Here is a 43,464-nt window from a genome sequence, read left to right as displayed (position 1 = left end):
ACAATGATTTAACATGGTTAAAAATACGAAAAATAATCCGTATATGGTTGATATTCAGTGTGTTACATCTTATTTATTTAATGATAAATGTGTGTAAGGATTAGCCTTTGGAGAGGGAAGTTACATCACCTGCCAAATTTCTTCCTTTCAATAGGTGAGGCATTTGAAAAACCACAAAATAATCCTTATTATTGGGTTCGGTTCTCCATCCACAAACCATGCAACTTACTAGATTAGAAATTAAAGGATTTAAGAGCTTTGGCGACAAAGTGACCATCAATTTTAATGAGGGAGTTACCGCTATTGTTGGTCCTAATGGTTGCGGAAAATCGAATGTTATTGATGCCATGCGCTGGGTTTTGGGCGAACAAAGTACAAAAGCTTTGCGCTCTGAAAAGATGGAAAACATCATCTTCAATGGCACTAAAAACCGAAAACAAGCACAACTGGCAGAGGTTTCTTTAAGTTTTGACAATACTAAAAATATTCTTCCTACAGCTTACTCGCAAATAACCGTTACACGAAAATTATACCGGAATGGAGATAGCGAATATCGTTTAAACGATGTGCAATGCCGTTTAAAAGACATCACCGATTTATTTTTAGATACCGGAATTGGCTCGGATAGTTATTCGATTATCGAGCTGAAAATGGTTGATCAAATCATTACCAATAAAGAACATAGTCGCCGCTCTTTATTTGAAGAAGCATCGGGAATTTCTAAGTACAAACTCCGTAAAAAACAAACTTTTAATAAGTTAAAAGATACTGAAACTGATTTAGAACGAGTGGAGGATTTACTTTTTGAGATTGAAAAGAATTTAAAAACTTTAGAAAGTCAGGCGAGAAAAGCTGAGCGTTATTATAAACTAAAAGAACAATACCGTGAGTTGAGCGTTCAATTGGCCACCCATAGAATTGCCTTTTTCCGTATAGATTTAAGTGCTTTAGAAACTCAAGAGCAAAATCAGCAAATTAATCGAACGGAGTTAAGTAAGAATATTGATACCCAAGAGGCGGTTTTGCAAAAGCTGAAATTGGGAAGCATTAATCAGGAAAAAAACCTTTCGGTACAACAAAAAGCAACGAACGAACTGGTTTCAAAAATTCGTGCTTACGAAAGCGAGAAAAAGGTAAAAAACGAACAAATGCGTTTTTTACAAGAAAAAGAATCGCGTTTGGCTAGCGAGCTGGAGAAAGATAAAAATCAGGTTAATCATATAAAGTATAATATCAAGCGTTTAAACGAAGAAATAGTTACAGAAACTGAAGTTTTTAATCGATTAGAATCTGATTTAAAAACTTTAAAATCGACACTTGATACTTTAAGAGAGCAGCAACAAACTGAAAAAAACAGGATAGATAACTTGATAAAATCGGTAAATGATCTACAAAATCAGGTTTATCAATCACAAAAGGAAATTGATATTCTGAACATCCAAAAAGATGCTTTAGTACAGGAAACCAATAGAAATGTTGATGATACGGAAACTAAAACCTCAGAGTTAAAAGCTTTCGACCATGCTTTGGCCGAGCTTGATATTCAGATTTTGGAGAAACAAACAAATATAAATCAGCTTAAAGAAGCAGAAGAAATTTTAAAAGAGAAACTTGCTGTTGCCGAAGTCAATTTAAGCTCGAATAAGGAAAAACTTACTGTAGAAAATCGAAAAAAAGACGCCAAACAAAACGAGTATAATCTTACAAAATCGCTTGTAGATAGTTTGGAGGGCTTTCCGGAATCCATTCGTTTCCTTAAAAAGAATAATGCTTTCGCAAAAAATGCCCTGCTCCTTTCTGATATTTTGTTTTGTGATGAAAATTATCGCATTGCGATAGAAAATTACCTGGAACCGGTAATGAATCATTATGTGGTTGATAAATATGCGGATGCGGTTCAGGCGATTAACCTTTTAACAGACGCAAGTCGCGGTCGGGCAAACTTTTTTATTCTAGAAAATGTACCTGATAAGAATACCGTTGCCGGCAGTTTTGATGGTTTAATTTCTGCACTATCGGTCACCGAAGTCGATAAGAAATATCAGCATCTTTGTAATTTGCTGTTACAAAATGTGTATATCGCAATTGCTGAGCAGGAAAATCTTTTCAAAGAAACGCCTACTGAAAGCATCACTATTCTTGCTAAAAACGGAAAATATGCACAGACAAAATTCACTTTAGCGGGTGGTTCTGTTGGTTTATTTGAAGGTAAAAGAATTGGTCGTGCTAAAAATTTAGAGAATTTAGCCAAAGAAATCAAGCAATCAGAATCGCTGATAAACCAATATAATTCGGCAATAATCGCTGAAACAGACAATATTTTTAATTTAAAAGAATCGTCAAAAATTAATCAAATTAATACCTTTCAGCAGGAATTGAATCGATTAAGTAATGAGCAAATTTCTGTTCAAACACGTCGAGATCAGTACCAGGAATTTATTACCAACAGCGAAAACCGAAAAACTGATATTGCGCAAAAAATTGTTTCGATTGAAAAATCACTGTCTGAAAAGTTGCCGGCATTGGTAGAATTGCAGAAAAAACAACAGCAAGACCACATTAATCTTCAAGAACAGCAATTAAACTATCAGGAAATTGCAGATCAGGTTAACGATAGCGCAGGAAAATACAATCAGGATAATATTCGCTTTCATCAACAACAGAATAAACTATCTGGCTTAGAAAAGGATTTAGATTATCGCTTTGTACAGGAAGAGGCTTTGAACAAAAGAATCGCAGAAAACGATAAGGAATTTCAAGACACTTTAGCGCAAATTACAGCTACTTTACAGCATACCGATTTAAGCGACGATACGCTTTTAGAAATGTATCAACAGCGTGAAGATATGGAAAAAGGACTTGCTGAAGCTGAAAAAGAGTATTTCGATAGCAAAGGCAATATCAACGAAATTGAAAATGATTTAACTAATACCAGAAAAATCCGCGAAGAAACTGATTTCCTTTTAACAGAAATCAAAGATAAAAAGAATGCATTAAAAATCGATTTGAACTCGCTGAAAGAGCGTTTAGCTGTCGAGTTTAACATCGATATTAACGACCTTTTAGAAACTGAAACCGAAACCGAGGCTTTAGAAAGTGAGTTCGAAATTCGCCAAAAAGTAGAAAAAATGAAACGACAACTCGATGAGTTTGGCGCCATTAATTCTATGGCAATGGAGGCTTTTAAAGAAATGGAAGAACGTTATGTTTTTATCCAAAATCAGAAAAAAGACCTCAACGCTGCTAAAGCCGATCTTTTACAAACTATTAAAGAGATTGATGATACGGCAAAGGAAAAATTTATGCAGGCTTTTACGCAAGCACGAGAACATTTCATCGTCGTTTTCCGTTCGCTTTTTAATGAAGAAGATAGCTGTGATTTGATTTTATCTGATATTAATAACCCTTTGGAGGCTGATATTGATATCATTGCCCGACCTAAAGGTAAAAGACCGTTATCTATAAACCAGTTGTCGGGTGGTGAAAAAACCCTTACCGCAACTGCACTCCTATTTTCGCTCTACTTATTAAAACCTGCGCCATTTTGTATTTTCGATGAGGTTGACGCCCCATTAGATGATACGAACATTGATAAATTCAACAATATTATCCGCAAATTCTCCAATCAATCGCAGTTTATCATCGTATCGCATAATAAGCGCACCATTGCCAGTACCGATATTATTTACGGAGTAACCATGGTAGAGCAAGGTGTTTCGAGGGTTGTAGCTGTGGATTTAAGGGAGGTTGCAGCTTAAGTTAAAGATCAAAGCTGAAAGAAGAAAGACTAAAACGAAATTGCAAGTTCCGTTTTTGTTAGGAGGCCTCTTCAGCCGAGGAAGCAATCTCATTAGATAAATAATTTGGAAATGAAAGTTATCCTATTTGGCGGACCTCAGTCCTGCTTTCCACTTTACTTCGTTGCACTCTGTGTTCGTTCCAATCAGGTTTATTAACGCAATACAGTAACCATTTACAACGTTTCACCTACAATACCCCAATAATTAATATCTTTAATAAAATTTAAACCCAGCGCATTAAGATTGCTTCATGCCTTGCAATGACGAAAAGAAATAAAAAATGAAAATCCTATATATCATACCCTTAGCTATCATGCTAAGCTGCTGTTCATCAGTAAAAAACCAAACTTCGACAGAAACCGGAAAATTAGACACTCAACTATTAAAAGATGTTGAAGTTTTATCATCTGATGCTTATCAAGGTAGAAAAACAGGCACAAAAGGTGCAGAAATGGCTCGGGCTTACATTATAGCAAGATTTCAAAAATTAGGCTTGAAATCTTATCCTCAAAATGTTAATTATGCTCAAGAGTTTACGTTCAATTCAAGAGGCGGTGCAAAGGTAAATGGCACTAATGTAATTGGCTATGTTCCTGGTAAAACTTCAAATGTTATTGTGGTTTCTGCTCACTACGACCACTTGGGTGTTGTTAAAGATGAAGTTTTTAACGGAGCTGATGATAATGCATCAGGGACTGCAGGTTTGCTAAAAATAGCGGCCTACTTCGCTAAAAACAAACCAACAAATACCATTATTTTCGCCGCCTTTGATGCAGAAGAAATGGGACTACAAGGCGCTAAAGCATTCGTAGCCAATCCACCAGTACCAATAAATACAATTGCTGTTGATTTGAATATGGATATGATTAGCCACAGCGATAAAGGCGAACTTTATGTTTGTGGAACATTTAAATATCCAGCATTAAAGAAACATATAGATACAACCAGAAAAGATATAAAAGTTATTTTAGGACATGATGACCCTAAACTTGGCCATGATGACTGGACAAACCAAAGCGACCAGGGTGCATTTAATGCTAAAAACATTCCGTTTTTATATTTTGGTGTAGAAGACCATAAAGATTACCACAAAGCAACAGACGAATATCAAACCATTACAAAACAATTTTTTAGTAATGCGGCGAACGCAGTTTTAGATGTTGTTAAAAGCATTGATAATCAAAGTGCTTTACAACAATCATTAAAAGATAAAATGATAATGATGGATAATCCTCAAAAGAAATTTTAAGGTTTAACACAAAATAATTTAAAGCTGCTCCTATCGAGCAGTTTTTTTTGTGCTAAAATTTTTAAGAATATTAAATTAATAGTCTGAAAATCAATTACTTAAAAATAAAACTATAAAAATAGTTTGTAAACTATTTTTATAGTAGTAACTTCAATTAATCAAACTACAAAAATAGTTACAATGATAAAAGAACTAACAAAAGCGGAAGAACAAATCATGCTTATCCTTTGGGAAATGGAAGAAGCATTAGTCAAAGATGTTATCGAGAAGATGAATGAGCCAAAACCGGCTTATAATACGGTTTCTACCGTAATTAGAGTTTTAGAGGGCAAAGGATTTGTGGATCATAAAGCTATTGGGAATACTTATATCTACTTTCCTATTATTAAAGAAGCTGATTATAAACGATTTGCCTTAGATAAGGTAATGAATAATTACTTCGAAAACTCTTACGAAAGCTTAGTTTCTTTTCTGGTAAAAGATAAAATCATGAGTGATGATGAGCTTAACGAGCTAATTCAACTTGCTGAAAAACTTAAAAAAGATAAATAATGAGCTGGCTATATTATTTACTCGAAGCGAATCTGTATTTAATTTTATTCTACGGATTTTATAGAATGTTTTTGCATAAAGAAACTTTCTACACCCTAAACAGATATTTTTTACTTATAAGTTCTTTTACTGCGTTCATTCTTCCTTTCTTCCAATTAGGCTTTTTATTAAAATCAATAAATCTTTCAGAAAATATTATTTACCAAGAAATTGAGCAAGGCAAACCTCTATTAACTACCGAAAATACTATCCTGTTTTTTTATTCAATTGTTGCGATAGTGTTCATTTCAAAAGTAATTTGGGGATTTATGCGTGTCATCAACTTACTTAAAAAACCCAATAAAATTGTCGAAAACGGTATTACAATAGTCGAACTAGCAAATACTAAAACTGCATTTTCTTTCTTTAACATGCTTTTTATCGACCCAGAATTACCTCAAAAAGCAACCATTCTAAGACATGAAATGGTTCATATTAATCAAAAACATAGCTATGATGTACTCTTTTTTGAACTATTAAGAAGTTTTAGCTGGTTTAATCCAATAACTTATCTTTTAAAAAACGACATTAAACTCTTACACGAATATCTAGCTGATGAAGAAACAACTAACATCGAAATAGGAAAATATGAGTACGCCATGTTTCTGATTCAAAATTCTTGTGGTGATGTCAAAGTTCAATTAACTAACCAAATATTTAATTCATCCATTTTAAAAAGAAGAATAAACATGTTAAATCAAAAAAAATCTGCAAAATGGGCTAGGCTCAGATTGTTATTGGTACTTCCTGTGCTTGCCGGGATGCTTTGTATCTCAACTATGGCCTTTACAAAAGATTACGGAGTGGTCGATTTATATCCAAAAAGTGCGAAAAATATTTCTGCACCACAGGATACTGTAAAAAGAGCCAAGGCTAAAGAAATTGTTATAGCTGAGCCTGTTAAGCAAATAAAAAAAATGAAAGGTGGAAAGTATACACCACCACCTCCTCCAATTGAAGCACCTAGAAGTAAAAAACTAAATGGTTTAAAAAACGGGCAAAATCCACCACCACCTCCTCCTGCTCCAGGGCAAAAATCTAAAGTAAAAGGTGTGAAACTTGCTCCGCCACCACCACCAGTTGAACCTAAATCTCCTAAAGTGCAAAAACTAGATATAAAGATTGCTCCACCGCCACCACCTCCACCGGTAGAACCTGCACAGAAAAAGAAGCTGGGAAAGGATGATGTGATTTATGGTGAAATTATTGAGGGACCTCAATAACTACTGAGGCACGTAAACCACGTATTTAGTCTCAAAAAAATCTTCCTCAAAATATTCTGAAAGCGGATATAATTCTGCTTTCAGTTTTGATTCCTTAATCTCCTCGGTTAAATCGCCGCCTTTTAAATAAAGAATTCCGTTCGGAATAGCATTTATAGACTCCTTTTTGAACTTACCTTGAATCCAGGGATAGAATTCACCTAAACGGGTAACTGCCCTTGATACGATAAAATTATACTTATCTTTAAGTTGTTCTGCTCTTAAATGGTCAGCCTTTACATTTTCTAAACCTAATGCAGAAGCAACTTCTTTAACAACTTTTATTTTTTTTCCGATAGAATCCACCAAATGAAATTGAGTGTCTGGAAATAAAATTGCTAATGGAATACCTGGAAAACCACCACCAGTACCAACATCTAAAACACTTTCACCTGCTTTAAAAGTACAAACCTTTGCAATTCCGATTGAATGCAAAACGTGGCGTTCATATAATTCTTCAATATCTTTTCTTGAAATTACATTGATTTGAGCATTCCAATAACTGTATAATTCGAAAAGCTGCGAAAACTGAGCAATTTGCTTTTCAGTAAGGTTATTAAAATATTTAAGAATTAGGTCTGGTTTAACTTCAAGCATAATATGAATAGAGCCCAATAAAGGCTTTTTTATTTATTTCCAATTAACTTTCTTTTTACCAAACATAGATAATAATCCATTTAAGGTTAAAAAGAAGAACAAAAGTATATCTAATATCGGGAACCACCAACGTAAATCTCTATAATTTAAGCGGTTCAATAATTTTGGGTAAATCAAGCTCCTGATAAGGATGCTAAATCCAAGAATCCCTGTAGCGATATAAAGTGTTTCGTTACTAAAAAACATACATCCTGCAAATACAGCATAAAATAAGAATTGGGCAATAATTTGTAAACTCAAAATAAATTTATGTTTTGCTTTATAAAATTTACCCGCTCCAAAATGACGCTTTTTCTGTCTTAAATATCCTGCCCAATTGCTGTTTGGCTCACTCCAAACATGACTTTCTTTGTTTATCCTAATCTCTGTGTTGTACTTATTAGCATGTGCATTTACGAACAAATCATCATCACCCGAAGGGATATGCATGTGTGCCGCAAAACCTTTATTCTTAAAAAACAATGATTTTTTGTAAGCCATATTTCTACCAACGCCCATGTAGGGCATTCCTTTCAAAGCAAAAGAAAGATAGTTAACAGCAGTAAAGAATGTCTCGAAACGAATTAGTGCATTCAGTAAACTCCGTTTCTTTAAATAAGGAGAAAAACCCAAAACTATTTCAACATTTTCATCAGCTGGCTGCTGCATATCCATTAGCCAATTATCACTTTCAGGTATGCAATCTGCATCAGTAAAAACTAACCAATCGTGCTTAGCAGCTTTAATACCCATAGTTACAGCGAACTTTTTCCCAGCAATAAATTTATCGTTATCTAAAATTTTAACAACTTTCAATCTGTCATATTGCTTTTCCAATTGCTCTAGAAACTCCTCTGTACCATCCCAGGAGCGATCGTTTACAACTACAACATCAAAATCTGGATAATTCTGATTTAAAATGCTTGGCAAATATTTTTCGAGATTAGCAATTTCATTGCGAGCGCAAATAATTACACTTAAAGGCGATTTTGCAATTTCAGGTATTTCCTCAACACGAACCCGAGCTAGTTTTAAATGCACAAAAAGCACATAATAGAGCTGAATTAATAGGCAGAGCAATAAAGCAGAAAGAATTGAAATTTCGGGTATAGTTAATATCACAGCATTAAAATAAACAGGCGCAAATTTCTCATTTTTAATCTGTAATACACTTTTATGTTGATAAAAAATTAAACAAAAATATACCCTCTTATTTTCTTATTTTTGGCTGATTTTTGTGACGAGAAAAACACCATATGAAATTTACTTTACAGGCTAACGACCCGCTTTCTAAAGCCAGAGCGGGCACAGTTACAACAGCCCATGGCGAAATACAAACACCTATTTTTATGCCTGTTGGTACCGCCGGAACAGTTAAAGCTGTTCATCAACGGGAGTTAAAACAAGACATTAATGCTCAAATAATTTTAGGTAATACCTATCATTTATATTTAAGACCAGGATTAGAAACCTTAGAAAAAGCTGGTGGCTTGCATAAATTTATTGGCTGGGACCGGCCAATTTTAACAGATAGTGGTGGTTATCAGGTTTATTCTTTAAGTAAAGTTCGTAAAATAAAAGAAGAAGGTGTAACCTTTCGTTCTCATATTGATGGCTCTAAACATCTTTTTACGCCAGAGTATGCAATGGATATTCAGCGAACCATTGGTGCCGATATTATAATGGCTTTTGATGAATGCACGCCTTATCCTTGCGACTATACCTATGCAGCTGAATCGGTAAAGATGACACATCGCTGGCTGAAACGCTGTTGCGCTCATTTTGACAATACGCAACCAAAATATGGTTTCGATCAAACCTTATTTCCTATTGTACAAGGTTCTGTTTATAAAGATTTGAGAATTAAATCTGCAGAATTTATCGCAAGTATGGGTCGCGAAGGCAACGCAATTGGCGGCCTATCAGTTGGCGAACCTGCCGAAGAAATGTATGCAATGACAGAAGTTGTTTGCGACATATTACCTTATGATAAACCACGTTATTTAATGGGCGTTGGCACACCAATTAACTTATTGGAAAATATAGCCTTAGGTGTTGATATGTTCGATTGTGTAATGCCAACCAGAAATGCTCGTAATGGTATGCTATTCACTAAAAATGGCATCATAAACATCAGAAATAAAAAATGGGAGAACGATTTTTCTCCAATAGAGTCCGATAGTGATCTACATGTCGATTTAGTAACAAGCAAGGCTTATCTTAGGCATTTGGTTCACAGCAAAGAAATGCTTGGCGCACAAATTGCTACCTTGCATAACCTGCACTTTTATCTTTGGTTGGTTAATCAGGCTAGAGAAAAAATAATTAGCGGAGAGTTTTACGAGTGGAAAAACCAAATGGTTAAAGTACTGGGCAATAAGCTATAAAATGAATTTAATTAAGGGCAACATAAAAATTATCGACCGCTATATTATTGGCAAATACCTGGGTACATTTATTTATACCCTGGCAATTTTCGTAATTATCATTGTTGTATTCGATTTATCTGAAAAGCTTGATGATTTTTTAAAAAGTGGATTAAGTTTCTGGGGCGTATTAACTAAATATTATGCCGGCTCAATTCCATTTTATATTAACATGCTTTCGCCATTAATTAACTTTATTGCAGTAATATTTTTTACGGCAAAAATGGCCGATCAAACAGAAATTGTTCCCATTTTAAGCGGAGGAGTAAGTTTTAACAGGTTTCTTTTTCCATATTTTGTATCTGCAAGCATTATATTTTCAGCAAATTTAGCTTCAAATTTATACGTACTACCATACACTAATACGCTAAAAAATAGTTTCGAAAACACTTACGTTAAACGAAACGACCCTTCAACAAAATCAAACATCCACATGAAACTGGATGACAAAACCTACATCTATATTCAAAGCTTTGATAACAAAACCAATTACGGTTACCGTTTCTCTTTGGATAATTTTAATGGCGATGTTTTGGTAAAAAAGATAGTTGCTGATAATATTAAATGGGATTCTACCAAACGTAAATGGCAGTTAAGCAATTACTCAATAAGAAAAATTGATGGCTTAAAAGAAAGCATGATTTACGGAAATGGAAAGTTGAAGGATACAATATTAGATATGCGTCCGGATGATTTTTCTGCCTACGATAATGTTGTACAAAACCTTTCAACATCGGAATTAGCAGAGAAAATACGTAAAGAAAGAACTCGCGGAACAGGCATTATGAACGACCTAATGTTTGAGCAATATAAACGTTATATACAACCGCTATCTGCTTTCGTACTAACGCTCATTGGTGTAGCCTTATCTTCGCGTAAAGTTCGTGGGGGCGTAGGTGTTTCTTTGGGAATCGGTATCTTCTTAAGCTTCGCTTATATTGTATTTAACCAGTTTACCCAAATGTTTTCTACCAAAGGTGGATTACCTCCATTCATCGCCGTACTTTCCCCAACTATAGTGTTTGGTTTGCTTGGTTTGTACTTATTAAAACGTGCACCAAAATAACATGGAAGCCAACAAAAAAAATCTCCTTATTCTTCATCTTACTGTTTTTGTTTGGGGCTTTACAGGCGTACTTGGGAAAGTAATTTCTATTGATGCCGTGCCTATGGTTTGGTACCGCGTTTTAATTGCTACATCAACCCTTTTTGCGTGGTTTTTACTTACCAAAAAGAATATAAAAATTACTAAAAAGCAGTTTATACAATTCTTTTTAACAGGAGGAATTGTTGCCATTCATTGGATATTTTTCTTCCATGCAATTAAAGTTTCTACAGTTTCTGTAACCTTAGTTTGCCTTTCATCTTTCACTTTATTTACTGCAATTTTAGAACCCTTGATTAAAAAACAGCCCATACAAATGGGTGATATATTAGTCGGCTTATTAATTATTCTGGGCATATATATGATTTTCAAATTCGAAAGTCAATATACTTTAGGGATAATTTTTGGTTTATCAGCAGCCGTGGCATCGAGTTTATTTTCTACTATTAACTCTACATTAGTTCAAAAAAGTGAACCCTCTATTATAGGTTTTTATGAACTTGTTGGCGGACTATTCTGGATAACTTTGTATCGCTTATACGATGGATCGCTTTTAAACACGCACTTTAACCTAAGCACAAAAGACTGGTTTTACATTGTAATTTTAGGCACATTTTGCACATCTGTAGCTTATGTTGCAGGCGTATCAGTGATGCGAACTTTATCGGCATTTCGGGTATCTTTAGTAACTAATCTGGAGCCTGTTTATGGCATCATATTAGCCTTCATTTTCTTTAAGGATAAAGAACAAATGACAGCTGGATTTTACATCGGAGCTATCATAATTTTGGCTTCTATATTTCTTTATCCAATTTACAAAAACAAGAAAGATAAGCTATAATCTTCTGGTGTTTATTTCTCACATTAAAACACTTAAATCACCCTATTTTCATTAGATAAATAACTCAAAGCGCCAACTAGTTTTTGCTACGCTAAAATCATTTTAATTCGTTCTTGCAGATACTAAATCAGAAGCTTTAAAATGATAAAATCGCAAGTTAAAAAAGCCAGCGAATCTCTCAGAACAACAAGCTCACATCAATTAGTATTTAAAAAAAACATCACCAAGTTGCTTAATAAAATGTGGTTTAAGATGAAGTTTATTTAAACAAATTCGGAGTAAAAACAGACCAATTATCAAAGGATAATGATGAATTATCTATCCAACCCTCTAAGTTCATTATATTTTCTCTTTCGAAATAAAACAAAGAATAAAACACTGACAATCAAATATTTAAACACCAAAAAGAGGAAGTATTAAAAATTTGAAGAAAATGATTGAAGAAAGCAAATATTGCAGAGAAATCAAGTTACAAAGCCAAAAACAGGCTCAATAAAGGGTGAAATTTTAAGTTTTCGTATACATCCAGCGTTAAATTTAGCCTTTAATTTACCTTAAAATTAAGCCAAATTTTAAAGATAAGAGCTTTTAATTTTAGCAAAAACAATCTACAAATCTTCTTACAGAATGTTAAATTTCAATGAGATAATATCTAAAAAATAGTTAACAACTCTATACTATTCATTAAAGTATCCCAACAAAATTAAGCGACATTTAGTCAGTTTTTAAAATCACGATGATAAGCTCATCAGTTTTGAAAAGCGAAATACAACAATCAAAAAAACTCAAAAATCTGAATTAAATCCTAGCAAACCGTACTAAAAAAAGTAAAAAAACCAGGCAAATATCAGGTCTTAAAATAGATTAGCCGAGAGGCAAAACTTAAGGTGAAAACGAGCGCTCGAAAAGCAAAAGCCACAATATTTTTTACTTCAATTTTAGTCAGAAACAACAAAAAAAAATATGGAAATCCATAACCAAAACTAAAAATTGGAATAAAAAATTTCGAAGAAAATCGATTAATAAGTGTAAATTAAGAGCCTTATCTAAGGGGTTATCAAAATTGCTTTTCAAAGCTAAAAAAGGCAATTTAAAAGATTAAAAAACTTAATAATCCTCAAGAAATATAGAATTAAATAAAATACATATAAAATTAAAAATCAGATAATTAAATATATTTAGATAAATTAAATATTCACAATTTTTAAATTTTTAAAAACAACAAAAACTAAATATTTTAGCAAACATTTTAGATGAATATAAATAACATAAACAAAAAACTATTTATCAGACACTTAACCATACTTACATTAAGTTTTATTTCATCATCAGTTTTTGGGCAAATTTTCAGCACTGCCCAAAACCCACTTAGTGTAAAATGGAACTACATTCAATCTGGTGGCTTTAAAATCATCTACCCAAAAGAACTTGAAAAAGACGCTCAAAGAATGGCTAACACCCTACCCTTCATTTACCCTAAAATAGGACTTAGTTTAAGGCAACAAAACACCTCCATCCCTCTCCTGTTACAGAACCGTGGAACCATAGCAAATGGCTTTGTTCAGCTTGCTCCAAAGAAGTCGGAATTCTACGCAACACCACCCCAATATTTCGACAGTCAAGACTGGCTAAATAATCTTGCAGTTCATGAACTAAGACACATCGCACAGTTTGACAAATTGACAGGAATCCAAACACACCCGTTCCCTGAACTGGTTTACTTCGCTTACTTTGGCGCTGGTATACCAACCTGGTTTTTCGAGGGCGATGCGGTGGTGAATGAAACTGCTTTAACCGAATCTGGACGAGGCCGACAACCAAAATGGATTATGCCTTTTCGCACTTCACTTTTAGAGGGGAAAAAATTTTCTTACAGCAAAGCATATTTTGGCTCGAATAAAGATATAACTCCAGGCTACTACCAAACCGGATATTTAATGGTTGCCGACATGAAAGAAAAATTTGGTCAATTCATTTCCGACAGCTTGCTTGGAGATATCAGAAAAAGACCCGTACGCCTTTATCCATTTTCGCAAAGCTTAAAAAAATACACAGGAAAAAACACTAAAGATTATTTCCTTTCGACCCAAGAAAAACTGACTAAAAACTGGAATGCTCAGCAAGAAAAACTATCGCCTGAAAACTATGAAAGCCTGAACCAGAAAACATGGTTAGTAACGAATTATTTTCTTCCGGTTCGGTTAAATAAAAATCAGATTTTGGCACTCAAAGAAAGCAAGCAAGATGCTAGGCATTTCGTGATCGTAAATGAAGATAAAACGGAGCAAAGATTATTTGGAATAGGCTATCAGGAACAGCCCTGGTTTAGCTCAAAAAAAGACCTTATTGTTTGGGACGAAATTCGCTACGATCCGAGATATAAACAGCGAAGCTACAGCGTAATTTGCAGCTATAATTTGAAGACTAAAAAATTCAAGAAACTCAGCAGTAAAAGTCGCCTCTTCTCCCCTAGCCTTTCTGAAGACGGGAAGAAAATCGTTGCCGCAAAAGTAGACCTGAGCAATCAATTCAATTTGGTAGAGCTTGATGCAACAACTGGCAAAATTTTAAAAACTTATTCGAATCCGGAGAACGAAATTTTACAAACACCAAGTTTCGATAAAACGGGAAATAGAATTAGCTACATCGGCGTTAGTGAAAAAGGAAAAAGTTTATGGCTATTGGAAAGCGGTAAAAAAACGAAACTCATTTCGGGAAGTAGACAACAATTAAACAGACCTATTTTTATTGGTGATAAAATTGTATTCAATGCACACTTCAATGGTATCGATAATATTTACAGCATTGATATCAAATCGAAAAAAATTAATGCGCTAAGCGCTTCAAAATACGGGGCGTTTAACCCTACTGAAACAAGCGATAAAAAAATCATTTTTAATGATTATAAAATTAACGGCTATGAAATCGCAGAGAAAAAGATTACAGAGAAACCTGTAGGTCAAAACGTGTATATCGATTTTTCTACAGCTGCTGAAAAGCAGGAAAACACAGGTAATGTTTTCACCAATATTCCTGATAGCACTTACCAATCGAAACCTTATCATCAGGTACTAAACTTATTTAGTTTTCATAGCATAATTCCAGTAATCGATAACGAATATGTTTTTGGCTTAGAACTTCAATCTAACAATTTGTTAAATACAATGGACTTTTACACAGGCGCAAAATACCATCGCGATTTAAAGCGCTTCGAATACACCGCAGACATTAGCTATAAAGCACTTTATCCGGTTTTTAGTATTGCGTACCGTAACCGACCTAAACGAACGTTCTACAGAGCTAAAAACGCGACTCAGCAAGGCGATTGGCGAGAGAACTTTATCAAGCTTAATGCATCATTACCTTTCTCGTTTAATGCCCGAAACCAAAACTATTCTTTTTCATTAAATGCAGCTACCAGTTTTACCCAGCGTTACATGCTAGAGAATTTACCGGGAAGCTTTGTAACCTCACTTAAATTCCCGATGGAATATAATCTGACCTTCAATCACAGTGTCAGAACGACTGAAAGAGACATCGCTCCTAAATGGGCACAAATTTTAAGAGCAACATACAATCATCAACCGTTCGACAAAAATCTTGGCGGCAAAATTATTGCTTTAGAAAGTTTCTTTTATTTTCCCGGAATTGCTAAGAATCACTCTTTTTTAGCGAGTTTCAATTATCAAAAAGCAAGTGGAGCAAATCAATACGCGGTAGAAATCCCAACTGTTTATGGCTACAACAACATCCTTGCGAAGAGTAAATTGCAAAACAGCTTGCTCCTCAACTATCGTTTCCCGTTTGCATTTCCCGATTGGGAGTTGGGTTCACTTGCTTATTTCCGAAACTTTAGAGCAGGTCTATTTAGCCACTATGAAAACATTGGTAAAGAGACAAATATTGGCGAACCAAAAACATATGGCATAGAATTGAACAGTAGCTTAAACATTTTGCGCTATCAACCTGTTGTAGATGTTGGAGCAAGATTGGTTTTTGTTAACAAAATTTACAATCAAAATCCGATATTAGAGTTTTCATTTAACTATAGCTTTTAACCCATGAGCGGAAAAACCATTTTCATTATCGTCCTAACAGCATTATTAACCATATTTTTAATGGTAAACACCGAACCAGTGGACTTCGATTTCTTAGTAACAACTGTTGCGGTATCTAAACTTTTGGTAATTGGCATTTGCGTAGTTATAGGTTTTATAATCGGTTTCATAGTTGGCCGACCTAGAAAAACAATAACCAATTACGATGATGAAATTCAGAAACACAATCCAAACGGGATTAAAAAAGAGTTAAGCGACGAAGATAAAGAGTACATCAGCTAATAACATAATTGTTAAAATCAGACTTCAGTTATGCTTCTAAATTTAGACTGCTATTTTTTTCTGAAAAGCAATGGCAGTAATACGATAATTGTTAGTCGGGCTTTCCGCTAAATCTTTTTTGCTATCCTTCGACTACGCTCAGGATTATAGCAAAATAGGATATCGCTTCAATCCCGTTTAAAAACTTCGGCAAAACACACTATTTGAGACAAGACGCCTAAAAATATTGGTTAGCTTAAAAAGCCTTTGAATACTTTTAATAAACCTGCGTTTTTAATTTGAACTTGAAAATTTTCACGAATTTAGGGCAGTCATTATTTCGCCATACAAAAGGCCGCTTCCCCCTCCATAGTGTTGAATAATTTTAACTTCAGGTTTAATTGCTAATAATTTTGCTCTTAAAGCCTCTTCACATTCTGGGTCTATACCATTACCAAGCAAAACCAAGTCAATGCTTTGTTCTTTAAAAATGGAAATTGCTTCATCATCTGTACATACGCAAATGCCTTTCCATTCGGGTCTGGCATTAAGCAAGCGATTCATCACCGCAGTAATTTCTGTATCTCGGCCAATATAAAGGATGGTAGTTTGCATAATATCAAAAACTAATAAACCTCGTAGGTTTTAAAAACCTACGAGGTTTGGTAAAAAACAAAATTAATTAATTCAATTCCATCGGAACATCCATTAACAGAACCTCTGCATCTGCAGAATTTGCTTTAAAGCTGATGCTATCTGTATCCCAAATACCAATGGCATCTCTTGTACTTAATGCTTGGCCGTTAATAGTTACTTCTCCACTGATAACAAAAGCATAAACACCGTTACCTGCTTTTTTGATTTTATATTCTGTTTCAAAATCAGCATCGAATTTCCCTAAAGAAAACCAGGCATCCTGATGAATCCATACATTATCATCATCAGCATTTGGCGATAAAATCTGCTGAAAGTTATTGTGGCGGGCAGCAACATCTAAAGCTCTTTGGTCATATCTTGGTGTAACATTCTTTTTGTTTGGGAATAACCAAATTTGCAATAAATTCAACTGAACATCGGCCAAAGCATTAAATTCGCTATGACTAACTCCTGTACCAGCGCTCATTACCTGAATTTCTCCAGCATTTATTACAGCAGAATTCCCCATACTATCTTTGTGGGCAATTGCACCTGCTAATGGAATTGTAATAATTTCCATGTTATCATGTGGATGTGCTCCAAAGCCCATTCCACCATCAATCAAGTCATCATTTAAAACTCTTAAAACGCCAAAGTGCATTCTGTCAGGATTGTAATAATTAGCAAAACTGAACGAGTGGTGAGCATTTAACCAACCATGATTTGCATGGCCTCTGGTGTTTTCTTTGTGCAAAATAAACTGTGACATAAATTTCCTTTCTTATTTATGATACAAATTTACTGCAGGTTTAGCACCTGTGCATTGATGTAGGGTAAGTAATGTAATAAGCAATTAAATTAATCACAAACCTTGGTTTAAGGTAGAAGTATAGGCAAGATTTCGGGTAAAGTCTTTCCTAACATCGGGAACTGGCTATAAGGCAAGGGGTAGAAAATCCTGAAAAACAAAGCGGGGCTTCATAACTGATGCCCCGCAAGTTTTGCTATTCAAAAATCGTAAATCTAAAATCGTAATTAAGCTAGCGCTTGCTCTATATCAGCTAAAATATCATTAATATGCTCTAAACCGATTGATAAACGGATTGAACCCTGCTCAATTCCGACTTCATTACGCTGCTCTTCTGTAAGCTTGCTGTGCGTACTTGTTGCAGGATGTGTTGCAATGGAACGGGTATCTGCCAGATTTGCAGAAATAGAGAACATTTCTAGTTTGTCCATAAAATTTCGGGCGGCATCAATCCCGCCATCAACAACAATGGTAACAATACCACCACCTTGTTTCATTTGCTTTTTAGCAATCTCATACTGAGGGTGCGATGGTAAAAACGGATATTTTACCAATTTAATTTTCGGGTGTTTCTCTAAATATTCAGCAACTTTTAATGCATTTTCGCAATGGCGATCCATACGTATAGCTAAAGTTTCTAAGCTTTTAGATAAAATCCAGGCACTAAATGGCGATAAAGCTGGCCCGCTGTGGCGGGCAAAATTCACAACTTCGGTAATCAACTCTTTTGTCCCTAAAATAATTCCGCCTAATACGCGTCCTTGTCCATCGATGTATTTTGTAGCCGAATGGATAGAAATGTGGGCACCTAATTTTATCGGTTGCTGCAAATATGGAGTTGCAAAGCAGTTATCAACAACCAAAAGCTGATTGTGTTTTTTAGCTAAATTGCCTAAAAATTCTAAGTCAATAATATCGATACCCGGATTTGACGGGGTTTCTACGAAAATCATTTTTGTGTTAGGCTTAATCAAGCCTTCCCAATCTTGTGGTTTATCTAAATCTGCGTAATCGAAAGTTACGCCCCATTTAGAAAATACATTGGTTAATAATTGGTGGGTAGAACCAAAAACCGAGCGACTAGAAACGATATGGTCGCCAGCTTTTAAGAAAGCACCAAAGGTAGTAAAAATGGCAGCCATACCTGTTGCGGTAGCAAAACCATCTTCTGCACCTTCCAAAAGGCACATTTTTTCTATAAATTCTGATGTATTTGGATTTGAATAACGGCTATAAACATTCCCTTCTTTTTCGTTGGCAAACAAAGCCCGCATTTCTTCTGCATCATCAAACTTATAACTGGATGTTAAGTAAATTGGTGCGGAATGTTCTTTATGCAAGCTACGTTCGGTTTGAGTGCGTATAGCTATGGTTTCAAAATTTTCGGATTTCATTTTAAAGTATCAAGATTTTAGTATCAGGTATCAAGACTTTAGTATCAAGATTTGAGTATTAAGTATCAAAACTGGAGTGGGTCTTAAAACGCACTTTTGTTGGTACTTAGACTCGCTACCTTATACTTGAGCGTTGCTATTTATTTTGTAAGTAAAGTTAATTTTTGCGGAGCGGCCTAAAATATTCGAAACAGAGCAATATTTTTCGAAAGTCATAGATAAAGCACGTTCTACTTTTGCTGCACTTAAATCACCATATAAATCGAAGTGAATCTCAATTTCATCAAAAATTGGGGGCATCTCTTCTTCTTTACGTGTCGCGTTAATGGCAATTTTAATATCATCAAGCGGTTCTTTCTGTTTCGTTAGTACGTTAACCATATCAATTCCGCTGCAACCACCTAATCCAACCAAAAGCATTTCCATAGGTCTAAAACCTTTACCCTCGCCACCAATAGCAGCTTTTGCATCTAATTCTACCGTAAAACCACTTTCGTTTTCGGCCTCAAAATTAAATTTCCCGCTCTTGCGGATGAGATTTATATTCATGTTGTTAGTATTCGAGTAATTAGTATCAAGTATCAAGACGCAATTTGCTTTAGTCTTTCTGCTTTTAACCTTTCAGCTCTTTTAAATATTGTAATAAACTAAATTGTCTTTTTCCAGTTCGGGCAGCTTAACGGGTTCGTTAAAAATTGCAAAAACCGACGAACCGCTACCACTCATTAAAGCGAATGTTGCGCCTGCATCATATAAACTGGTTTTTATTTGATGAATTTGGGGATACTTTGCGAATACCGATTGCTCGAAATCGTTGATAACCTTATTCTTCCATGTTGTTGGCGACAAATGTATGATTTCTTTTAACGATTGCAAAGGTTTTTGAGGTTTTACCAAAGCATAAGCGTCGGCAGTGCTAACATGTACAGGTGGTTTTACCAAAACTTTAAACCAAGCTGACAAATCAACTTCGCATTTCTCAAATTCATCGCCCTTATTAAATGCATAAACGGGCTTATTTTCGATAAAAAAAGCACAATCGGCACCAAGTTTACGGGCATAACTTTCCATCTGGCCGACCGACAAACCTAAACCAAACTTTTCGTTAATTAATTTGATTACAAAAGCACAATCTGCCGAACCACCGCCTAAGCCTGCACCAACCGGAATATTTTTTAATAAATTAATCTGTTGTGCCGGGATTTCAAAATCGGCTTTTATTAATTGATAAGCCTTTAGACAGAGATTATCGTTAGCATCACCAGGAATATCTATCCCATATATTTTACAAGAAGTTTCCTCTGCATCAATTATTTCTACAGTATCTTTTATGTTGATTGGATAAAAAACAGTTTCCAGGTTATGATAACCATCTGCCCGCTTTTCGGTGATGTTTAAACCTAAATTTATTTTTGCGTTTGGAAAGGATAGCATTTTATTTTTGAGTATCGAGTATTTAGTCTTGAGCATCAAGATTCCCTTTCTATCTACTGCGGTATACTGCAAACATACAAAATGTTTAAAAAAGAGAATTGTAGAAAACTTATGACTATTCGGCTTGATTAATTTTAGATATTTGTAAATTATCAAACCAGTATGAAACAATATTTAGATTTAATGCAGCATGTGCTGGATAACGGCGCACAAAAACACGACCGCACAGGAACCGGAACCATTAGCGTTTTTGGCTATCAAATGCGTTTTAACTTGCAGGAAGGTTTTCCGATGGTTACTACGAAGAAACTGCATTTAAAATCGATTATACACGAATTAATCTGGTTTTTAACTGGCGATACCAACATTAAATACCTAAAAGATAATGGCGTTCGTATTTGGGATGAATGGGCAGATGAAGATGGAAACCTTGGCCCTGTTTACGGTTCGCAATGGAGAAGCTGGCCGACGCCAGATGGGCAGCACATCGACCAGATTACAAACATTATTAATACCATAAAAAACAACCCTGATTCGCGTAGAATTATTGTTTCGGCATGGAATGTTGCAGAAATTGAAAATATGGCACTACCTCCTTGTCATGCCTTTTTCCAATTTTACGTAGCACCCCCTAATCCCCTGAAAGGGGAAACAAAAGGTAGGCTCAGCTTACAATTATATCAACGCAGTGCTGATATTTTTCTGGGCGTACCTTTTAACATTGCATCTTATGCTTTATTAACGATGATGGTTGCACAAGTTTGTGGTTTAGAGGCTGGCGATTTTGTTCACACTTTAGGCGATGCGCATTTATATAACAATCATATTGAGCAAGCTAATCTTCAACTAAGCAGGGAACCGAAACCATTGCCTACCATGAAAATTAATCCTGATGTGAAAAGCATTTTTGATTTTAAATTTGAAGATTTTACATTGGAGAATTACGAGGCACATCCACATATTAAAGGAATAGTTGCCGTATAACTCCCCAGCCCCCTGAAGGGGAGCTACAAGCAAACTTAAAATAGCGAAAAATCCAATCTAGTCGCAGGGGTCGTCCTACTATTTTAAATGTACTTGAGTGTCTTAGCGACACGCTAAGACAAGAATAGGATTACAGGCAAATTGGCAAAAGCATAAATCAGAAAACATTAAAAAAATAGCATGAGCGATGGAAATTCAAGTTCCCCTTTAGGGGCGGAGGGGTTAAACGATAGAAATGAAAAATCACCTTTAGGGGGTGTGGTAGCAATAGCTGTAGCGGTTGGCGAAAACTTTGCCATTGGAAAAAACAATCAGCTTTTATGGCACATGCCTGCAGATTTAAAATTCTTTAAACAAACTACTTCAGGGCATACTGTGGTAATGGGTCGCAAAACGTTCGATTCTGTTGGAAGGCCGTTGCCAAATCGTAGAAACATAGTTATTACAAGAGATGAATCATTGAAAATTGATGGCGTTGAAGTAGTGAATAGTTTAGATGAGGCTTTAGAAATTACCAAAAATGAACAAAAATCTGTTTTTATAGTGGGTGGCGCAGAAATTTATCGCCAGGCTTTGCCAAAAACTGATATTCTCTATTTAACAACTATTCATCATATTTTCGATGCAGATACTTTTTTCCCTGCCATTGATAGAAATGAATGGAACCTGATTAGTTCTGAACCACATCTGGCTGATGAAAAGAACAAGTATGATTATACTTTTGAAGTTTTAGAAAGGAAGAAATAAATATTTTGACTGTTATCCGTTGGTTGAACCAACGGCAACGAATTGAAAAACTAGACGACAACAGCAAATTACTAATTGCAGGTTGCTTTAACTGCCTATATTTTGAAGATGCAATTGAGGGCTTTTGACTAAAACAGAACAACTGCCTCTCCCACCTAAACCCGATATTAGTGGAAAGCCACCGATTTTTTTCGGTGCTTGAAACATTAGCGGGACTGAACCAAACCCAAACAGTTACTGCAATTGCTTTTCAAATAATTTTAAGCAAGATTATCTATCTAAAACCAGTTCTATGTAACGAATCTATACCTCATATCAGTTATTAAAAATTAATGTTAATAATTTATCAATTAAGGGGTTCTATAATTTAAAAATTTAATTAGATTTGCCGACTTGTTAAAAAACAGCGAAAGACAAATTATTTTAAACAAACAATGCAAGGAAAAGGTTTTATTAAGTTTATAGCGATAGTATTAGCTATCGTTTGTGCGTATGCACTTTCTTTCACTTTGGTATCATCCAGTGTGGAAAAAGACGCCAAAAACTATGCGAAAGGTGATTTAGCCAAAGAAAAGGCTTACTTAGACTCGATGAGCACCGAAAAAGTTTACCCTTTATTGGGCTTTACTTATCAGGATGTTAAATCGAAAGAGATCAATTTAGGTCTGGATTTAAAAGGTGGTATGAACGTTACGATGGAAATATCGTTAGCGGAATTAGTTAAATCTTTAGCGGATAACACAACTGATGCTAATTTTAACAAAGCATTGCAAAATGCGCAAACCCAGTTAAATGCAGGCGGTAAAGATTACATCAAATTATTTGTTGATGATTTCGAAAAATTAAGTCCGGGTGTAAAACTTGCAGATTATTTTTCTAACCAAGATAATGCTTCACAATTAAAACCAAACGCAAGCAATAGCGAAGTTCAGTCTTTCTTATCAAAAGAAGCTGAAAGTGCTATCGACCGTTCGTTTACAATCTTACGTTCACGTATTGATGGTTTTGGTGTTGTAAGTCCTAACATGCAAAAACAACCTGGTAGTAACCGTATCTTAATTGAGATGCCAGGTGTACAAGATAAAGAGCGTATTTCTAAACTTTTACAAGGTTCTGCCGAATTACAATTCTGGCAAGTATATCAAATACAAGAAGTTGTTTCTTTACTTGAAAACATTAACAAAACCTTAGCATCTACTTTAAAAGATACGACTGCTGTTGCTAAAGATGCTACTACTGCGCCTGCAGCTGGTGGTAAATTAGCTGGCTTAGAAAAAGCTGCTGCTGATACAACTAAAGGCGGCAAACTTGCTGGCTTAGGCAAAAAAGATTCTACAGCTGCTAAAGCGGCAATTGCAAAATCAAATCCTTTATTCTCTATTTTAAGTATTCCAACTTATCAAGGAGAAAATGGTCAGCCGGCTTTACGCCCCGGACCAATTGTTGGTTGGGTTGCACAAAAAGATACTGCTAAAGTAAACTCATATTTCAAAACACCTGAGGTTGCTGCTTCTATTCCTTCTACAATGAAGTTTATGTGGAGCGTTAAACCAATGGAAGGTTCTAAAGTATTCGAACTTTATGCAATTAAGGTTACAAGTGCTGATGGAAAACCAGATTTAGGTGGTGAAGCGGTGAGTGATTCTCGTAACGATTTTGACCAGAAAGGTAAACCAGAAGTAACGATGTACATGACCAGCGAAGGTGCTGCAAAATGGAAAAAAATTACTGCTGAAGCTTCTGCTGATAGAAATAATTTAAAATCTATTGCTATTGTATTAGATAATCAGGTTTATTCTGCTCCAACTGTTCAGAATGAAATTCCAAACGGTGTTTCTTCTATCTCTGGAAACTTTACTCAAGAAGATACCAAAGATTTATCAAACATTTTAAAAGCTGGTAAATTGCCTGCTCCTGCTCGTATTGCAGGTAGTTTCGTAGTTGGTCCAACTTTAGGTGCGCAGGCAATTCACGATGGTTTAATCTCATTCGTAATTGCATTTATTGTAATCTTAATCTTCATGGCGTTATATTATCACCGTGCGGGTTGGGTTGCTAACTTCGCGTTGTTAATTAACTTATTCTTCATTATTGGTATCTTGGTATCATTAGGTGCTGTATTAACATTACCTGGTATTGCTGGTATCGTATTAACCATCGGTTTATCGGTTGATGCAAACATTCTAATCTTCGAACGTGTTCGTGAAGAGCTTGCTTTAGGTAAAAATATTCCAACTGCAATTAAAGAAGGTTTCAAACATGCAATGCCGTCTATTTTAGACGCTAACATTACTGTATTCATTTTAGGTGCTATTCTTTACTTATTTGGTAGCGGACCAGTTCAAGGTTTCGCAACTACTTTATGTATTGGTATCCTTTCTTCATTATTTGCTGCTGTAGCCATTTCAAGAGTTGTTTTCGAAGCGATGTTAGATCGCAAAATGGAAATCAGCTTTGATAATAACTTTACACGTAATGCATTTAAAAACTTAGCCTTCAACTTTGTTGGCCGTCGTAAAATTTACTATGTTATTTCTACCATAATTATTATTGCTGGTATCGGCATGTATTTCAAACATGGTGGTTTAAACTTAGGGGTAGATTTTAAAGGTGGTAGAACTTACTTAGTTCACTTCGATAAAACAGTTAACACCGAAGATTTAAAATCGAAATTAAGCGTTGTTTTTGACAATGAAACTCCTGAAGTTAAAACTGCAGGCGAAGATAGTCAGGTAAAGATTACGACTACTTTCCATATTGATGACCAAGACCCTAAAACTGATAAAGTTGTAGAAGATGCTTTAAATAAAGGTTTAGCTGGTTCTAAATACGAAATTGTAAGCTCGCAAAAGGTAACACCAATTATTGCTAGCGATATTGTAAACGGAGCATTTTATGCCGTATTGATTTCATGTATCTTCATGTTTATCTACATTGTTGTACGATTTAAAAAATGGCAATATGGTTTAGGTGCAGTACTTGCATTAGCGCATGACGTTTTAATGGTACTATCTTTCTACACAATTTTAGATGGTGTTTTACCATTCTCTTTAGAAATTGGTCAGGATTTTATTGCTGCTATTTTAACGGTAATGGGTTACACCATGACAGAAACCGTTGTTGTATTTGACCGTATTCGCGAGAAATTGAAAGAAGCTGGCAAAGATGATTTACATGGCGAAGAACGTAACAACTTAATCAACTTCGCATTGAACAGTACATTAAGCCGTACTATCTTAACATCATTAACCGTATTCTTCGTGTTATTGGTAATCTTCATTTTCGGTGGTGATAGCATCCGTGGATTTATTTTCGCCTTGTTAATCGGTCGCGTAATTGGTACATATTCATCATTATGTATCTCTACTCCTATTGTAATCGATTTGGGTAGTTCTGCAGAAAAGAGAAAATAAGATTTAAAAATCTTAAAATATATTAAACGCCTCAATTTTATTGGGGCGTTTTTTTTGAGTAAAATTTATTCACCCTGTGAAATTTAGTGGTGCTTTGTATTTCAGCATAGCCGTTCTCCATTAAGAGTAGAAAAAAAAGAGTTTATGTTTCTACCAGGTTAAACGCAGTAGCTAACTTGTCCCTCTATTTAAGGAGAGGGACTAACTGGAATTTGATAGAGCACAAAACTTTCAAAGGGTGAGGTTTTTGAAAACCAAGATCAGTAATCCTTCTGTTCGGATAGTCCTGTACACTTATTTCGCTACGCTTCATGCTCGTTTCCATCAGGTTTATTTAAGTCAGTTCCTTGCTAAAAACTCACCAAAAATCAATTCGTCATATTAAAGTTATATCTAAGCTAAGCGATTTATTTATCTGCCAAAATCTAAAGAAATAAACCTTTTGGCTATCTTTTTGTTACGTTTGCATATATAAAACGCAGATAAAATGGATTTACAACTTCCTAAAAGTGAGTACCCTAGAGTAGTAATAGTTGGTGGTGGTTTTGGTGGAATTGAATTAGCTAAAAGATTAAAAAATAAACCATTTCAGGTAGTTATGTTAGATAAACATAACTATCACACTTTTCAACCATTACTTTACCAGGTGGCCACAGGTGGTTTAGAGGCAGATTCTATTGCATTTCCATTGCGTAAAATCTTTAAAGGACAAAAAAACTTAATATTCAGAGTTACAAAAGTTACAGAAGTTAATGCAGCAGAAAATTGTTTGGTTACAGATATTGGCAGAATTTCTTACGATTACTTAGTAATTGCAACAGGCTCTACCAGTAATTTCTTTGGCAATAAAGAAATTGAGGCCAACTCCATGCCAATGAAATCTATTCCTGAAGCACTAGATTTAAGAAGCCTTATTCTACAAAATTTCGAAAAATCATTAATCGAAACTGATTTAGACAAAAAGAGTGCATTATTAAACTTTGTAGTGGTTGGCGGCGGTCCAACAGGTGTAGAAACTTCTGGTGCTATTGCAGAGCTTAAGAAGCATGTTATTCCTAACGATTATCCAGAAATGGATTTAAGTAAGGTAAATATATACTTAATAGAAAACTCACCAGAGTTACTAGGGCCAATGTCGCCACAGGCACAAGAAAAATCTAAAGAGTTTTTAATTAAAATGGGTGTTCAGGTGATGAACGAAACCAGAGTTTTGGGATACGATGGACATACACTTACTTTACAAGACAAGCCATCAATATTAAGTTCTACCGTAATTTGGAGCGCTGGCGTTAAAGGTCAGATTATTCCGGGTTTGGAAAAAGCAGAAATTGTTCGTGGCGGAAGGTTAAAAACGGATACTCAAAGCTTGATTGTTGGTTATCCTAACGTTTATGCTATTGGCGATGTTGCTGCTATAATTGATGAAGACACACCAAATGGCCACCCTGGTGTTGCTCCAGCTGCGATTCAGCAAGGGCATCAATTGGCTAAAAACTTAATCAATATTTTAGAAAATAAACCCTTAGAGAAATTTAAGTATTTCGATAAAGGCTCTATGGCAACCGTTGGTAGAAATAAAGCTGTTGTAGATATTGGTAAAATCCGTTTTCAAGGCGTTTTTGCTTGGTTTACCTGGATGTTCGTGCACCTAATGACTTTAGTCGGTTTCAGAAATAAAATTATCGTTTTTATAAATTGGGTTTGGAGTTATTTCAGCTACGACAGAGGGACAAGATTAATTATCAGAACCTTTGCAAAAGACAGAAGTATAGATTACCGCGAAGAAGTTACTAACAAAGAGGTAGTTAAAGTTTAGTTGTCTTTAGTCTTTAGTCTTTAGTCTTTAGTCTTTAGAACAAGTTCATAAATAAATATTTGTTTTACTTTCGCTTCTTTTCTTTGCGAAAAACTTTGCGCACTTTGCGGTTAAATTAGTATAAAATGAGCCAAAACAAATTCAAATTAGTCGAATGTCCGCGTGATGCCATGCAAGGATTACACGATTTTGTACCCACTGCGCTCAAATCAGAATATCTAAATTTACTACTTCAGGTTGGCTTCGATACGCTAGATTTTGGGAGTTTCGTTTCTTCAAAAGCAATTCCTCAAATGGCAGATACTACAGCAGTATTGGCAAATTTGGATTTAACTAATACTGCGACTAAGCTTTTGGCTATAGTAGCGAATTTAAGAGGTGTAGAAAACGCTGTTCAACACCAAGAGATATCTTATCTTGGTTTTCCTTTTTCCATTTCCGAAACCTTTCAACAACGAAATACAAATTCAAGCATAGCTCAATCGCTAAATGTTGTTGAAGAAATGCTTTCGCTTTGTGAGAAAAACAATAAAACTGCGGTTGTTTATTTATCAATGGGATTTGGAAACCCCTATGGAGATGAATGGAATTACGATATTGTAGAAAAATGGGCAGATGTTTTGGTTACTAAAGGTGTTAAAATTCTTTCTTTGGCTGATACCGTTGGCGTTTCTACACCAGAAAAGATTGAAAGTATTTTACCGAAATTAATATCGAAATTTACTGAAACTGAGATTGGAATTCATTTACACTCTACTCCTAAAGAGCGCTTTGAAAAAATTGATGCAGCTTACTGTTCTGGCGTTAAAAGGATAGACTCTGCTTTAAAAGGCTTTGGTGGGTGCCCAATGGCAGCCGATGATTTAACTGGTAACATTGCAACTGAAGATGTGATTTCTTTCTTAACTTCTAAAGGAGAGCATTTAAACCTTAATATGAATAAATGGAATGAGGCAATGAACTTATCAGAAAAGATTTTTGGAAATGTTTAGCGTATTTTTACTCCAAAACCAATGTTAAAAAAATGAAACAACATTTAATGCATATTGCAATATTGGTGCATGACTATGACAAAGCCATTGAATTTTACACTAAAAAATTAAACTTTGATTTAGTCGAAAACACATATTTAAATGAAACAAAGCGATGGGTTTTAGTTAAACCAAAAGGTGCCAATGAATGTGCCTTATTATTGGCAAAAGCAGTAAACAAAAAACAAAAAGATGCTGTAGGCAACCAATCTGGTGGTCGTGTTTTCTTGTTTTTACATACCGATAATTTTGATCTGGATTATCAAAATTTAATTGTTAATAACATAAAAATAATCAGACCACCCATTGTAGAAGACTATGGCAAAGTTGCTGTTTTTGAAGATTTATATGGTAATCTTTGGGATTTAATTGAGCCAACTATTAAACAATAGCGGTTAAAAATATCTAGCGCAGAGCAATATAAATAAGCTTAACCTTTAATGTTAAACTTGTTTAACCATTTTAAAATGTTGAATCCCTGCTTCTTCAAACTGCTCACCTTCGGCAACAAAACCAAATTTGGCATATAAACTCATTGCATCTAATTGCGAATTCAAATAAATATAGTGTGCATCCTCAGGCAAATCAGAAAGTGCTTCTGCAATTAAAGCACGTCCAACACCCTGTCCTCTAAAATCTTTTAACACAGCAAAGCGCTCCAACTTATAACCAGCGTCAGTTTTCCTCCATCGGCAAGCACCACAAGGTTGGCCATTATTTGTAGCCAAAAAATGAGTAGATTCCTCTTCATGCTCCCATTCTAATTCTGGAGGGCAACTCTGTTCATCTACAAATACAATTTTGCGAATTGCAAATACTTTATCTAAATCTTCGGTATGGTTAACTTTTTGAACTAGCAGACTCATTATTTTTGATGTTTAAAGTGTTTATTCGTTTTTAATTTCATTTCATTTAATTCCTTAGCCACATCTATCGAATGTGAACAATGAATATCGGCCTCTTTTTTGGCAAGTGTAGCAATAGTAACGTAAAATTTATGTAACTGATCTAATTCCTTTTCACTTAAATCCTCTATATCAACCATTCGGTTACTTGCTCCTTGCTGAGCAGCAATAAGCTCATTTAGCTTTAATTGAATTGCTTTTCCATCTTTATTCTGTGCTTTTTGAATCAAGAAAACCATTAAAAATGTTATAATAGTTGTTCCAGTATTTATAACTAATTGCCAGGTTTCAGAATAATTAAAGAGTGGACCCGTAACCGCCCAAAGAATAACTATGGAAGTAGCTGAAATAAAAGCAACTGAACTACCAGTAAATTTTGTTGCAGCATTAGCAAATTTCTCAAAAAAATTATTTTTTTTGGTGTCTTTTTTAGATTTTGTCATCACACATTATTTGCTTAAATATACCATAAAACAAACAAAAGCGCCATAAGTTTTTGAACCTATGGCGCTTTATTTAATTTTTGAATGAATGATTTTCGAATGACTAAACCATTAATCTAGTCGTAAAAATCAGCTTCTTATAATTTATCGTTTGCGTTAATGCAATTTAAATCTTCGAAAGCAACTGTTAAACGTTTAACAAATGCCTCTTCACCTTTGCGTAACCAAACACGTGGGTCATAATATTTTTTATTTGGTTTATCATCGCCTTCTGGGTTACCAATCTGGCCTTGAAGATAAGCTTCGTTCTTTTTGTAATAGCCTAAAATACCTTCCCAAAATGCCCATTGCATATCAGTATCGATATTCATTTTAATAGCACCATAAGAAATTGCTTCTCTAATTTCTTCCTGAGAAGAACCAGAACCGCCGTGAAAAACAAAATTAATAGGCTTCTCTGCAGTTAAATTGAATTTTTCTTTAACAAAATCTTGAGAGTTTTTCAAAATTACTGGCTGTAACTTAACATTACCTGGTTTGTAAACACCATGAACGTTACCAAAAGCAGCAGCAACTGTGAAACGAGGAGAAACTTTACTCAATTCTTCGTAAGCATAAGCAACTTCACTTGGTTGAGTATATAATTTCGAACTATCTACATCGCTATTATCAACACCATCTTCCTCACCACCTGTAACACCAAGTTCAATTTCGATAGTCATATTCATTTTTGCCATGCGAGCAAGATATTTTGCAGAAATTTCCATGTTCTCTTCAATAGATTCTTCTGATAAATCTAACATGTGAGAAGAAAACAAAGGTTTTCCTGTTTCTGCAAAGAATTTTTCACCATGGTCTAAAAGGCCATCAATCCAGGGCAACAATTTTTTAGCGGCGTGGTCTGTATGTAAAACCACGGCAACACCATAATGTTCTGCCAATAAATGTACATGTTTAGCTGCCGATACAGCACCTAAGATACATGCTTGCAATTTCTCATTATCTAAAGATTTACCTGCGTAAAATTGCGCACCTCCATTAGATAACTGAATCATAACTGGCGAATTTACTGCCTTGGCAGTCTCCAATACCGCATTAACCGTATTTGTACCGGTTATATTTACTGCTGGTAAAGCAAACTGATGTTTTTTAGCCTGCTCAAATAATTCTTGAACGGCATCTCCGTAAATTACGCCTTTGTAGCCTTTTAAACTCATCTCTTGTTAATTTTATTAAGTTCGAAGTTATGAAAAAAAATAACATTTCAAGCTTTTGTATTAATAGAATTATTTGCCTAACAACCAAATAGGGGCTATTTAGTGTAAAAAACACATTATCCATAGTGTAAAAATTACACACTTTATAGTTAGCAATTTGTATCTGCAAATTGGCCATCATAAGTTTTTAATTAATCAACTTAGAGCATTAGCCATGTACAATTAACTATGAACCAACAAGTCATTGACTATTTAACGTATAATAAAGTCTGACTTTATTATATTTTTCGTTTCTTTGCAATCCAATTCTTTAAAAAATTATATGGCTTGGTTTAAGAGAGAAAATAAAGGTATCATTACCACAACCGAAGAGAAGAAAGAGGCACCAGATGGCGTGTGGAATAAGTGTCCGAATTGCAAAAAACCGCTACATCAAACAGAATTACAGGAAAACAAATACGTTTGCCACTACTGCGATTACCATTTGAGAGTAGGTTCTAAAGAATACTTCGAGGTTTTATTTGATAATAACGAGTTTAAAGAACTTTTTGCTAACCTAACATCTGGCGATCCTTTAAGTTTTAACGACAATAAACCTTACACAGAGAGAATTTTAGAAAGCCAGGCTAAAACAGGCTTAAAAGATGCAATTCGTGCAGGTGTTGGTAAAATTGATGGACAGGATTTAGTAATTGCTTGTATGGATTTTGCATTTATTGGCGGTTCTATGGGTTCGGTAGTTGGCGAAAAAATTGCCCGTTCTATCGATTATTCTATCAAACATAAAATTCCGTTTCTAATGATTTCAAAATCCGGTGGTGCACGCATGATGGAAGCCGCATTTTCACTAATGCAAATGGCTAAAACATCAGCAAAACTGGCATTATTAAGTCAAGCAAAAATCCCTTACATATCTTTACTAACCGACCCAACAACAGGCGGAGTTACTGCATCTTATGCAATGTTAGGCGATATCAACATCGCAGAACCAGGCGCATTAATCGGCTTTGCAGGTCCTCGGGTAATTAAAGAAACCATTAAAAAAGATTTGCCAAAAGGTTTCCAAACTTCCGAGTTTGTTTTAGAACACGGTTTCCTCGATTTTATCGTAGATAGAAGAGCCATGAAAGCAAAATTGGCTGCTTTTATTAAAATGATGAATAATTAGTTTTCGGGTTAACCGATTAATTGTTTTAACTAGTTAATTGAAATTTAGAAAAGCAGGGTTTGAATAACTTCGGTTAATTCAGCCCTGCTTTTTCTTTCAAGTCCTCGCTACGCTGTGGTCTTTTCACGCCAATCAGGTTTAGATTACATAGGTTTTGTAATTATTGGGTTTGATTTTTCTTCTCCATAATCTAAAAAACCAATCCTCCCTATCAGGCAGCTCTTTAGCAAGCAGAAGTAAGCTTCTTTGGACAGGGAATTCCTAATTAAATTATCAAATAAGATTGTTTCTTGCATCGCAATGAAGTGCAACCTTATATCTCTGCAACATTTCCATTAACATCACCACTCCCATCCCCTAATTAGTTAAATTAGCCTCATCAAATAAAACTAACCCTTATTATGAATAAAAGACTACTCTTACCAACCCTACTCCTTTTTACATCGTCCTTTGTTTTTGCCCAAGACAGTAAAGTGATTGACAACATTGTGAAAGAAGTAAACCAAAACTCACAATTAGAAAAACTGGCTCACGAGCTTTTAGATGTTGTTGGTCCACGTTTAGTTGGCTCTCCTCAAATGAAACAAGCAAATGATTGGGCAGTTAAAAAATATAGCGATTGGGGGATTTCAGCAAAAAATGAGAAATGGGGCGATTGGGCAGGCTGGGAAAGAGGCATTACTCATATTGATTTAATAAGTCCAAGAGTGAGAACTTTGGACGGAACGCAATTAGCTTGGAGTCCATCAACAAATGGTAAAGCAATTAATGCTGAAGCTATAATTCTTCCTGAAATTACCGATTCTGTAGCTTTTCAAAAATGGTTACCAAATGTTAAAGGTAAAGTTGTGTTAATTTCTATGAACCAAATTTCTGGACGCCCAGAAAAAAACTGGGAAGAATTTGCAACAAAGGATTTATTCGAGAAATTTAAAAAAGAAAAAGCTGAGGCCATGAAAGCGTACACGGCTGGCATGGCTAAAACAGGATATAATGCAAAAACACTTCCTGTAGCTTTAGAAAATGCTGGTGCAGTTGCAGTAGTAATTAATAACTGGTCGCAAGGTTTTGGTGTAGATAAAATATTTGGCGCAAATACCACTAAAGTTCCAACATTAGATTTATCGGTTGAAGATTATGGCTTAGTTTATCGTTTAGCTTTAAATGGTAACAAACCAATGCTTAAAATTGAATCAGAATCTAAAAAACTAGGTGTTGTTCCAACTTTTAATACCATTGCTGAGATTAAAGGCAAGCAAAAACCAAATGAATATGTAATGTTGTCGGCACACTTCGATTCGTGGGATGGTGCAAGTGGCGCAACAGATAATGGATCAGGAACGATTATGATGATGGAGGCGATGCGCATTTTAAAAAAATTCTATCCAAACCCTAAAAGAACCATACTAGTTGGCCATTGGGGAAGCGAAGAACAAGGTTTAAACGGCTCTAGAGCGTTTGTTGAAGACCACCCAGAGATTGTAAGTAACTTGCAGGCTCTATTTAATCAGGATAATGGAACTGGTCGTGTGGTTAACATTGGCGGACAAGGTTTCGCTAAATCGAAAGATTACATCACCCGTTGGTTAGCAAAAGTTCCGGATACGATTAAAAATCAAATTAAAACAAATTTCCCGGGAACACCAGGTGCTGGTGGTTCTGACTTTGCATCTTTCGTTGCTGCAGGTGCATTGGGTTATTCTTTAAGTTCTACCAGCTGGGATTACGGAACTTACACTTGGCACACCAACCGTGATAGTTATGATAAATTAGTTTTCGATGAAATTCGTAGTAATGTAATTTTAGCTGCAATTATGGTGTATATGGCTTGCGAAGATCCTGAAAAAACTTCAACAGAAAAATCAACTGATTTACCTGTAAATGAGCGCACAGGCAAACAAGCAACATGGCCAGTTCAAACTAAATCAAACCGTAAAGGCGGAATGTAATTAAGCTTTTATAATATTTTAGAAGGAGCATTTGGAAACAGTTGCTCCTTTTTTGTTTTTATTTTATCTCAGTTTTTCTAAACCTGATAAAGTAAAAATTATTATAAGTTACTCTTCTTTCTTTTTAAACTTATAAAACAAATAGCCCAAGAAAGGTAGAATTAAAATACTACCTAACAACAGCGCTAAGCCTAGGCTATAAATGGTTTTCTCAGGACCAACAGTTTCGAAAAGTGAAATTGCACCTCCATTTTTTAGTCGGATAAAATTTGGGAAATGCGCATAACTAATTGCCAGCAAAATCATAGTTACCTGAAAACCCGCTAACACCCGCAATATTTTTGTTTTGCCTTTGATTAATAAATACCAAAGTAAAACTAACGATAAACTAGCTAAAATAATTGCGGTTAAACCAACCGTGTTTTTAAAAACCCAGTCGGCTAATGGGATTTTATCACGCTCTGCAGCTATAAATACGATGCCTCCAAAAATAACTGCAGCGATGTTCATTAATTCTGCCTTTTTAATGAAGCGGCGTTTATCATGGTCATCAGTGGTTTCTCCAATGAGGTAAATAGCAGCAAGAAAGCCGCACAACGAAACTGTAAAAAAGCCTACCGCAATAGAAAACCAATTTAACCAACCCCAAATATAGGCCGACATAAAATCTTTTGCATCGGTATCAATATGTCCTGAAATTAAGCTTCCAGCAATAATACCGAGGAAAAGTGCGGTTACAAAACTAGAATACCTAAAAATTCTATTGTACAGCCATTGCATATCATCTTTTACGGCATCATAGTGGCGAAAAACAAAAGCTGTTCCTCTAGCAATGATGCCAATAAGCATTATTAACAAAGGAATGTGCAAGTAAACCGACATTGTAGTATAAATGTGTGGAAAACCCACAAACAAAATAACAATTGCAATAATGAGCCACATGTGATTAGCCTCCCAAACAGGACCAATCGCCTGATATAAGGTTTTTCTTGTTCTACTCCTATTTTTTGTAGAAGTAAAAAGTTCGATTATTCCAGCGCCAAAATCAGCTCCCCCTAAAAGAAAATAGAGTAGAATTCCTAAACATAAAAAGGTGATTACAACGTATTCCATATTTATGAAAATAATTACAGTATTAAGTTTAGCTGTGGTTAATTATTATTTGATTCAGTTTTATTATACAATACCGGAACCATTTTAATTTGGCGATAGAGTAAAAACGTTACTATGATGCTCAACGAAAAATAAATTGCAGAGAAAATATAAAATGAATAAGCAATACCTGGCATTGGCGTTACTGCATCTTTAGTGCGCATAACACCATAAATAATCCATGGTTGCCTACCAACCTCCGTAACCACCCAGCCTGCCTCTAAAGCAATGTAACCCAACGGTATGGCAAATACAAAAAGTTTAAGTAACCAGCGTTTTTCTAAAAGCGTTCTTTTTCTGATTAGGTTAAAAAAGTAGACTATTGAAATTAGCATTAACAAAGTGCCAATTCCAACCATAATCTGAAAAGCATAGTGTGTTATCGCAACCGGCGGGTGTTCGTTTTCGGGAATTTTATCTAATCCCTTTACTTCAGCTCTGAAATCGCCGTGTGCCAGGAAACTTAAAGCTCCCGGAATTTTGATTGCACCTTTAACGGTTTTATCTTTTTCATTTACAATTCCACCAATTAGCAAAGGTGCAGGTTTTTCAGTTTTATATAATGCTTCCATTGCTGCAAGCTTTGCAGGTTGTCGTTTGGCAACATCTTTTGCCGATATATCGCCACTTAGGGGCTGTAGTAAAGCACCGATGCAAGCAAATATTGCAGCAATTTTAAAAGCTTTTAGGTGAAATTCTTTATTTTGATTTCTTAATATCATTAGCGCATGTACACCTGCAACCGCAAAACCAGTTGCCGTAAATGCTGCCAAACACATGTGTAAAGCTTGCGAAAACCAGGCATTATTAAACATGGCCTGAATCGGATCGATGTTAATATATTTTCCATTAACAAAGTCGAAGCCTGCCGGACTATTCATCCATGCATTTGCTGCCACTACAAGTATCCCCGATGCTAAGCCACTTACACCAACCACCATTCCAGTAAACCAGTGGAACCATTTATTTAACTTGTTCCATCCGTAAAGAAAAAAACCTAAAGCGATAGCTTCAATAAAAAATGCAGTTCCTTCTAATGAAAATGGCATTCCGAAAATTGGCCCTGCATGTTCCATAAATTTTGGCCATAACAAACCCAATTCGAATGATAACATGGTTCCCGAAACTGCACCGGTAGCGAAGAATATAGCAACACCTTTACTCCACGCTTTAGTAAGGTTCTTATAAACTTCATCGTTTGTTTTTAACCATTTGTAGTGAGATACAGCCATGAAAAACGGCATAACCATACCAATACAAGAAAAGATAATATGAAAGCCCAATGATAAGGCCATCTGGGAACGTGCTGCTATAAAATCATCCATATCTGATAGTGGATTTTGTGTAACACAAATATAGGAGATAAGGTTCTAGTTAAAGTTAATTTAGATGAGTTGTTTAGAATTATTTTAAATATAGAATGTTTATAAATTGAAAATAGATTTTTTTTCATATCCTAACAAACTATTATTCATTTTGTTGAGGATAAAATTAGATTTAAATTGATTCTTTTCGTATTCTTTGGAAAGATTAAGCTTTTCCGATGGTTTGTGTGTTCAATGTGATAAAATTTCTCTTGTGTTTCGGGTTTATTGAAAACCTAAACGCCTTTCAATTCATCATAAGCAGCCCCTAAACTTCTCTGAATTCCATCACCTTGCCATTCTGTTGCATTAGGAATTGTAGTTGCTTTAAGAATATCTTCTTTGGCTTTACCTGCTTTTATTTCTCCTCCAACAAAAGTCATCAGGTTTTGAAGATAGTTTTGATAAGCTTTTATATCTTCTTTATTACCAGTAACTTTTTCAGGGTCTAGGCTATGCCCCCAAATAAATAGGGTGTCATTATCAAACTGGCTCTGAATTTTATCTAAAGCAGTAATCCAGTTGCCAATATGAGCACCGTTTTCTCTGTCTATATATGGAAATCTGCGATTGAAAACCAAATCGCCAACATGAACAATATTTGCTTTCTCGAAATGATACACTGCATCGCCATTAGTGTGCCCAGAACCATAATAATAAGCACTAATTTTCTCATCACCAACTGGTGCTTTCCAACCAGTACCAAAAGTGGTATCGGGTAATAATTGTTTATCTAAATTATTAGCTTTTTCAGCTCCCTTTTTTTGATTAACTAAAGAGTTTTGATGCGATACTACTTTTTCTGCCAAACCTTTAAATGCAATGTTTCCAGCAGTGTGGTCGCCGTGATGATGTGTATTTATTAAATATTTAAAAGGTTTTTCACCTAGCTTTTTCAATTCTTCAATAACGTGAGGTGCCGAAGTTGGAAATTGCGCATCAACAACCGCAAAACCGCTCGATGAATTTAACCACGCAATGGTTCCACCTTGTTCTGTAAATATACCAACGTTATTGCGTAATGGCTTAAAATTATAAGCACGTAAAAATTCATTTTGGGCAAAAGCATCTGTTTTATATAAAGAAAGCATAGCAACAGCCAATGCAGAATTTTTGATGAAATTTCTTCTTTCCATTTTGGGATTAATTTAAAAAGCCACAGCTGCTGCTGTGGCTTAAATTTAATAAATTTACTCGTATTTTTTCCGAATTATATTCCAGAACCTGGTGTACTCCCTGGTTCATGCCCTGGCCCTAGTGGATTGTTTTTACGACCATGATCTTTATTAAATAAATTAGTAGCAACTTTTGATGATTTATTCTCATCTAGCTTTCTATCATCTTTAATATCTTCTGCATTTTTATTAAGCAAGTCATTCTCAACAACTTTACCTTTTTCCTTGTTACTTTCCATAGTAATTGTAAATTGATGTACTTTAGGAACAAGTAAGAAATAATATTGTTTTTGATAGTTGTTTTTGGAATGTTTTTTACTCGTATAGGGGCAATACAAATTAGTACCTCTCTTGCACAGAGAGGTTTCTTAGAAAAACCTATCTACAATGCTTTATTTAAAACATTGCGCCAGGAAGTTTTCCTAATTCGTGTATTGAACCAAATGAATGGAATCTTCTTTTATGAATTTTGTTAAAATGGTTTGAAGATTCGAATGAAAATGGCGATAAGATAAACTTGTAAATATGTTTTCTTTCAATACTTTGCTTCGTTGCTGACTCAGCATTTTCTAAATTCTGATTGATTTGGTTAGTTTCCATAGCATAATAATTTATTGAATATCTTAAACAATTCTTAAATGGATGCTTTACCTTATACTTAAAGATGATATTATAAGGTTCTGTGGAGGAATTACAAAGACAGCCTAAATTTTCACTTAACTCTTTCTCAAGCTGTTCTATTCTAAATGTATATTAAATATAATCTTTATTTATAAAAAATGCAAGAGTTATTTTTGTTATAACATTTAGTTTATCAAAACTGAAATTAAAAAATCAGACTGGTATAATTAGCTAATCAAGAACCTATTGCGAAATATAAAACATAACAATCTTAGTAGTAAAAATGAAAGACGCAGCTTAATTTCGGAATAAAACAAAATGCTGAATAACAAAAAAGTCCCGATATTATCGAGACTTTTTAATATTATAAAATAATTTCTATCCAGCTATCCAACTAAATTTATAATCAATAGTTGGGTTTTTCATTCGCTCTGCAACACGTAGCAATCTAGACGGCAAATTCATTATATAATCACGTGCCTTCTCTCCTGCCTCATCTAAATCCCGCATTCCCTCAATTTTCCAATCTACAATTAACTGCTGCATAATTTCTACATAATCAACCGCAGTATAAACACCTAAACGTTGAGCAGCATCAGTAAAATGGCCAAATGTTTGACCGATTTTCAATCCAACCTCACGTAAGAAATGAGCAGGCATTACAATTTTTTTCCGCATCATATCTTCAAAAGCAAGCATAGCTTCATTCGGATCTACTTCAAAAATTCGATTCATAAAATCTTTGTATGCTTTTGCATGTCTAGCTTCATCAGATGCAATTACACCGCACATTTTAGATAATAAAGTATCGCCATCTTTTTTCGCCAAAGAAGCTACACGCCTATGAGAAACATTGGTAGCTAACTCTTGAAAAGAAGTGTAAATAAAGTTGCGATAAGGATCATGCCCTGTACCAATATCAAAACCATCAGCAATTAAATACTGAGTAGAAATTTCCATTTGACGCATATCTACACGCCCAGATAAATAAAGGTATCTATTCAATAAATCTCCATGACGGTTTTCTTCTGCAGTCCAATGACGAACCCACTTCATCCAACCACCTTCTTCATCACGACTATGTCCATCAACCATGGCTAACCACGATTCATAAGTCGGCAATGCCTCCTCAGTAATTGTATCACCTATTAAAACAGCAACTAAATCGTATGAAAGGTCTTTTGCGCTATCCCTTAAATTTCTAATATCTTGATAAAATGTTTCACTTGTAGAATCTGGTAAGAAATCAGACGGCTGCCAATTTGTATCAATTGGTTTTAAATACGTACCCATAGATTCTAGCATATATTTTTCAATATGCACCATTACTTCCCTTCTCTTATCTGCAAAAAAACTCATTACTATATTATATATTATCGTATGCAAATATAACCAAATATTATCGCAAAACTTACAATATTAACACAATTGAACAGTATCAGTTTTAAATATGATATATGTTACACTTTTAAGTGATTTTTATAATCCTGAGCAAATCACTATCAATTCTCCCACCGCTTAAAGTATTCCTGCTGTATGCTTCAATCTTTTGGTTTGGAGTTTTTCTAAGAGCTTAAAGTTTTTTGAATACCAAAAAGGATTTTCGTACCCATGGGGTTTAGGTGGCCAATACAAAAGCGCCTATGTATGGTTTCCCCACCTCAAGGTTCCCCCACCGCCTCTCCCCGTCAGGGGGATTAAGCAACTTAGTCTTTTATCTTTGCTCTTTTGTATTTTTTGTATTTTTTTATAAACGAAGAAACCCTCACAGTTGTTACTGCAAGGGTTCTTGTTAAAGGCCTGTTTTTGGCTTTTAAGATTTGGCACCGACCTACTCTCCCACGTGTTACCGCAGTACCATCGGCTCTGGTGGGCTTAACTTCTCTGTTCGGAATGGGAAGAGGTGGACACCACCGATATAGGCACCTAAATATTTTATTGAGGTAGAAGGTAGAGGGTATAAAGGTGGAGGGTAAACCCTAAACCTTATGCCTTTCAGCCTTAAACCTTAAACATGATTGAAAGAAGTTAAGTTTTGAAGAACAAACAACAAGTCTGTTTGCTTTGAAAGCTTCGGATGATTAGTATTACTCGACTGTGCTGTCGCCAGCTTTACATCTATAACCTATCAACGTAGTAGTCTTCTACGGTCCTATATGGAATTCTCATCTCGTGGCTAGTTTCGCACTTAGATGCTTTCAGCGCTTATCTATTCCCAGCGTAGCTACTCTGCAATGCCCCTGGCGGAACAACAGATTCACTAGAGGCTAGTCCAACCCGGTCCTCTCGTACTAAGGTCAGCCCCACTCAAAATTCCTACGCCCACAACAGATAGGGACCGAACTGTCTCGCGACGTTCTGAACCCAGCTCGCGTGCCACTTTAATCGGCGAACAGCCGAACCCTTGGGACCTTCTCCAGCCCCAGGATGTGACGAGCCGACATCGAGGTGCCAAACCTCCCCGTCGATATGAGCTCTTGGGGGAGATCAGCCTGTTATCCCCAGCGTACCTTTTATCCTTTGAGCGATGGCCCTTCCATGCAGAACCACCGGATCACTATATCCGTCTTTCGACCCTGATCGACTTGTCTGTCTCACAGTCAAGCAAGCTTATGCTATTGCACTCCTCATACGGTTACCAAGCGTATTGAGCTTACCTTTGAAAGCCTCCGTTACCTTTTTGGAGGCGACCACCCCAGTCAAACTACCCATCAAACAATGTCTCCCGACTAGCGGGATTAGACACCGAATACAGAAAGGGTGGTATTTCAACGTTGGCTCCACGACGCCTAGCGACGCCGCTTCAAAGCCTCCCACCTATCCTACACATCCTGTATCCAATGTCAATGTTAAATTGTAGTGAAGGTGCATGGGGTCTTTCCGTCCCGTTGCGGGTACCCGGCGTCTTCACCGGGACCACAATTTCACCGAGCTCATGGCTGAGACAGCGCCCAGATCGTTACACCATTCGTGCAGGTCGGAACTTACCCGACAAGGAATTTCGCTACCTTAGGACCGTTATAGTTACGGCCGCCGTTTACTGGGGCTTCGATTCAATGCTTCTCCTTGCGGATGACATCCCCTCTTAACCTTCCAGCACCGGGCAGGTGTCAGGCCTTATACTTCATCTTTCGATTTTGCAAAGCCATGTGTTTTTGTTAAACAGTCGCCTGGGCCTTTTCACTGCGGCTGACATTGCTGCCAGCGCCCCTTCTCCCGAAGTTACAGGGCCATTTTGCCGAGTTCCTTAGCCATGATTCACTCGAGCACCTTAGAATCCTCTTCCCGGATACCTGTGTCGGTTTGCGGTACGGGTTTTTATAACCTGAAGCTTAGCGGTTTTTCTTGGAAGTCTGTTTACCTGCTCTATCCACTCAGCCGAAGCCTCGCGGTACTATTAGTTTTCAGCTAGGTCGGCGGATTTGCCTACCGTCCTAATACCTACAACCTTTAACGAACTATTCCGTCAGTTCGCGGCAGTGTCACTACTCCGTCCCCACATCGCAGTTATAAAAAGTACTGGAATATTAACCAGTTGTCCATCGAATATCCCATTCGGGTTCTCCTTAGGTCCCGACTAACCCTGATCCGATTAGCGTTGATCAGGAAACCTTATCCTTTCGGTGGGCGGGTTTCTCTCCCGCCTTATCGTTACTTATGCCTACATTTGCTTTTCTATACGCTCCAGCACCCATTACCAGATACCTTCGCTGCATATAGAATGCTCCCCTACCGATATATTTCAATCCCATAGCTTCGGTGATACACTTAATGCCCGTTTATTATCCATGCCCGATCGCTCGACTAGTGAGCTGTTACGCACTCTTTAAATGAATGGCTGCTTCCAAGCCAACATCCTAGCTGTCTGTGCAATCGGACCTCGTTAGTTCAACTTAGCGTACACTTAGGGACCTTAGCTGATGGTCTGGGTTCTTTCCCTCTCGGCCCGTGACCTTAGCACCCCGGGCCTCACTGCAGACCATATTATATAGCATTCGGAGTTTGTCTGGATTTGGTAGGATTTGACTCCCCCGCACCCAATCAGTAGCTCTACCTCTATATAACTTAATATCCACGCTGTTCCTAAAAACATTTCGGGGAGTACGAGCTATTTCCCAGTTTGATTAGCCTTTCACCCCTACCCACAGATCATCCGGAAACTTTTCAACGTTTATCGGTTCGGTCCTCCAGTACGTGTTACCGCACCTTCAACCTGTCCATGGGTAGATCACAAGGTTTCGCGTCTACCTCCTCTGACTATACGCCCTATTCAGACTCGCTTTCGCTTCGGATCCGTGTCTTAAACACTTAACCTTGCCAGAGAAGAGTAACTCGTAGGCTCATTATGCAAAAGGCACGCCGTCACGCCACCTGGACGCTCCGACCGCTTGTAAGTACACGGTTTCAGGTTCTATTTCACTCCCCTGTTCGGGGTTCTTTTCACCTTTCCCTCACGGTACTGGTTCACTATCGGTCTCTCAGGAGTATTTAGCCTTACCGGATGGTGCCGGCAGATTCCCACAAGGCGTCTCCGACCTCGCGGTACTCAGGATACTACTAGCCTAGCATTCTATACGTGTACCGGGCTATCACCGTGTATCGCTGGGCTTCCCATCCCATTCCACTTCTGTTTGCTAATGACACATTGTAGTCCTACAACCCCCACTTTGCCGTAACAAAGTAGGTTTGGGCTCTTTCCCGTTCGCTCGCCACTACTTAGGAAATCATTATTATTTTCTCTTCCTCTGCTTACTTAGATGTTTCAGTTCGGCAGGTTTGCTCATTATATGTGACATGTCTTCAACATGCCGGGTTGCCCCATTCGGAAATCTTCGGATTAATTCCTATTTGCAAATACCCGAAGCTTATCGCAGCTTATCACGTCCTTCATCGCCTCTGAGAGCCAAGGCATCCCCCGTGTACTCTTTATTACTTTCTTCTACTTATACGCCTTTTGCGCCGTATAGTATGCTTTTTT

The 43,464-nt window shown here is 36.0% G+C and carries 33 protein-coding genes and 2 rRNA genes; 17 read left to right on the top strand and 18 right to left on the bottom strand.

Annotated features, from left to right (window positions below; genetic code table 11):
* Positions 1 to 218: 218 nt before the first annotated feature.
* From smc to ACFOUY_RS04320, 4 genes are all read left to right on the top strand, one after another.
* Positions 219 to 3,758 carry a chromosome segregation protein SMC gene (gene smc, locus ACFOUY_RS04335; protein ID WP_378959231.1) on the top strand — a complete coding sequence of 1,180 codons (3,540 nt, stop codon included), beginning with the start codon at positions 219 to 221 and terminating at the stop codon, positions 3,756 to 3,758.
* A 322-nt stretch (positions 3,759 to 4,080) separates the two neighbouring features.
* On the top strand, positions 4,081 to 5,049 hold the full coding sequence (locus tag ACFOUY_RS04330; protein ID WP_378959230.1) for a M28 family peptidase: 969 nt from the start codon (positions 4,081 to 4,083) through the stop codon (positions 5,047 to 5,049).
* Positions 5,050 to 5,229: 180 nt separating this feature from the next.
* Complete coding sequence (locus tag ACFOUY_RS04325) at positions 5,230 to 5,601, top strand: BlaI/MecI/CopY family transcriptional regulator (protein WP_378959229.1); 372 nt, start codon at positions 5,230 to 5,232, stop codon at positions 5,599 to 5,601.
* Positions 5,601 to 6,863, top strand: a complete 1,263-nt coding sequence (locus ACFOUY_RS04320) for a M56 family metallopeptidase (RefSeq protein ID WP_378959228.1) — start codon at positions 5,601 to 5,603, stop codon at positions 6,861 to 6,863. Before ACFOUY_RS04325 ends, ACFOUY_RS04320 begins: the two co-directional genes overlap by 1 nt.
* Here the strand turns inward: ACFOUY_RS04320 and rsmG are convergent, their stop codons facing one another.
* Positions 6,864 to 7,499, bottom strand: a complete 636-nt coding sequence (gene rsmG, locus ACFOUY_RS04315; protein ID WP_378959227.1) for a 16S rRNA (guanine(527)-N(7))-methyltransferase RsmG — start codon at positions 7,497 to 7,499, stop codon at positions 6,864 to 6,866.
* Between the two features lie 33 nt (positions 7,500 to 7,532).
* Positions 7,533 to 8,660, bottom strand: a complete 1,128-nt coding sequence (locus ACFOUY_RS04310) for a glycosyltransferase (RefSeq protein WP_378959226.1) — start codon at positions 8,658 to 8,660, stop codon at positions 7,533 to 7,535.
* A 134-nt stretch (positions 8,661 to 8,794) separates the two neighbouring features.
* Between ACFOUY_RS04310 and tgt the strand changes: the two genes are divergently transcribed.
* The 5 genes from tgt to ACFOUY_RS04285 all read left to right on the top strand — a co-directional run bounded on the left by tgt (position 8,795) and on the right by ACFOUY_RS04285 (position 16,250).
* Entirely contained in the window at positions 8,795 to 9,925 is a 1,131-nt protein-coding gene (tgt, locus tag ACFOUY_RS04305; protein WP_378959225.1) for a tRNA guanosine(34) transglycosylase Tgt, read from the top strand.
* A gap of 1 nt (position 9,926) precedes the next feature.
* A complete protein-coding gene (locus ACFOUY_RS04300) occupies positions 9,927 to 11,030 on the top strand; it encodes an LptF/LptG family permease (protein WP_378959223.1) in 1,104 nt (367 codons plus the stop codon).
* 1 nt (position 11,031) lies between these two features.
* Positions 11,032 to 11,910, top strand: coding sequence for a DMT family transporter (locus ACFOUY_RS04295; protein ID WP_378959222.1), 879 nt, complete (start codon positions 11,032 to 11,034; stop codon positions 11,908 to 11,910).
* Positions 11,911 to 13,163: 1,253 nt separating this feature from the next.
* Entirely contained in the window at positions 13,164 to 15,968 is a 2,805-nt protein-coding gene (locus ACFOUY_RS04290) for a TolB-like translocation protein (protein WP_378959221.1), read from the top strand.
* Between the two features lie 3 nt (positions 15,969 to 15,971).
* Complete coding sequence (locus ACFOUY_RS04285; RefSeq protein ID WP_378959220.1) at positions 15,972 to 16,250, top strand: lipopolysaccharide assembly protein LapA domain-containing protein; 279 nt, start codon at positions 15,972 to 15,974, stop codon at positions 16,248 to 16,250.
* Positions 16,251 to 16,544: 294 nt separating this feature from the next.
* Here the strand turns inward: ACFOUY_RS04285 and ACFOUY_RS04280 are convergent, their stop codons facing one another.
* The 5 genes from ACFOUY_RS04280 to ispE all read right to left on the bottom strand — a co-directional run bounded on the left by ACFOUY_RS04280 (position 16,545) and on the right by ispE (position 20,501).
* Entirely contained in the window at positions 16,545 to 16,844 is a 300-nt protein-coding gene (locus ACFOUY_RS04280) for a response regulator (protein WP_378959219.1), read from the bottom strand.
* A 67-nt stretch (positions 16,845 to 16,911) separates the two neighbouring features.
* Positions 16,912 to 17,634 (bottom strand): pirin family protein, encoded by a 723-nt coding sequence (locus ACFOUY_RS04275; RefSeq protein WP_378959218.1) that lies wholly within the window; start codon positions 17,632 to 17,634, stop codon positions 16,912 to 16,914.
* A 266-nt stretch (positions 17,635 to 17,900) separates the two neighbouring features.
* Entirely contained in the window at positions 17,901 to 19,067 is a 1,167-nt protein-coding gene (locus ACFOUY_RS04270) for a trans-sulfuration enzyme family protein (RefSeq protein ID WP_378959217.1), read from the bottom strand.
* 120 nt (positions 19,068 to 19,187) lie between these two features.
* Positions 19,188 to 19,616, bottom strand: coding sequence for an OsmC family protein (locus tag ACFOUY_RS04265; protein WP_378959216.1), 429 nt, complete (start codon positions 19,614 to 19,616; stop codon positions 19,188 to 19,190).
* An 81-nt stretch (positions 19,617 to 19,697) separates the two neighbouring features.
* On the bottom strand, positions 19,698 to 20,501 hold the full coding sequence (gene ispE / locus ACFOUY_RS04260) for a 4-(cytidine 5'-diphospho)-2-C-methyl-D-erythritol kinase (RefSeq protein WP_378959232.1): 804 nt from the start codon (positions 20,499 to 20,501) through the stop codon (positions 19,698 to 19,700).
* A gap of 162 nt (positions 20,502 to 20,663) precedes the next feature.
* On the opposite strand from ispE, the gene ACFOUY_RS04255 reads away from it, so the two are divergent.
* From ACFOUY_RS04255 to ACFOUY_RS04230, 6 genes are all read left to right on the top strand, one after another.
* Positions 20,664 to 21,485: a thymidylate synthase gene (locus ACFOUY_RS04255; protein WP_378959215.1), complete on the top strand. Its 822-nt coding sequence runs from the start codon at positions 20,664 to 20,666 to the stop codon at positions 21,483 to 21,485.
* A 180-nt stretch (positions 21,486 to 21,665) separates the two neighbouring features.
* Positions 21,666 to 22,232 carry a dihydrofolate reductase gene (locus ACFOUY_RS04250; RefSeq protein ID WP_378959214.1) on the top strand — a complete coding sequence of 189 codons (567 nt, stop codon included), beginning with the start codon at positions 21,666 to 21,668 and terminating at the stop codon, positions 22,230 to 22,232.
* A gap of 434 nt (positions 22,233 to 22,666) precedes the next feature.
* The gene (secDF, locus tag ACFOUY_RS04245; RefSeq protein ID WP_378959213.1) at positions 22,667 to 25,645 is read left to right on the top strand and encodes a protein translocase subunit SecDF; all 2,979 of its coding nucleotides are present in this window, start codon (positions 22,667 to 22,669) and stop codon (positions 25,643 to 25,645) included.
* A gap of 487 nt (positions 25,646 to 26,132) precedes the next feature.
* Positions 26,133 to 27,461, top strand: coding sequence for an NAD(P)/FAD-dependent oxidoreductase (locus tag ACFOUY_RS04240; RefSeq protein ID WP_378959212.1), 1,329 nt, complete (start codon positions 26,133 to 26,135; stop codon positions 27,459 to 27,461).
* Between the two features lie 125 nt (positions 27,462 to 27,586).
* Positions 27,587 to 28,453 carry a hydroxymethylglutaryl-CoA lyase gene (locus ACFOUY_RS04235; protein WP_378959211.1) on the top strand — a complete coding sequence of 289 codons (867 nt, stop codon included), beginning with the start codon at positions 27,587 to 27,589 and terminating at the stop codon, positions 28,451 to 28,453.
* A gap of 32 nt (positions 28,454 to 28,485) precedes the next feature.
* Complete coding sequence (locus ACFOUY_RS04230) at positions 28,486 to 28,884, top strand: VOC family protein (protein ID WP_378959210.1); 399 nt, start codon at positions 28,486 to 28,488, stop codon at positions 28,882 to 28,884.
* A gap of 51 nt (positions 28,885 to 28,935) precedes the next feature.
* Here ACFOUY_RS04230 and ACFOUY_RS04225 read toward each other — a convergent pair whose 3' ends face one another.
* From ACFOUY_RS04225 to fbaA, 3 genes are all read right to left on the bottom strand, one after another.
* Complete coding sequence (locus ACFOUY_RS04225; RefSeq protein WP_378959209.1) at positions 28,936 to 29,358, bottom strand: GNAT family N-acetyltransferase; 423 nt, start codon at positions 29,356 to 29,358, stop codon at positions 28,936 to 28,938.
* Positions 29,358 to 29,840 carry a low affinity iron permease family protein gene (locus ACFOUY_RS04220; protein ID WP_378959208.1) on the bottom strand — a complete coding sequence of 161 codons (483 nt, stop codon included), beginning with the start codon at positions 29,838 to 29,840 and terminating at the stop codon, positions 29,358 to 29,360. Before ACFOUY_RS04220 ends, ACFOUY_RS04225 begins: the two co-directional genes overlap by 1 nt.
* A 137-nt stretch (positions 29,841 to 29,977) precedes the next feature.
* Positions 29,978 to 31,057, bottom strand: coding sequence for a class II fructose-bisphosphate aldolase (fbaA, locus tag ACFOUY_RS04215; protein ID WP_378959207.1), 1,080 nt, complete (start codon positions 31,055 to 31,057; stop codon positions 29,978 to 29,980).
* A gap of 322 nt (positions 31,058 to 31,379) precedes the next feature.
* Between fbaA and accD the strand changes: the two genes are divergently transcribed.
* Together accD and ACFOUY_RS04205 are read left to right on the top strand one after the other, a co-directional pair.
* Positions 31,380 to 32,225, top strand: coding sequence for an acetyl-CoA carboxylase, carboxyltransferase subunit beta (gene accD, locus ACFOUY_RS04210; RefSeq protein WP_378959206.1), 846 nt, complete (start codon positions 31,380 to 31,382; stop codon positions 32,223 to 32,225).
* Positions 32,226 to 32,626: 401 nt separating this feature from the next.
* A complete protein-coding gene (locus ACFOUY_RS04205; RefSeq protein WP_378959205.1) occupies positions 32,627 to 34,174 on the top strand; it encodes a M20/M25/M40 family metallo-hydrolase in 1,548 nt (515 codons plus the stop codon).
* Between the two features lie 108 nt (positions 34,175 to 34,282).
* On the opposite strand, the gene ACFOUY_RS04200 is transcribed toward ACFOUY_RS04205, so the two are convergent.
* From ACFOUY_RS04200 to ACFOUY_RS04165, 8 genes are all read right to left on the bottom strand, one after another.
* The gene (locus ACFOUY_RS04200; RefSeq protein ID WP_378959204.1) at positions 34,283 to 35,287 is read right to left on the bottom strand and encodes a cytochrome d ubiquinol oxidase subunit II; all 1,005 of its coding nucleotides are present in this window, start codon (positions 35,285 to 35,287) and stop codon (positions 34,283 to 34,285) included.
* Between the two features lie 38 nt (positions 35,288 to 35,325).
* Entirely contained in the window at positions 35,326 to 36,651 is a 1,326-nt protein-coding gene (locus tag ACFOUY_RS04195; protein WP_378959203.1) for a cytochrome ubiquinol oxidase subunit I, read from the bottom strand.
* A gap of 275 nt (positions 36,652 to 36,926) precedes the next feature.
* Entirely contained in the window at positions 36,927 to 37,826 is a 900-nt protein-coding gene (locus ACFOUY_RS04190; protein ID WP_378959202.1) for an MBL fold metallo-hydrolase, read from the bottom strand.
* Positions 37,827 to 37,900: 74 nt separating this feature from the next.
* On the bottom strand, positions 37,901 to 38,104 hold the full coding sequence (locus tag ACFOUY_RS04185) for a hypothetical protein (RefSeq protein ID WP_378959201.1): 204 nt from the start codon (positions 38,102 to 38,104) through the stop codon (positions 37,901 to 37,903).
* Between the two features lie 157 nt (positions 38,105 to 38,261).
* Positions 38,262 to 38,465 (bottom strand): hypothetical protein, encoded by a 204-nt coding sequence (locus ACFOUY_RS04180; protein WP_378959200.1) that lies wholly within the window; start codon positions 38,463 to 38,465, stop codon positions 38,262 to 38,264.
* A gap of 399 nt (positions 38,466 to 38,864) precedes the next feature.
* Entirely contained in the window at positions 38,865 to 39,845 is a 981-nt protein-coding gene (locus ACFOUY_RS04175) for an acyl-ACP desaturase (protein WP_378959199.1), read from the bottom strand.
* 459 nt (positions 39,846 to 40,304) lie between these two features.
* A 5S ribosomal RNA gene (gene rrf / locus ACFOUY_RS04170) occupies positions 40,305 to 40,416 on the bottom strand.
* 132 nt (positions 40,417 to 40,548) lie between these two features.
* A 23S ribosomal RNA gene (locus tag ACFOUY_RS04165) occupies positions 40,549 to 43,425 on the bottom strand.
* Positions 43,426 to 43,464: the final 39 nt, after the last annotated feature.

The organism is Pedobacter jamesrossensis, from assembly GCF_042650905.1.
In the GTDB taxonomy this organism is placed as follows: domain Bacteria; phylum Bacteroidota; class Bacteroidia; order Sphingobacteriales; family Sphingobacteriaceae; genus Pedobacter; species Pedobacter jamesrossensis.
Note: the sequence above shows the minus strand (reverse complement) of the source record. Positions and strands in the feature narration are given on the sequence as shown.

Excerpts from the sequence above, each read along its gene's own strand:
- ACFOUY_RS04270 (WP_378959217.1), bottom strand. The coding sequence starts at position 19,067 with ATGAAATCCGAAAATTTTGAAACCATAGCTATACGCACTCAAACCGAA.
- ACFOUY_RS04325 (WP_378959229.1), top strand. The coding sequence starts at position 5,230 with ATGATAAAAGAACTAACAAAAGCGGAAGAACAAATCATGCTTATCCTT.
- ACFOUY_RS04300 (WP_378959223.1), top strand. The coding sequence starts at position 9,927 with ATGAATTTAATTAAGGGCAACATAAAAATTATCGACCGCTATATTATT.
- ACFOUY_RS04295 (WP_378959222.1), top strand. The coding sequence starts at position 11,032 with ATGGAAGCCAACAAAAAAAATCTCCTTATTCTTCATCTTACTGTTTTT.
- ACFOUY_RS04265 (WP_378959216.1), bottom strand. The coding sequence starts at position 19,616 with ATGAATATAAATCTCATCCGCAAGAGCGGGAAATTTAATTTTGAGGCC.
- tgt (WP_378959225.1), top strand. The coding sequence starts at position 8,795 with ATGAAATTTACTTTACAGGCTAACGACCCGCTTTCTAAAGCCAGAGCG.
- ACFOUY_RS04250 (WP_378959214.1), top strand. The coding sequence starts at position 21,666 with ATGAGCGATGGAAATTCAAGTTCCCCTTTAGGGGCGGAGGGGTTAAAC.
- ACFOUY_RS04255 (WP_378959215.1), top strand. The coding sequence starts at position 20,664 with ATGAAACAATATTTAGATTTAATGCAGCATGTGCTGGATAACGGCGCA.
- fbaA (WP_378959207.1), bottom strand. The coding sequence starts at position 31,057 with ATGAGTTTAAAAGGCTACAAAGGCGTAATTTACGGAGATGCCGTTCAA.
- accD (WP_378959206.1), top strand. The coding sequence starts at position 31,380 with ATGGCTTGGTTTAAGAGAGAAAATAAAGGTATCATTACCACAACCGAA.
- ACFOUY_RS04220 (WP_378959208.1), bottom strand. The coding sequence starts at position 29,840 with ATGACAAAATCTAAAAAAGACACCAAAAAAAATAATTTTTTTGAGAAA.
- ACFOUY_RS04330 (WP_378959230.1), top strand. The coding sequence starts at position 4,081 with ATGAAAATCCTATATATCATACCCTTAGCTATCATGCTAAGCTGCTGT.
- ACFOUY_RS04290 (WP_378959221.1), top strand. The coding sequence starts at position 13,164 with ATGAATATAAATAACATAAACAAAAAACTATTTATCAGACACTTAACC.
- ACFOUY_RS04225 (WP_378959209.1), bottom strand. The coding sequence starts at position 29,358 with ATGAGTCTGCTAGTTCAAAAAGTTAACCATACCGAAGATTTAGATAAA.
- ACFOUY_RS04285 (WP_378959220.1), top strand. The coding sequence starts at position 15,972 with ATGAGCGGAAAAACCATTTTCATTATCGTCCTAACAGCATTATTAACC.
- ACFOUY_RS04235 (WP_378959211.1), top strand. The coding sequence starts at position 27,587 with ATGAGCCAAAACAAATTCAAATTAGTCGAATGTCCGCGTGATGCCATG.
- ACFOUY_RS04190 (WP_378959202.1), bottom strand. The coding sequence starts at position 37,826 with ATGGAAAGAAGAAATTTCATCAAAAATTCTGCATTGGCTGTTGCTATG.
- ACFOUY_RS04205 (WP_378959205.1), top strand. The coding sequence starts at position 32,627 with ATGAATAAAAGACTACTCTTACCAACCCTACTCCTTTTTACATCGTCC.
- ACFOUY_RS04200 (WP_378959204.1), bottom strand. The coding sequence starts at position 35,287 with ATGGAATACGTTGTAATCACCTTTTTATGTTTAGGAATTCTACTCTAT.
- ACFOUY_RS04240 (WP_378959212.1), top strand. The coding sequence starts at position 26,133 with ATGGATTTACAACTTCCTAAAAGTGAGTACCCTAGAGTAGTAATAGTT.
- ACFOUY_RS04275 (WP_378959218.1), bottom strand. The coding sequence starts at position 17,634 with ATGTCACAGTTTATTTTGCACAAAGAAAACACCAGAGGCCATGCAAAT.
- ACFOUY_RS04175 (WP_378959199.1), bottom strand. The coding sequence starts at position 39,845 with ATGAGTTTTTTTGCAGATAAGAGAAGGGAAGTAATGGTGCATATTGAA.
- ispE (WP_378959232.1), bottom strand. The coding sequence starts at position 20,501 with ATGCTATCCTTTCCAAACGCAAAAATAAATTTAGGTTTAAACATCACC.
- ACFOUY_RS04280 (WP_378959219.1), bottom strand. The coding sequence starts at position 16,844 with ATGCAAACTACCATCCTTTATATTGGCCGAGATACAGAAATTACTGCG.
- ACFOUY_RS04230 (WP_378959210.1), top strand. The coding sequence starts at position 28,486 with ATGAAACAACATTTAATGCATATTGCAATATTGGTGCATGACTATGAC.
- smc (WP_378959231.1), top strand. The coding sequence starts at position 219 with ATGCAACTTACTAGATTAGAAATTAAAGGATTTAAGAGCTTTGGCGAC.
- ACFOUY_RS04195 (WP_378959203.1), bottom strand. The coding sequence starts at position 36,651 with ATGGATGATTTTATAGCAGCACGTTCCCAGATGGCCTTATCATTGGGC.
- ACFOUY_RS04180 (WP_378959200.1), bottom strand. The coding sequence starts at position 38,465 with ATGGAAACTAACCAAATCAATCAGAATTTAGAAAATGCTGAGTCAGCA.
- secDF (WP_378959213.1), top strand. The coding sequence starts at position 22,667 with ATGCAAGGAAAAGGTTTTATTAAGTTTATAGCGATAGTATTAGCTATC.
- rsmG (WP_378959227.1), bottom strand. The coding sequence starts at position 7,499 with ATGCTTGAAGTTAAACCAGACCTAATTCTTAAATATTTTAATAACCTT.
- ACFOUY_RS04185 (WP_378959201.1), bottom strand. The coding sequence starts at position 38,104 with ATGGAAAGTAACAAGGAAAAAGGTAAAGTTGTTGAGAATGACTTGCTT.
- ACFOUY_RS04320 (WP_378959228.1), top strand. The coding sequence starts at position 5,601 with ATGAGCTGGCTATATTATTTACTCGAAGCGAATCTGTATTTAATTTTA.